The sequence below is a fragment of the Sphaerospermopsis sp. FACHB-1194 genome (assembly GCF_014696235.1).
GTDB classification, from domain to species: Bacteria; Cyanobacteriota; Cyanobacteriia; order Cyanobacteriales; family Nostocaceae; genus Sphaerospermopsis; species Sphaerospermopsis kisseleviana.
In genome coordinates this window covers 57,672-111,895 of sequence record NZ_JACJPU010000013.1, presented here as the reverse complement: position 1 = coordinate 111,895, position 54,224 = coordinate 57,672, and the positions used below count along the sequence as shown (strand labels likewise).

Below are 54,224 nucleotides of genomic sequence, written 5' to 3'. Positions count from 1 at the left end.
AAAGTTATAAAAAGTATGAGAAAAAGTTAGCAAGAATGCAATATTTGAACCGCCATAAACAAATATGGTCAAATAACTATAGAAAAGCACAAATCAAAATAGCAAGATTACACCAAAAAATAGCCAACATCAGAAAAGATACATTACACAAAATTACTACCTATATTAGCAAAAACCACGCGGTGATAGGGATAGAAGATTTGAATGTATCTGGGATGTTAGCGAATGGGAAATTATCAAAAGCTATAGCTGATATGGGCTTTTATCAATTCAGAAGGCAGCTAGAATATAAAACACAACTGTATGGTAGTAAGTTAGTAATTGTGGATAGATATTATCCCAGTAGCAAGACTTGCTCAACTTGCGGAGAAAAGAAATCATCACTGTCATTATCTCAAAGAGTGTTTAAATGTGATAACTGTGGCTTTGAGATTGACAGAGATTTAAACGCTGCGATTAATTTAAAAAAAGAAGCGGTCAGATTGATCGTGTTAGCCTGTGGACTAGATAGTGCCGACACTGCTAGGGTGAAACAGGAAGAAAAAGCCAACTTTTGTTAGCATTAGTTAGCTTTTTTGTATCGGTGATTTATCAGAGTATCTTCATCCTGAAAACTTTAAGCCTGTAACTTTTGAATTTAAACCTAAAGACAAAAGTGTTAGTGTAAGAATGTCTGAAGAGATGTTAGAGGCTGTTAAATCTGTTTCAAAAAAAGAAGGTATTCCTTATCAACGCTACATTAGACGCGCAATAGAAAGGTCGTTAGGTGCAGAATACTAAAATTTACTTAGGGGTTGCTGAGAAAGTCTTTCCGTGAGGGCATAGGAGTCAGGAGTCAGGAGTCAGGAGTCAGGAGGAGATTTGAAAATTTCTTTGCCATCTCTTGAAATCCCCAAAAATGCACACTTTTTCCGGTATACCCTTCAAAACCCTTGCACTAATTTCTGTGTTTATCAGCCTCTAACCTTTGATATATCAAGGTTTTAGGTTTATTCAGCAAACCCTACTTAGGAGAGGTTTTCAACAACTCTCCTTATTTAATATCGAAAAACAGTATTTTGGAAATGACTAATCAACTAGATTTTTACCTATACAGCGATCGCATCATTGCTGTTTTGAAACATCTCAGCGCATAAAAAATATATTATATATTCCCTTGGATTTCTACACTAGAAATTAGACTTCAACTCAACAAACATGAACCCAGTAGACTATCTTCGCATTAGTTTAATTGATCGCTGTAATTTCCGTTGTCTGTATTGTATGCCGGAAGGTGCAGAATTAGACTATATCCTGAAACAACAATTATTAACTGATGAGGAACTACTCACTCTCATTCAAGAAGTATTTATCCCTGTTGGTTTTACTCGCTTTCGCTTGACTGGTGGTGAACCTCTACTCCGTCCTGGTGTGGTTGAGTTGGTAAAAAAAATTGCCCATCTTCCCCAAACTCAAGATTTGGCAATGACTACTAATGGGTTTTTATTAGCTCCTATAGCTAAAAGTCTTTATGATGCAGGTTTAAGAAGAATTAATATTAGTTTAGATTCTCTTGATGCAGCTACTTTTGAGCAAATTATCGGTAATCATGGCCGCGGACGTTGGCAGCAAGTCTGGGATGGGATTCAAGCTGCTTATCATGTGGGTTTTGATCCGTTAAAGTTAAATGTGGTGATAATACCTGGCGTTAATGACCATGAAGTTTTGGATTTAGCTGCTTTAACGATTGATAAAAATTGGCACGTCCGATTTATTGAATTTATGCCTATTGGTAATGGTGACTTGTTTGGCGATCGCGGTTGGGTATCTTCTGCCGAGTTACGCGATCGCATTCGTCAACGTTGGGGCTTGACAGAATCTCAAGTTCGTGGTAATGGTCCAGCCGATGTATTTCAAATTCCCGGAGCAAAGGGAACACTGGGTTTTATTAGTCAAATGTCAGAGTGTTTTTGCGATCGCTGTAACCGAGTGCGTCTTTCTGCTGATGGTTGGTTACGTCCCTGCTTACTCAATGAAACTGGGCAAATTGATTTAAAATCTTCTTTACGTGCTGGTTGTAGCACTACTCAATTACAATCACAAGTCAGAGAACTATTAGCAATCAAATCAGAAATTAACTTTAAACAACGCGACTCAGGTACTGTCGGCACTTACACCCGTACCATGTCGCAAATAGGAGGTTAACCTAATTTTAGATTTTAGATTTTGGATTGTGGATTCAAAGAACAACAACTATTCCAATCCAAAATCGTCAATCCAAAATCCAAAATTGAATTATGCTTGACGTGAGTAATATTCCACAACCAGCAGTTCATTAACTTGGAGTGCTACCCATTCTCTTTCAATCACACTATTGACTTTACCAGTCAATTTGTTTTTATCAAATTCCAGGTGATTGGGAAGGTTAGCTAAACCGGGATACTGTAAGTTAGCTTCTACCAATTTTTTGGATGCTTCTTTATCTCTCACACCAATTGCTTCACCGGGACGGCACTGATAGCTGGCGATATTCACTACACGACCATTAACGGTAACGTGACCGTGATTCACCAGTTGACGTGCTGCGGGAATAGTGGGAGCCATACCCATGCGAAAAACTGTATTATCTAAACGCATTTCCAGCAATTGCAGCAATACTTGTCCGGTAGAACCAGTAACTCTTCTGGCTTTACGAACATAGCGGAGCATTTGCTTTTCTGTTAAACCGTAGTTTAAGCGAAGTTTTTGCTTTTCTTCTAGACGGATAGCATACTCAGACCGTTTTTTGCGGTTTTGACCATGTTGACCTGGTGCATAGGCACGTCTAGCACTTTTGCGAGTTAATCCTGGTAATTCGCCCAAGCGGCGGACAATTCTGAGGCGCGGACCTCTATATCGGGACATGAGTTTCCTTATTTAATCCTGTTTAAACTTTACCCAAATATTCTATTATCACATAACTCTTAGCAATTAGCTAGAGTATTTTTGGTTAAATAATAAATACAGCAGATGGCAGATCAATGAGGTACAGAATCAAAATTGCAACCTAGACACCACTAGAGTTTTACTCCTGACTCCTGACTCCTGCTGTATCAGACTTTTGGAAGTATTTGGGTACTGACAATGAAATTCCTTGATAATAGAGGAGTTTCAGCAAATTCTAAGTTAGCATAACTTTGGGTGTTTGGAGAATAGCAATGTTAAAACGCAAAAAAGAAATTAGCAGTTTTTATAACTACAAAAGTAGTCATTTCTGGAAAATGTTCACAATTCCAGTGATGGCGATCGCCGGACTATGGACAAATATCTTGCCAAGTCAAGCTGTGATAAGTTCCTATAGAAATGATTACCGTGCTTGTGCGGCTCAATTATTAAGTGTAGGAGTGACAGCACAAGCAGCATCTCAAGGTTGTGCTACAACCATGCGACCAAGAGAGTTATCTACTTGTGTAGCTAAAATTACCAAACAAACAGAAATTACCCCAACTGATGCCCTTTATTCCTGTAGTCAAGCCCGTCGTGCAGAAGATTTTGCTACCTGCGTAGTCGGCATTAGCAAGAGTACCCAACAGGCAATTAACCAAGCTGCTCTAAGCTACTGTGGACGCAGTTTATTACCTGTTACCTTTGCTGAGTGTGTGGTTGGTTTACGCAAAGAAATTAATTTAACCCCGATTGAGTCTTTAGACCGGTGTATTGATGCCAGTTACCGTTCTATTAGTATTGGGGCTGGATCTACAACACGGCCGGGATTAATACCACCTTTTCAGACACTGCCTATCCCATCAACTCCTGAAGGCAGCATTTAAGTAGGGTTTGCTGAAAAAGTCCTTTCGTTGAGGCAGGGAACATTTGACTTTTGACTTTTGACTTTTGACTTCCGCGAAGCGATAATAGTTGGCTCAAGGTAATATCAGCAAAAATTAGAAGATAACTTCTAACTTTTGTTGATTTAGTCATCTTGATTACCAAAAGCCATTTGTAAAATCATGGGTGTACCGCCATCGCAGTGATATTTATCAGCCCAAGCGCGGATAATTTCATCCAATTCTTCCATCGCTTCCTGCATTTTTTCCAGAGGAATATCCAGTTCTTCTACAGCACGCATAGAATTGGCTTTCCTTTCTGCCCAGTTTTTCATCATCCGAAAATAACGAGCAGTATCTTCGACCATTGTGTAAGTACGTTCTTGGTCGTCTGCTGGGGCATAAAAGGGACGGGTTAGGGCATAAAAGGGCATTCCCCAAGGTGAATCAATGCGTGTCACAGTGCCTGAGTAGAGTAGACGACGTTTGATATGTTCTGCCAAGGCTTCACTCAGAGGCATTTGATGATGCTGGGGTAACTCTTCTTGCGATCGCTTGTGTAGAAATTCAATTAGCTCTAAAAATTCAAAGGAAGTAACTAACTGAGCGTCAGGCAGATTTTTAGGCAGCTTGCGCTCGATTTGTTTTTTCTCCTCACTGGTGAGACTTGTACCAGGAACACGAGACCTTCCTGGTTGCCAAGGATATTTTTCCATCCACACATAAGGCAATTGAATCAAATAGCGAGGTTCTTGGGAACCCAGCATTTTTAGCAATTTACCCTCAGTCAGAGCTTGTCTTACTTCCTCAACAATAATTTTGACTCGCTTCGGCTCCAGGTGGTGCAAATGCCCCGTCATTCGCAGGTTTTGTCCCTGTTCTAGATAGGTCATATAAATTGCACACTTAGCTGCTGTTGCGGCTGCATCTAAAAATGCTCCATGCCTATGGCCACTTGTACGCATGGCACTAAAAGCTAGATAAAGCATGATCTGATCCATCGCACTTGGACCAAGACGTTTGATCAGATCTATGTCGTTAGTCATATTCACAGACAGATGAATGGCACGTTTACGAAAAAATAGTAGTCAAATTTAAACTACCTATTATACACCAAATTGTAATTTTTGTTTTCACTCTCAATAGAGATTTGTTATGGTTTCACCATAAAATAACTATGGTGCTAAATTACCTTGGGTGTAATCATTAATTTTGAACAGTAAAAGAAAGGCTCACCAATAATAACATCAGGTTAACAAAATTGATGGCGTAGCGTGCTGGAGGCATAGCTTTCGGACATAACATAATGTTTAGGGTTTCAGCGATAGGTTATCACCCAAATGCTTCGCCCCTACAAGGTAAAAACAGATTACCTAGCATTACTGAATCTACGCTCTAGGCCGTTGACTTAATCAAACCAACCCTTAGTCTAGCATCAACTTGATCTAAATTGAAGAATATGCACATTACTGGAGGTTTAACTCATACCAATTCTTAATTTTACATTAAGACATTCAGACTTAATTGGGTATTTCCCGGTTAAATCTGTGGAAATATAAAATTATGGTATAAATTTTCAAGTATTTGTACATAGTTTAATTGTTTTTAATCATTTAATTTTTGGCACTGGAAGATTTAACCTTTTGCATTTTTTCCCAGCTGATAGCAACTGCGCCACCAGTTACCAATAAAACTCCCAGAATTTGCAGAATATCCAATTTTTCTTGAATCATTAATCCAGCGAAAATTACGGTGAAAACTGGGACAACAGCACCAATGATAGCGGAGCGTTGTCCTCCTAATTTGCGAATGCCAAAATTGTTGAATAAATAGCCGCAAAGAGTGAGGACACCTAACATAAAAGCACTTAAAATCACTTCCAATAAATTGGATGATCTAATGGCTAAACTCCAATCACTTGGTAAAGGTACTAATAAGCAAACAAAGCTGAATAACAACATGGTTGCGAAATTAATTAAAGCAAAAGAAACTGGATGCAGTTTCGGAGCGGATAACCTAGTAAGAATTACGTATACAGAAAAAGCTATTCCGGACATAATTCCAGAAATAATTCCTAAAGAGGTATTATTAATACCAGTTGAATAACTACCCAAGATTAATAATTGACCACAAAAAATGCTAGAAATCGCACTAAAACTTAATAAGCCAGGACGCTCACGAAAGAGAAACCAAGCCAAGAGTACAGTGATCATGGGATAGATAAAAAACAGAGCGATCGCTACTCCAGTTGTTACTTGACCAATAGCAATGTAAATTAAAACTTGGGACAAAAATAAAAAGCCACCACTCACAACCGACAACAGTAATACCTGTTTTGTGTTTGTTTTCTTAGCAGCAGCATTTCTGCTAACTGAATCAAATAGACTTTGTAAGTCTTGCCAAACTGGAGGGTGCAAAATAGGAGCTAAAAGTAACATTAAAGGTACAACCACCAATAATCTCAGCATCAAGATTAAGAAAATATTTCCCAATGTTGGTGACATTAACTGTTGTGTCTGGAAGTTTCCTAACAGATCAGAACCTTGATAGAACAGCGCCTTGACAACAACGTTGTAAAGGGATGACATCACCGTTGACAACAGAACCAACAGGAAACCTATCTGAACTGAAGATGAGTTTGGGGAACTTGGAGGTTTTTGTTGTCGGGGTGTTACTTCCTGCTGTATTTGTTGGGGAGAGTATGGGTTTAATTTTGCTGGGGAAGACTCAGGAACAAGGACAGAAACTGGTTTTGGTGGATTTTCTGGAGTTGGATTTTCTGATGTTTCTGAGGTTAAAGACTCAGGAACAAGCACAGAAATTGGTTCTGGTGGATGTTCTGAAGTTGGGGTTTCTGGTGTTTCTGAGGTTAAAGACTCAGGAACAAACACAGAAATTGGTTCTGGTGGATGTTCTGAAGTTGGGGTTTCTGGTGTTTCTGAGGTTAAAGACTCAGGAACAAGCACAGAAACTGGTTCTGGTGGATGTTCTGAAGTTGGGGTTTCTGGTGTTTCTGAGGTTAAAGACTCAGGAACAAGCACAGAAACTGGTTCTGGTGGATGTTCTGGAGGTGGTGGTAATGCAACCACAGCATCTGAGGATGAATTTTCGCTTTTTGGTAGCTCTTGAGTTAATAAAGAAACTCGTTCAGCAACTATTCTCTCTGAAGAATTTTCCGAGAAACCATTTTTGTAGGTTTCGCCCAGTTGCAATACTGTTGGCGCTCCTCCTGTCAAAATTTTCAGAGAATTTGCATCTTTGATGTTCTCTAGTTCCTCTCGTAAACGCTTGACAAATTCTGCTAAGATTTCTTCCCCTTGCTGCTGTTGATCGTACATTCGTAACAACTGCTGGGAAAGATGGCTTTGATAATTTGTTAATTCTTTTTGGATGGAGCTAAAAGCAATTGTGACGGTATCATCCAGATTGTTCAACATCTGACTGACATTTTCACTTATCTGACTAGCTACTGTAGAATTGACTTCAGCCGATCTGAAGGTGGACTGATGGGAAGATTCTCCGGTTATTGATTGATCAGCTAAACTTTTGAGTGAAGATTGCAGTTGGGAAGATATATGTTTTGCCAAAACTTCCGCCAACTGACGAATCAAAACTTGCTGTTCAGTAATTTGTCGAGCTTGCTGTAATTTTTCTTTTTCTTCTATTAATCGTTGAATGTCATTAGCTAAACGGTTTTTTTCAGTTTCGAGCCGCTTTACATCGTCTTGTAAAGTTCTAATAACATTCTGTTGGAGTTGTTCTAAGTCTTCAACTACATCCCAAAGGGCATTTTCTGCGGCTCTGGATAAGTCGCTTCTGTTTCGTGAGTTTTCTGGTCGCTTTTCAAATCGCCCCATTAGTTTCTAACCTCTAACACCTTGACGATAAATCAGTTATCAGTTATCAGTTATCAGTTGTCAGTCTGTTCACGGTTCACGGTTTACTGTTCACTGATAAATGTTTCACAGCCTTGCAGATTGGTAGGTTGTTAAAAACCAAAATTTGTGCGAAGTGTAAATTGCGTGACAGTTTCCGTTGCTTTGAGAAATTAAAATATTGTTCTGGATTGTTCTGGGAATTGTTCTGAGAAAAGTAGAAGATTTTTTTATCTCCTATTCAATATTTTAATAAATTGCCCACAATTATGCAAAAATATACTATTTATAGATAATTGCATAAGATGGCAGTTTTCAATTGTCCATGATTTGCATTTGCTGTGGCAGTACATCACCGAAAGTTTTTTGCAAAAAAAACAGTAATCTTACTTAATTTTTGCAGTCGAGAATGTATTGCATTCAAATAATAAGCATTAAGCAAGAATCTTCACAAATTTCAGTTGCATTTTCAGATAATCCGGATAATACTGAAGATTATGGCGCTGATTACAGCACTGATGGGGACTGTAATTACCCAGGCTGCGGCGATCCCCTGGAGGGTTTGAAATTTAATTGATTTGAGGTTTTGTACAAGTCCAATACCCACTACACCACCAACAAGCGCATGAGAAGTGGATACAGGTAAACCTAACCGAGAAGCTAGTAAGATGGTGGTGGCGGTGGCGATTTCGGCACAAAATCCGCTACTGGGTTGTAGAGAGATGATATTTTCGCCGATGGTAGCGATGACTTTTTTACCCCAGATGGCTAATCCTGCAACAATTCCCGCACCTCCAAAGATCATAATCCAGATAGGGATAATTATCCCATTGTTGGGGACGGTATTTGTCTGATTGATGTAGAAAATTACTGCTAAAGGTGCGATCGCATTTCCGACATCGTTTGCACCATGTGCGAAAGCGACGAAGCAAGCACTTAATAGCTGGAAGCGTGCAAATAGTTGTTCAATGGGGTTGGTGATTGGTGATTGGTGATTGGTGATTGGGGAGTTAAGTTTTTTCCAACTATATAATGTAAGTCCTATTACGCCTATTGCACCAGTAAATATGGGGATGTCGTGGGAGGGGATGTTTAAACCGATTTTCTCACTTAAAAAGTTTGTCAGTGGTTGGGTTAAGGTGGGGAGAACTATTACACCAAATATACTTAGTAAAATTGCACTTAACCAGGGAATCCATTCTTGTAGTTGTAAGCGGGGATGAGGTTGGGATAAGATCCATTTTTTAATAAGACTGTAAAAAAAAGCTGCGATTGTGGCGCTGATGACTGGTGTTAATATCCAACCAATGGTAATTAAACCAATAGATGACCAATCTATAGCGTTTTTTCCTAATGCTACCCAGGTAAAACCAGCGATCGCACCGACGACTGCATGAGATGAGGAAATGGGTAAACCGAGTGAGGTGGCTATTTGTAGCCATACCCCTGCTGATATGAGGACTGTTATCATCCCTAATACTAGGGTTTGGGGTGTGGTGATGAATAAGTCGGGGTTAGCTATTTTTGTTCCTAGTGTTTCTGTTACACCATGTCCGAATAATACTGCACCTGTAAATTCTAAGATGCCGGCGATGATGATGGCTTGTGTCAGGGTGACAGCTTTTGATCCTACGGATGTTCCCATTGCGTTTGCTACGTCGTTTGCACCCAGGTTAAAGGCGACGTATAAGGATAAAAAAGCGATTATAATCATTAAACTCTTGATTATGGTACTTTATGTATTTTATGCTCATTATTCCCATGTACCATAAAATCTATAATGTTGGTAATATACTGAGATTATTCAATAAGGCGATCGCTCTTTTTTGTTATTTTGATAAATCAATATTTTTACTATCTTCATTCAACCCTAAATGTAGGGGTTTAGCATTGCTAACCTCCTACATTTTAATTAGATTTTAGATACTTTTATTGACAAACCCGCCAATTCTCTATTTGTAAATTAGGTACTCTTTGAAATTCTCTAACATTGGAAGTGACAACAATATGATGATGACTTAATGCGGTTGCTGCAATGAGTACATCATCAGCACCAATAGGAGAACCTGCTATTTTAAGAATACTTCTAATGTCAGCCGCTTTCTCTGCTTCTTGGGCAGTGAAAGGTAACACTGTAATTGAAGTAAAAAATGTTTCAATTAAAGGCTGAATTTTAATGGCTTTCTGAGGATTAATTGCTAATCCATATTTTACTTACATCACGGTTAAAGATGAGATGAAAATATCACTAGGATAAATTAATTTTATTTGTTTTAATGTATTTTGTTCTCCTTTAACAAAATCACTCACTACACAAGTATCTAGGAGATAACCCATAATTAATCTGTAATTAAAGTTCTATTTCTGGAGGTGGTAATAATTCATCTCGATAGGATTCAAAGATGATATTATCTGCTATACCTTGATGGTTAATAATTATTTCTGGCCAAGTGGTGGGTTTGGTTGGTAAGAATGTCACAAAAACACTGCTTTCTGTAATTCCCTGGGGTGTTTGTGAAAGTTCTATTTTGCCGTTTTTATAAATTCCTAGAATGGTTTGTAACATAGATTTTTCTGAGGTAGTAGTAAAACGATTAGGACTAGCTTTAGTATAATCAAAATTATACTCTGATAATAAATCATTGTTCATAAATCTTTTCTCTGTTTAAATATTCTTGTTTGATATCCAGTTTAAAGGTAGGAAAATGATACTTACGTTTTTTGATGGGAATAAAAGTAAATTCTTCTAAATAGGGTTTGCTGAATAAACCTAAAACCTTGATATATCAAAGGTTAGAGGCTGATAAACACAGAAATTAGTGCAAGGGTTTTGAAGGGTATACCGGAAAAAGTGTGCATTTTTTGGGATTTCAAGAGATGGCAAAGAAATTTTCCAATCTCCTCCTGACTCCTGACTCCTGACTCCTGACTCCTATGCCCTCACGGAAAGACTTTCTCAGCAACCCCTAAATAAAGTCGTGTTGCTTCTTTTAAACCTGTTATTGCTTGTTCTATTGTTTCTCCTTGATCTACTGTACCCACTTCTGGACATTCAGCGATATACATATCATCTTCTTTGTAAATTATGACTGTGAAACTGCGAATTTTCATAGTTTTTATTATGGTTACATTTAGGTTTATTTTAACATTAAATGTAGGTGTTTAGCAATGCTAAACCCCTACAAACTATTGATATAATTAATCTTGCCAATTTTGTTTTGCTCTAGCGAAAATTTCCTCAATACTTTGATCTTGATATATCGTTTTTGAGATTTCTACATAATCAGTAGGGGTTTTATGTAGCAATGTTAAGAAACGCATAGCTGCCGCTGAACCAAGAGATTCATATAGTGCTTTGATGCCTTTGATTTTTATTTCTGTATCATCCATAATATTATTGATTTCCATAGTTTTCGTTATTCCTAATATAATCAATTGGGTTCATGATGGCTATTGCTAACTCTAATTTCTGAGCTTGTTTCTTGAGACTATCATCACAAGTTAAGAAAAAATCGGCTTGAATAGAAACCGCACAAGCTAAGTGTAGAGCATCTTTACTCGATAGATTAACTAACTGCTGGAACAAAAGAGCTTGTTCTGCTATTTCAGTTTTTGGAGGTACTTTTATTTTACACAAACTCACCATACCCAAAACTGAATATTTACGATCCAGAAAAGGGCATAAATTTGTTTCGTCTTCGTGTATAAAAGACCACGCAAGAGTTATTTTTTCTGTTTGAGCTTGAATGAATATTTCTTGACAAGCTGCACTCTCCATTTGGATTCTAATTTGTCTTGGATCATCAAAACCACGTTGAAAGCAGTTATAGTCTAGGTAGGGTTTGCTGAATAAACCTAAAACCTTGATATATCAAAGGTTAGAGGCTGATAAACACAGAAATTAGTGCAAGGGTTTTGAAGGGTATACCGGAAAAAGTGTGCATTTTTTGGGATTTCAAGAGATGGCAAAGAAATTTTCAAATCTTCTCCTGACTCCTGACTCCTGACTCCTGACTCCTATGCCCTCACGGAAAGACTTTCTCAGCAACCCCTAGGTAAATGAGAGTCATGTTTCATATTTGTAATTTCATTACTACTTTTTTATATTAAAAATAGCACTTTCTAGTATTATCACATCAAATGTAAGGGTTTAGCAATGCTAAACCCCTACAATATTATCATTATTTCAAGCTGTAGCAAACTCTGTGAAAACTCTTTTACTGGGATGATGAAAACCCAAAACAATATCATTTTGCGGTATTCCTGCTGATAGTAAATCATCAACTATACATAAATCTGTAGCATCTTCTTCTACCCAGACTTTGCCATTTTTTATGGTAAAATAAATGATGATATGCTGTATTTGTTTTTTATCTTCCCAACCAAAACGAAACCAAATATATTGATCTCTAGTTTCATCAAATGCTAAACGTTCACTAACTTCAAATTCACTATTTTTTGAAATTCGAGTATTGCTTATTTCGTAATATTCAGTCAATATTTTTTTGATAATATTCCGGTATTGTTCTAGTTTATCCATTTTTGAATTTCCTCCTTTTCTGTATTAACAACTATTAACAGCAGATGATTTTCCTGAATTACAGCTTGTACAGATTTGCGTTGAAAAAATTTCTCATAGACAACATCATCAATAGCTAAATAGAGTTTATATTCTGGTGCTGTAAGTTGAATGAGATTCCGATATACAATATATTGTCCCAAGGCGTTATGAAAATCATACATCAGCGATTTGCTAACAAAACTTTTAATTTCCACAACTATTTTCTGTCCTTGACGTTCTGCTGCAATTGGTTTTTCTGCTGCTAGGTCTGCGTATAGTTCAGCATCTTCATATTTGATAATATAAGGATCATCTGTGATAGTCCAACCGTCTTTTATCAATGCGTTTTTGACTTCGTTATGGTAGATATCTTTGGCTGGCATATTGGCATTATTTAATTATACTCTAATTGTAGTTTCAGGTAAGGGAAGTTAGCAATTCTTGATTCTCGGTTAGCAGCAGCAGCTAGTCGTTGTGGTGTTAGTTTGGTTGTTTTTGATTAGTTTAACTCATTGGTAGGGAATAGAAGAGAAATTCAGGGATGAGAATATTAAGTTATAGTTTATTTAATAATTCCTGTGCTTTTTGAGCATTTTGTGTATCGCCTTGCTGTTGCAATAGTTGTTTAGCAGTTTCTAAATCATCAATCGCACCTTTTTTATCTCCTAAATCAGATTTAGCAATTCCCCGGTTGTAGTAGGCTTTGGCATCTTGAGGATTAATGGTGATAGCTTGAGTATAATCAGCGATCGCACCTGCTGTATCTCCTAGATTATATTTAGCATTTCCCCGGTTGTAGTAGGCGATGGCATCTTTAGGATTAATAGTGATAGCTTGAGTATAGTCATCAATCGCACCTTTTTTATCTCCTAATTCAGCTTTAGCAACTCCACGGTTGTAGTAAGAATCAGCATCTTGAGGATTAATTGTGATAGCTTGAGTAAAATCATCAATCGCACCTTTTTTATCTCCTAATTCAGCTTTAGCAAGTCCACGGTTGTAGTAGGCATTGCCAGATTGAGGATTAATTGTGATAGCTTGAGTAAAATCATCTATCGCACCTTTTTTATCTCCTAATTCAGCTTTAGCATTTCCCCGGTTGTAGTAGGCATTGGCATCTTTAGGATTAATCGTGATAGCTTGAGTAAAATCATCAATTGCACCTTTTTTATCTCCTAATTCAGCTTTAGCATTTCCCCGGTTGTAGTAGGCATGAGTAAAATCATCAATTGCACCTTTTTTATCTCCTAATTCAGCTTTAGCAACTCCACGGTTGTAGTAGGCATTGCCAGATTGAGGATTAATTGTGATAGCTTGAGTAAAATCATCAATCGCACCTTTTTTATCTCCTAATTCAGCTTTAGCAACTCCACGGTTGTAGTAAGAATCAGCATCTTGAGGATTAATTGTGATAGCTTGAGTAAAATCATCAATCGCACCTTTTTTATCTCCTAATTCAGCTTTAGCAACTCCACGATTGTAGTATGCTTTGGCATCTTGAGGATTAATTGTGATAGCTTGAGTAAAATCATCAATCGCACCTTTTTTATCTCCTAATTCAGCTTTAGCAAGTCCCCTGCTGACGTATGCTTTGGCATCTTGAGGATTAATAGTGATAGCTTGAGTAAAATCAGCGATCGCACCTGCTGCATCTCCTAATTGAGCTTTAGCAATTCCCCGATTGACGTATGCTTTGGCATCTTGAGGATTAATTGTGATAGCTTGGTTATAATCATCAATCGCACCTTTTTTATCTCCTAAATTAGATTTAGCATTTCCCCGGTTGTAGTAGGCTAGAGGATCTTGAGGATTAATTGTGATAGCTTGGTTATAATCATCAATCGCACCTTTTTTATCTCCTAAATTAGATTTAGCAATTCCCCGGTTATTGTAGGCTTGGGCTAATTGAGGATTAATTGTGATAGCTTGGTTATAATCATCAATCGCACCTGCTGTATCTCCTAGATTATATTTAGCATTTCCCCGGTTGTTGTAGGCTGTGGTATATTGAGGATTAATGGTGATAGCTTGAGTAAAATCAGCGATCGCTTCTTGATATTTTTTCAAGTCACCAAATAGTTCTCCTCGCATTTGATAAAGCACAAAATCTTTTTGTTTATCTTTTTCTGCTTCTAAAATTGCTTCGTTAAGTGCCTGTATGCCATTTTCATATTTTTTTAATTGCTGAAACATAAAACCCTTTAATAAATAAGATCGGTAAAAACTAGGTTGTTCTCTAATTGCTATATTTATAGCATTTAAAGCTAGATCATACTTTTTTTGTATGAACAAAATCCAAGCAACATTATAATAGGCTTCCCAAGAGTTTGGATCTTTGCTAACTGCATTTTCCATCGCTTTAATAGCATTTTCTGTATTACCAGTTCGCCATAATTGAATACCATAGGTTAGCCATTGTTTTCCACTATCATTCACAGCATCAGGTGGGGAAAAAGTTCGTAATGATGCTAAAATAGTAGGATGTATATCCGCTGTTGTAGGTGCATTTTTAGCAATATTTAATTGAGGTTCAGGTAATTTCCATAAACCATCTTGTTGATAAAATAAAAAACTCTCTATAGACAACCCCAAACTATATCCTAAAACATTTGTTTCTGCGAAATTATGAATCCCAACTAATCGCCCTTCTGTATCCCAAATACCTCCCCCACTCATGCCTGGATACCCTTCATTACTATATGCTAATTCATAACCTCTCGGTTTTGCCCAAGCCTCTCTACTATCTTTAGTTAGCATTTCCCCCACACTAAACAAAGAAGGATGATTTAACTCTTCTCCTTTCCAACCATAAAGAAAAACATTTTGTTCCTTTAACTCATAATCCCCCAAAGTAGCAACTTGATAAACCTGAGAACTACGAAACTGTAAAACAGCCATATCAAGTCCATCTCTTTTACGAATAGTCTGATTATCCACCTGATATACTTGTTTATCAGGTGCAACAACTTCATACTCCTGTTTATTTTCCACCACATGAGCAGCAGTTAACACATAATAAATATCCTTATCCTTAGCAATAATTACCCCGCTACCAATACCACCATCAGCTTTTTTAATCTGCACCGAAGACAGTTTAGCAATATCTAAAACCTTAGCCGGAATACCCCCAATTTTCCTAATCACCCTCTCAGGAAATAAAGCTAAATCAGGTGCAGCTTCATCTACTAAATTAACTGCAATACCCCAACTATAATTACCCCATTCCTTTAAAGTCTTCTCATCAGGTTGTTCACCTTGTAAATAGCGAAAATCAGTTTGTAAAACCGGATTAGCAAGTTTACTATTTATCCCCACCAAATAACCCTTTTCATTAATAATTGCTCCCCCACTCATCCCCTGTTGAATATCATTATTATAAGCTATTTGCTGTCCTTTAATTAACGGCTGATTTAAAAATAATTTCGCTGTACCTGTGGTAGTTTGCAAATTACCTTTTACATATCCTCCAGCAAATACCTTTTCCCCTGGTTTAATATTCTCTTCCCCTAAACCAGCTACTAAATAAGTCGTTTCACTGCTAAAAGTCAACCTTGCTAAATCATATAAATCATCTTTTTTATTATCTTGTCTATCTAATTTTGAAAATTCCACATCATGAACTTGATTATCTGGAGTGACAACTTTCACAGATTTAGCATTTTCTATCACATGAGCATTAGTGAGAACAGTATAAAACCCGTTCTGCTTTTTGATAATTGTTCCTGATGCGGTTTCTCTGTCATCTACTATGACTTTTACAGTAATTTCTTTTAAGATATTATTTAATTCTGATTCTGATAAAGTCCCTGGTTTGCGTGCGAATAGGGAAGAACTACAACCAGTGATAATAATCGGAGAAGCGGGAAATAGGAGGAAGAAGAATAGGAAAAGATGGGATAATTTATAGAGGTTTTGAGGTAATTTCATAGATGGTACTCCTGGTATTTGATAATCTGTAATTTTGGCTACATTGAATAATTTTTGTTGGGTTGCGCTGTCGCTTAACCCAACCTACAGTTTTTATTGATTAGGTTGATTTTGTTGCAACCAATTCTCTAAATCTGACACAACAGAAAAATCTAACAAATCTTCAGCTAATGTTTCTATTTGTTCTCTAGTTAACCCTTCAATTTTTGGTAATAACTCTTGAGGAACTATACCAAAACGACGGTTTAATAGTCGCATAACAAGGTTTCTTTCTCCTATTTCTAATCCTTGCTCTTTCCATTCTCTAACTGCTCTAGGTTCTTCGGTTGGTATTAACATAGCTTCTATTTCCTCTCGACTGAATTTGAATTTGTAAGCAATGATCTTTGTGACTAAATCTATTATCGCTTCTTGCTCAAAAATGTCCACCTCAGTATTTTTTGTCTTTCTGAGTAAAAATTGAGCCGCTTCTATTGCTTTATCTTCAGGAGTCGTAGTTAACAACATTAACCCTATTCCTAAAGGTTGGTTTTCTAAATCTCCTAACTCATCCAAATAGATTCTTTTAACTTTGTAACTATCTACCAATACATCATGAATCTGGTAATTAGATGGTTCTAAACTCCGGGATGGGAAAATTATCACACCATACCAGTTATCATACCTCACTTGACTACGATAGAGAAATATCATTATTTCAGTAAAGAAACGATGATACAAATCTGGATCATCTTGAAATTGCACTTCGGCGAAAAATGCTATTTTGGGATTAGCATGATCTGGAGGTAAAAATACTCCATCAATTCTAAATGCTGTTTCTTTAACTTCGATAGAGTCAAATTGATATTCTGCTGCTGTGGGTGGTTTTTCGTCTACCAGTTCAAATATTAAACTGGGAAATTGTTTGAATAATTGATAAAAAATTGTATCCCGTCTCATGGTAGATGCTATTTATCCTTATTAGAAATTTGGTGGTAATTAAATTTGAATAAACTAAAACCCTTGTAGGGACAATTCATGAATTGTCCCTACGATAATTTTCACTAGATGTCTATTTATTAAACACCTTGAAAATATCCACAGTACAAGTTAAATTAGCACCTGTTTGTTTTGGTAATGCACAGGAAGAATTTTGATATGCACTGGAAGCATCACCATTTAACACCGCAGTAAATTTTTTCAATTCATTATCAGCATCATCTGATTCTAATAATGTTAAAATCAAAGTATGACATTCTTTTCCTGTGGTGGTACACAAAGACTTAAATCTTTGATTAGGATTATTTTCCGCTTCCGAATAACCCCAAGTTAAAGTTGGCAAAGTTCCATTATCATAAGCATCTTGTAATTTTGGTGTGACTTCTTCACATCTCCGTTGTGGAGGAAAACCAGCTTTTACAAAGTCGGTGCGTTTCCAAACTATTAAATCTTTTGTTTTATCTTGATATTTAACTTTGGTTGTGTGTTCTCCATCATTGTCTGTTTCACAGAAGAAAACCACTTTTTCTGATTTTTCACACGCTGTTAATACAAGGTTTAAACCAAACAGGCTGATAAATAACAACCACTGATAATTTTTCATAATGGCAATTTTGGGTATACTCAATCATATCATGTTCGGTTAAATACTTATCATATTTGTTGAAGCTGGTAATAGGTAATGGGTAATAGGTAATTGGGACAAGGTAATTATTAACCAACGATTTATATAGTAAGTGATTACCCGAACTTGATATCATTACTGGTATTATAGTATATTTTCATGAAATTATTGTATATTTTTTTTTGTAAATAATTATTGAATTAATCACCTCGTTCCTAGTCTCCAGGCTGGGAACGAGATAAGGATATAATAGGGGTAGGTATGAGGGCGCTACTCCTACAGTTTAATTAGTTTAATTAATATCTGTTACCCAAGCTTTAATTACATAATCTCCTAATCCCTCATTTTCTGATTTAATTTTTAATTCATACTCACCTTTTTCTACCATAATCGAAGCTGTAAAATTATTATCTTGAGTTGTCACATCTTCTACTTTCATAAAACTCTTATTTTCTAATTTACTAATTGTGAAAATAGGACGAAAATCTTTACTGACTATTTCCACTGTTAAATATTGTCTTCTCTCACTTTTAAATCTGTAAACATCAAAATGTTTACCACTGACTAATTCTTTTTGATCAGAGGATATCAATTGACCTATTTTTTCTGTACCATTAGCTATTAATTGTTCATTCGGTTTTGGCAATATGTAGATGACAGCTATGACTACACTCCTAATGAGGATCATTCCTGAAATTCCCAGAATTATTAATTTAATTAATTTCCAGGGAATAGGAGGTTTGGGGGGGTTGGGTGGTGGTGTTTTAGTTCGTGTTAATGCTGTTAACGCTTCCTGTGCATTTTTAAAGCGCTTTTTATAGTCTTGACAAATCATTTTATTTAAAAAATCAGCAAATTCAGCACTCACATTTGCTTTGGTTTGCCAATCTGTGGCTAATGTGGGTATAAAATAAGGATCTTCTCCAGTGATTGCAAAAATTCCAATCATGCCGATAGAATAAATATCACTAGCAAAAGATACCAATCCTAATACAATTTCTGGGGCAATATATCCCTGTGTTCCTCCTAAAATAGATCCAATTTTTGTCCCTGGAACTGTGATTTCTTTCACTAAACCAAAATCAATGATTACTAATTTATGATCTTCACTTCTGCGAATAATGTTTTCTGGTTTGATATCTCGATGAATGACTGCATAACTTTTGTTATTAGTGATCTCTTGGATATATTCAAAAACTTCTAAAATTTCTATCAATAAAGATTTAACTTTATCTTCTGTTAATTTGTTTCCTTGTTTAATTTCTGCTGTTAAAGGATGTCCTTCTATATATTCCTGTGCATAAAATTCTTCTCCTAATTCTGTAAACTGTTCATGCATGGTAGGAATTTGATTATATGTTTCTCCCAGGTTGGCTAAAGCTTGGGTTTCTCTTCTAAAAAGTCGTAAATATTTATCCCAAACATGATTAATTTTCTCTTGTTGTTCTGCTATTGGTAAATGTTCAATTTTCAATTTTTCAGCTGTGGGTTTTTTCAGTTGTTTGATAACTAAAATTCTTTGATTGGGATGATTGCGATCTCTAACTTTATAGGTAATACCAAATCCGGTTTTAGTAGATAAAATTTCTAGGATTTGATAACGTTCTCGGAGAATAGCACCAATGGGTAAAATGTTATTCATATTGATGTGTAATTTTGTAAATTTTTATGCCAATCTAGCATTTTTAAAACAAGAGCAATTTTGCTGTAAAATAAACCTGTCAAATAAATGTTACATCACAAATACTCAGATCCCCGACTTCTTCAACAAGTCCAGGATCTATATCTCGTAAACACTAAAATCATCACTAAAATCATAATGAATGAAATTTATACAACTGATGTCTTAGTAGTCGGTGGGGGAACAGGTGGAACTGCGGCCGCTATTCAAGCAGCGCGGAGAGGTGCTAAAACTATTCTTGTCAGTGAGTTTTCCTGGTTAGGTGGAATGTTAACATCTGCTGGCGTATCTGCTCCTGATGGTAATGAATTAAAATCTTTTCAAACTGGTTTATGGAGATCATTTCTTAAAGAATTACGCAAAAGACAACCCGGAGGTTTAGATAATAGTTGGGTGAGTTTTTTTAGTTATCAACCCCATATAGGTGCAGAAATTTTTGCAGACTGGGTGAGAGAATTACCGAATCTGCAATGGATTTCCGGGAAAGTACCGTTAGAAGTTTTACGCAACGCAGATTGTATTGCAGGTATCCGCTTTGCAGATTTCACAGTTTACGCCCAAGTCATCCTTGATGGTACAGAATTAGGAGATGTATTAGCTTTAGGAGATGTTCCTCACCGTTGGGGATGGGAACTTAAATCAGAGTATGGAGAACCTAGCGCCCCAGAAACTTTTAATGATCTGACTGCAAAATACTCTGTACAATCACCGACATGGATAGTAGTCATGCAAGATTTTGGGGAATGTATCGCCCCAGAAATTACCAGAGCGCCTAATTATGATCCATCTTTGTTTACAGGTGCTTGGGATAATTATGGACCAGAAAAATTTTTAAACTATGGACGATTGCCCGCCAATTGGTTTATGATGAATTGGCCGATTTGTGGCAATGACTACGGCCAAAAAGCCAACCGTTTGCTAGAGTCAAAGATAGCAAGACGTGAGTTTTATCAAGAATGTTTCTGGCATAGTCAAAACTTTGCCCATTATATTCAAACTCACCTTGGTAGACGCTACGGTTTAGCCGAAGGAGTTTTTCCTAGTCTCTCTCCAGCTTTTGCACTTCATCCCTATTTTCGGGAAAGTCGCCGCTTAGAGGGACTTGTTACTGTCTCTGAGCAAGATATTCTGCCCATTGGAGACGGTCGAGTTGCAGCTAAGTTTGATGATGCGGTTGCTATTGGAAACTACGCCAATGATCACCATTATCCGGGTGTTAAGTTCTCACTACAACCTAAGTCTATTCGCTGGGGTGGACGTTGGACAGGAACACCTTTTACTATTCCCTACCGTTGTTTAGTTCCCAAATCTACGGATGGTTTGCTGGTGTGTGAGAAGAATATTTCTGTCTCTCACATTGCTAATGGAGCAACTAGACTACAACCTGTAGTTATGGGTATTGGTCAAGCCGCAGGGATGGCCGCTGCTCTCTGTTGTGAGTTAAATTGTCAGCCCAGAAATTTACCAGTCAGGATGCTGCAAACAGCTTTATTGACAGATGAGCGATCGCCAACAGCAATTGTTCCCTTGTTCAATTTACCAATCTATCATCCAGAATGGTTAAACTGGCAAATTCATTATTTGAATCACCCAGAAACTTATCCTCTTGATGGTAATTGTCCTTGTTTATCAGTTGATCAGTTTGATAATTCTCATCTTGATTGTTTCATAGGAATTTTTAATTGCTTAGGGCAACAAGATTACAGATTTACTATCACAAACCCAACAGAATTATTACCTAAGACTTGGCAGATTGTAACTTTGGAATCATCTGTAGATGAGCAATTGCAAGTCTTGAGCCAAAATCAAAAGCTCAAAGTTTGGGGTCGAGCAAATTCATCTGGAAACTGGCTACTTGTCGAATATATCGACGAAGTATCAAATTGATTTTTTTACAGTTACATACAATACTTTTTTTCAAATTGTCCGGATCTTTAGATCAAAGCTAAGTATCAGTGAAGTAGAGAGTTCTAAAATAGACATCTACTATGCGTGCTGCAATTTCACTTTTAGTATCGAGTCTGGTATTCGGCTCCTTAGCTTTTAATTACGAAGCAAAGTTCACTAGCCTTTGCTGTTTGCTGATTGCTAATTTTGGTTCAGAAAAGCTATTTGCGGACAATTCTAAACCCGGTCCCAACCAACCAGAACAGCCAGCACCCCATCGCGGTAGTGGACGCAAAGAGTCAATGGAATTTTTTAGCAATATCCATTCCTTTGTTTAACCCTCATAGCTTCAGACTGCTTGTAGGAGAATTCGTTATCAGCAAAGCAATCAAGTTAGGGAATGACTGGGTGTTTATCGTTCTTGACACAAGTGATAGAACAAAGACATAGACAGTTAAAGCACTACATCACTCATCCAAAGTTCCAGATTTTATTTTCTTTGACAGAGATATAAACAGTTACAGCACTACATAACTCAGTCATCGTTCCAGATTTTATCTTCTCTGGCAGAGACTTAAACAGTTACAGCACTACACAAATGCACAAATAATCAACAGTTGAGTATTTCCTAAAAACATCCGGTAATTGTGGTAAACCTGGCGTAGATTCGGACTTAGTGCATCATATAGGTACTCATCCGCCCTTTTTCAACCGCTTCTGTGTTCCTTATAGTATCTACAAGTTGAAGAGGCAAGGGAGAAAACCACGGTGAAAATAGGATTGTTCTTGCTGTGATGAACCCGTCAAATTTGGTGTGATACCAAGCCAGTTGGAATATTGAGTATTGTTGGAAATTCATGGAACAGCCGATTAGTTTAGAGGCAGGTTCACACATCTATTAAGAGTAGTGAATACGATTTGTGACTCTGCCTCTACTATTAATTCAAAATCTCAAATCCCAAATTGGTGTGATGGACTGTTAGCAGTTATTTTCCTAATATTCTCCTGAACAAAATGAGTATTTCGGCTTTGCTTTAAGCTGGTTTATAAGCAATAAAATATTTGCTCAAAAAGTGAATTTGTGTCTCTATATTCTCAAAACCTGCTTTCTCTAACCGTTCTACTAAATCATCAGTAGTGTAATGTTTGTAGTATGGTTCATGGAACATTTTTGAGAAACCATTCATCATCTCAGCAAATTCTGGTGAATCACTCATTTGAATTGAATCACAGATAATAAAAACTCCTCCTGGTTTGGTGACTCGAAAGCATTGCTCAATCACTGTTTGACGCACTGCTGCTGGTAACTCATGGCAGAGGAAAACAGACGTTACAGCATGGAAATAATTATCTAGATAAGGTAATTCTTCGGCATTTGCTTGCAAAAGCTGAGGCAATTCGCCGGGATTTTCAGATAAGATTTGATTAGCCTTCCGCAGATAAGCTGGTGATAAATCTGTACCGAATAAAGATGCTTCAGGCATAGCTGATCTCATCAACTTCAGAGTTCGCCCCGTGCCGCAAGCTACATCTAAAATGCGGATTTGTTTTTGAGAAATTCCCTGAAATTTTTGCAGTCCACGTTTCAGGGGTGCTAAAATACGTCGTCTCATCGGATCAGCTGCACCACCAAAAAGAAGCTCTACCTGTAAATCATATAAGTTGGCAGAGGATTCGCTTAAATAACCATCGGTTTGGTGATGGAAGTTTTGCAAATAATAACTAGGGTATCCTTCTTGATCTGTTGTTGAAGAGAAATCTTGATATCTACCTTGTGTGATGCGTTCCCATACCTGGGGTAAATCTAGCCAAAGCAGTGGATAGTTAACAAAAAAGTCTGCCCACTGATTATCAAATAACACACTTTCAGGATATATCCCTTTTTGGCTATCTTGCCAATCTGCTTCTAGTAGCAGGTTTAACCTGTTTTGTAATTTGGCGATCGCCTCTGGAGATGCTGGTTTCACCCGTCCTACTGTGGGGTAAACTACATTTTTTAATTGTGTACTTAGGAGTTTATGACCCAAGCTAAAGTAGTTTTTGCTGTGTTGCAGACTCTCATAAGTTAGCTTTGTCAAGTTTTTATACATAAATAATTCATTAAGTTTTGTGGACTTTAATTATTTTATGTAAAGAAATGTGAAAAATAAAGTCTTTTTTCTCATGGAGGTAGGTTGATGGCAACAAGTAGACAGAATTTAAACAGAACCTAAATTGTCTGTTATTGTCTGTTCTCAATTGCCAGTTTTCCCACTGAACCCAGCATAAATACTCATTTTCTGCCGATCAAAATGTTCAGAGGGATTTATCAAGTTAAAGGCTTAAACATCTTGCTAGGGAATGATTACAGCCTTTAATTTTATTAATTTTCCGCAACAGCGATCGCCTCATTTATAAATTTTTGTAACAAAAACTTGATTCAGTATTGTAAGTTACAGAATCTTTGGTACTATAAATATGTGAGGCAAAAAAAAGAGCTAGTCCTAAGCTGACTATTTTATAGACAAAACTATACTTATGTTGACAAGCATTGACATAAGTGAGTTAAAAAAATCGCCCACTTGATATATAATCCTGCGATATCAAGTATTGAATTAAGACTATTGCCAATGCGAAAACCAAGCAATGATAGCGGTAGTCTTTCTTGTAAATCTCAACTTGAGAAATATCGCGTCTGGCTAAGGCGTGCAAGTCTACTGAGGGATAACTGCTCCCATGCTCCCGTTGAAGTAGAAAGTAAAGTCTAGCTTTGTCTAGGTTTTATATACCAGTTAATCATCTAAAACATCTATTACTAAAAACTAGAGAGGACAAAAATATGTCTATTCAAGAAAAATCCCGCGCGTTAATGGTACGTCAACATCAGCAAGTTAAGAACCGTCAACAATCCATGCTGATGCGTGCTACCCAAGAACTCGGTCTTCCTGAAGAGCTATGTTATTATTGGAATCCCATTCAAGGGAAGGTAGATCCTACTACACAAACACTTTATAGCCGGAGTAGTGCAGCGATGAGCTAGTCCTAAGCTGACTATTTTATAGACAAAACTATACTTATGTTGACAAGCATTGACATAAGTGAGTTAAAAAAATCGCCCACTTGATATATAATCCTGCGATATCAAGTATTGAATTAAGACTATTGCCAATGCGAAAACCAAGCAATGATAGCGGTAGTCTTTCTTGTAAATCTTAACTTGAGAAATATCGCGTCTGGCTAAGGCGTGCAAGTCTACTGAGGGATAACTGCTCCCATGCTCCCGTTGAAGTAGAAAGTAAAGTCTAGCTTTGTCTAGGTTTTATATAGCAGCTAACAGTCTTGATTTGAGTAGATAGGTGTTAAAAATTGTCGTGACGCTGCAATCACTATTTTGGCGAAGGCACTAAAACAGACAGGCTATGAAATTGAAGAATAAAAAAGCCACCCTCTGAGGTGGCTAAAAATTGATAAGGGGTACAAGTAGGTTGTACTCCTTTTGCGTTTGATATCACAACGAAAACCGCTATACGGCTTGCAATTAGCAATCGTAATATAAGAAGAATTCGTAGGGATGAGGACGCAACTGCATTTGCTTAACTTCGTTAGCAAGCTTGTAGTCAATCCAGTTTTGGATGAAATCTTCTGAGAATACACCAGTTTCAGTTAAGAAAGCGTGGTCATTTTCCAATGCTTCCAAAGCTAATTCCAAAGAACCAGGAGTAGAAGGAATCTTAGCTAGTTCTTCAGGAGACAGTTCATAGATATTTCTGTCTAAAGGTTCACCAGGATGGATTTTGTTCTTAATACCATCAATACCAGCGCAAAGCATAGCTGCAAAAGCTAAGTATGGGTTAGAAGTAGCATCAGGACAGCGGAACTCTAACCGTTTAGCTTTGGGGTTGTCACCAGTTAAAGGAATACGTACAGAAGCAGAACGGTTTCCTTGAGAATAAGCCAAGTTAACAGGTGCTTCGTAACCAGGTACGAGACGTTTGTAAGAGTTTGTAGTGGGGTTGGTGATAGCCAATAAAGCTGGAGCGTGTTTGAGGATACCACCGATGTAGTAAAGACCCATTTCGCTCATACCTGCATACTTGTCACCAGCAAATAGGGGTTTACCATTATTCCAAATGGACTGGTGACAGTGCATACCAGAACCATTATCACCAAAAATAGGTTTGGGCATGAAAGTAACGGTTTTGCCGTATTTTCTCGCCACGTTTTTGATGACGTATTTGTAAGTCATTAACCAGTCAGCAGCTTCGATCAGCTTACCGAAGCGGAAACCAAGTTCACACTGACCACCAGTAGCTACTTCATGGTGTTGTTTTTCAATGGGTACGCCACATTTAGCCATTGTCAACAACATTTCTGTTCTGATGTCCTGGAAGGTGTCTGTAGGTGGTACAGGGAAATAACCTTCTTTGAAACGGGTTTTGTAACCCAGGTTAGGACCATCTACTTCACCATTTTTACCCTTTCTACCTGTGTTCCAACGACCTTCTACAGAATCTACATGATAGTAGCCTTCGTTAGCGGTTTGGTCATAGCGGACATCATCAAAGATGAAAAATTCCGCTTCTGGACCGAAAAAGGCAGTGTCACCAAGACCTGTAGAAGCAAGATAGTCTACTGCTTTTTGGGCAATCACACGGGGACAACGGTTATACCATTCGCCTGTGCGTGGTTCTTTAATGCTACAAATAATACTTAGAGTTGGTTCTGCCATGAAAGGGTCGATCCAAGCTGTGTTGGGATCTAACACCATTGTCATGTCAGATTCTTCGATACCCTTCCAACCCCGGATACTAGAACCATCGAAAGGTACACCGTCAGTAAATGAACTTTCGTCAATTTGGTTATAGTAAACCGTGAGATGCTGCCAAGTTCCTGGTGTATCAATAAACTTCAGATCGATCATCTGAATGTTTTGGTCCCGAATCATTTTCAAGACTTCTTGTGGCGTTGTCATTGTTACTCCTTCTGTAGCCAATTGTCTAAAATAAAATCAGTTTCTGCCAAAGCATCTTAACTGATATAAAAAAGCTAACTATTGCTAACGAAAGCCAGCTTTTGCTTCCTGTTTCATCCTAACTAAAAGTGTTGGAACTATTTAGTCCACAGGTGAACACGGTTAATTTAACCGCTTTTTCCTGAAATTAGTTGTAGCCAGACCATGACAGTCATAATTTTTACTTACCACAACTAGATGTAGAGACGTTATGTATAACATCTTTACTGGGATAAAATATATCCATAGTCACCAATTTACTACCATAATTGGCTAGTAGACCGGGTGAATTAACCCAAGTTTTGACACACCACCTTAGATATCGTAAAGAGTAGAGATAAGATAATTATGTATTTTTTGTTACAGATTGTCTGGTTTATAGGTTATGTTAACCTTTCTTGCTAAATCTGCACAAAACAAGAAACTTCATCTTATCGGGGTCAACTTTGGCTTAAAATCCTTATGTAATGGATGAATACTTTTGTGCCACAACTATTTTATGGCTATGGCACAAAACTTTACAGGTGCAAGAGTGCAACCAAATTAATATCAAACCATAGCATAGTCACGATTGGGAGAAATACAGAATGCGCGATGCAGTTACAACTTTAATTAAGAATTATGACGTAGCCGGAAAATATTTTGACCGGAATGCGATTGATAGTCTTACGTCTTATTTTGCAACTGGTACAGCTAGAGTACAAGCAGCAGCAGCGATTAATGCTAATGCAGCAGCTATTGTGAAACAAGCTGGTTCTAAGTTGTTTGAGGAATTACCCGAATTAATTCGTCCTGGTGGTAATGCTTATACAACTCGCCGTTATGCTGCTTGTTTGCGTGATATGGATTATTACCTACGTTATGCTACTTACGCGCTGGTGGCTGCTAACATGAATGTGTTGGATGAGCGTGTTTTGCAAGGTTTACGGGAAACTTATAATTCTTTGGGTGTTCCTATTGCTCCCACAGTGCGCGGTGTGCAAATTATGAAGGATATTGTTAAGGAGCAGGTAGCGGCTGCTGGTGTGCCTAATACTGCTTTTGTGGATGAACCTTTTGATCACATCACTCGTGAGTTGAGTGAACAGGATGTGTAATGGCATGAGGCAGGAAGTAGAAGGCACAAGGCAGGAGGCGTTAATGTCTTTTTCGTCATTTTGTTTTCATTGTCTGTTGATGTCTGCCATTTTGCGTTGATTAATTTTAGATATCAAAAGATTTTTGCGATCGCACTTTGGCTATTTAGTCAAGGTGCGTTTACTTTTTTTGATAATTATCAGAATCGGGATGTTTATTCAGGTGATGATAAAATAAAAAAAAGGGCGGTAAAATACCGACCAGGAGTATTAATATTAAATTAATGAAAACAGATACTATATTCTACCGCTTATTTCAAGAAATACCAAGTATTTTTTTTGAACTTATAGGACAATCTCCCGAATTAGCTGAAAGTTATGAGTTTTCATCTATTGAAGTCAAGCAAACAGCTTTTAGAATAGATGGAGTCTTCCTACCTCAAGAAACTACAGCAAATCCCATCTACTTCCTAGAAGTGCAATTTCAGCCAGATGAAGACCTGTACAATAGGTTATTTGCAGAAATATGTTTATATTTACGCCAAAATAAACCTAATTGTGGCTGGAAAGGAGTAGTAATATATCCTAGTCGTGCTATAGATGAAGGTAATATTCAGGACTATGAAGAATTTTTCCTGAGTCAAAGAGTGAGAGTAATTTATTTAGATGAAATTGAAGAAACAACATCATTACCCATTGGGATTGCTACAATTAAACTAATCATTACCAATGAAGAAAAAGCTATCACCCAAGCTAGGGAGTTAATTAACCGTACCAAACAAGAGGTTAAGTCTCAACCCAAACAACAACAAATATTAGACATTATCGAGACAATTTTAATTTATAAATTTCCAAGAATGAATAGGGAGGAAATAGAATCAATGTTTGGACTCAGTGATTTAAAACAAACTAGGTTTTATCAAGAAGCACGTGAGGAAGGTTTAGAGGAAGGTTTAGAACAAGGTTTAGAACAAGGTTTAGAACAAGGTTTAGAACAAGGAAAACTCGAAGCTAAATTAGAAGCTGTTCCTGGTTTGGTAGGATTAGGTTTAAGTCAGGAACAAATTGCTCAGGTTTTGAATTTAAGTATTGATGAAGTGAGGAAAATTGTAGAGAAAATGTCAAGGTGATACGTGATAGTTGATTGATGGAATTTGTCAGAATCAGGATATCCAGGATTTGAGGATTTTCAGGATTTTGATTTTTCTGGTAATAGCGATCGCACTTTGGCTTTTTTAGCAAGGTGCGTTTTTTATTGTCTGAATCAGGATGTCCAGGATTTGCGGATGTACAGGATGTTGATAAGCTATTACAATTACAAGCTTGTTGCTAATATTCTCTAAAATAAAACTATAAAATAAAACTATAATTATTTACTGATGTATAAGTTAAGTTATGTTTGCGCTGATATCACCAGAAAAAACCCAAATTCCTGCCGGTGCTGTGGTGCGGATACCTGGAACATGGGAAGAGTATCAAACTTTATGTCAACAACGGGGCGATCGCACAATTCCACGACTAAAATATCGAAATGGGGAAGTAATCATCATGTCACCTTTGCCAAAACATGGACAAGATGCTCATGTTATCGCCAGTATAATTACTACTCTACTCGATTATGTTCAGTGGGAATTTGATGCTTTTACCCCCATAACGATGGAACTTCCCGAAGAAAGTGGAATATAACCAGATTATTGTTTTTATATTCATAACTGGCAAGCTATATCTAGCAAAAATCGGATTATTTGGACAGTTGATCCACCACCTGATTTAGTTCTAGAAATTGACGTTACCAGTTATACTCATATCAACGATTATCTACCTTATCAAGTTCCAGAAATTTGGCTGTATAAACAAAAGCAACTGTTAATTTATCAACTTCAGCAAAACAGCTATTTACTTCAAAGCTACAGCCACTATTTCCCTAATTTTGATATACATGAGATTGTTGAACAGAGTTTACAAACTGCCTATAACCGCAATACAAGTGCAGCTATACGAGAATTGAGGAAATTTCTGAACTCTGCTGAGATGTAAAAAAAATCGTTTTTTGACGACAAATGTACTTAGTAGAATAAACCCACATTCTGCACCACTAACTGTCACAGATCAAAAAAGTAGTCCCATATCATAAAAAACTGAAAATACTCATCATTAATTACCAATGTTATCATTACTTAATGACATCAATCCCTGGTTAGTTGGAATGGGATTAAACGCTATTTTATTAGGGATAGTAGCGATTATTCCTAAAAAATTACTCACCCCTGCGGGAATATTCCATGCTTGGTTATTGGGTGTAATAGTTTGGGGAACACTGAGTTGGCCAGGATATCTGGTGGTAGGGTTTTATTTTATCGTCGGTTCGGGAGTTACCCGCATCGGTATGAAAGAAAAAGAAGCCCAAGGAATTGCAGAAAAACGTTCTGGTGCAAGGGGTCCTGAAAATGTGTGGGGTTCGGCGTTAATTGCGACTTTATGCGCCCTGGGAGTGTGGCTTATACCTGATTGGAAGTTTTTGCTGTGTTTGGGCTATGTAGCGAGTTTTAGCACCAAATTATCAGATACAACTGCCAGCGAAGTGGGTAAAGCCTACGGTAAACGTACCTTTTTAATTACCACATTGCAACCTGTAGCGAGAGGTACAGAAGGGGCGGTAAGTTTAGAAGGGACTTTAGCGGGTATTATCGGATCCGTAGCGATCGCCCTTGTAGGTTGGAGTGTAAATTTAATAGATATCTTAGGAATTGTTTGGTGTGTAATAGCAGCCTTTATCGCTACCAATTTAGAAAGTGTCATTGGTGCAACATTGCAATCTAAATATACTTGGCTTACCAACGAAGTTGTCAATATCTTCAATACCCTAATTGGGGCAGTTGCAGCAATTATCCTCGCTGTTATTTGGCAAATGATATTTGTTTGAAAATTTACTAAAAATTCAAAATTTTAAACAGCAAATTTGCTGTTTTTTTCATGACTATTACTGCTCCAACACCATAGGAAATGTGTAAAAAATTGCATTTACTATTTATATGGTGTAGGTAATTTTTATAATTATTTATTTTTTCACTAACTAATTCATAAAATCTTTATCATCTTGAACCTTATTTTCCTACGGTTTTATCTATTATTTAATGGAAAAGTTGTATAGATTTTTAGGATTTTCCTCATATTTATTTCATGGAATCTTCATCATTTTTTACAATCAACGACGATCAAATCGACCTCTATCAAGTAGTCAAGTATTTACAGATTTCTGGTAAACTAAATCAGTTTATCAGCGATGTTCTGCGTCAATATGTTCTAGAGAAAGAACTAAAAACCAGAGATGATATAAATATCAGTACAGCATTAATTGAACAAGCAATTATTGATTTTCGGTTAAAAAATCAACTTACAGATCCTGAACAATTCCAAACATGGTTACAAAATAATGGTAGTGATTACGCTACATTTTATGAATCAGTTAGCTTTGGGTTCAAATTAGAAAAACTGAAAGCGGTAATTACCGAACCAAAATTACCAGAATACTTTATTGAAAGAAAGATTTATTTAGATCGAGTCGTACTTTCTCGGATCATGGTTAATAACCGAGAACTAGCAGAAGAATTACACACTCAAATTGAAGAAGGAAGTAGTTTTGAGCAACTAGCAAAAGAGTATTCCTTAGCAGATGAAAAAACCTTTAACGGTATGATGGGTCCCATTAGTCGGGGTAGTTTACCAGATATTTTGCGTGCGTCTGTAGATGCAGCTAACCTTGGACAATTGATAGGACCGATAGAAATAGAAGGAAATTTCAGTTTATTTAGATTAGAGAACATTCTACCAGCAACTTTAGAAAATACTCAACTAAAACAATCACTACAAAATGAGTTATTTGAAAAATGGCTAGGGGAAAAAATTCAAAACCTGACAGTAAAATTACAAGTGAGCTAAATATTCTGAACTATCAAACTTTACGAATAAATGCGCTAGATACTTTACCTTGGAAAAAACCGCCATTGTGCTGGTTGACTCCTGAACAACAAACAGAAGTAACCAATGAATTAGAAATTCGTCAATATCAACTTGGCGAAAAAATTTGGTTACAGGAAACAGGAGGATATCAGTTTTTTATTATCACTGGTAAAGTCCGTTTACGGGATGAAAAAAGTAAACCTGTAGCCACCTTAAATGATGGAGATTGGTTTGGTGATTTGCAACAGTTATTTACTAATTGTAAAGCTGTAGCTGCTAGTAAAGAAGTTGTAGTTGTGTGTTGGAACTCATCACTGTGGGAAAAATTGTCTCATCCTCAAATTGATGAATTTTGGCATGGGAAAGGTGACAGGGAACAAGTGACAGGTGACAGTGAAAACAGGGAAAAAGAAGAAATATCTACTTCACTGACGACATCTTATTTATCTTTACCTTCATCATCAAAATCTGCAATTTCTAATTATCCTTCTCACTATCCTTTTGTAGTGAGTGGAAATACTGCGGCAGCTTGTTTAACAATGGTGGCACAATATTTAAATAATAGTGTGCAACTAGAATGGGTACAACGTCAACTGCGGGGACAACGCCCCAAAAATGTGATAGAAACAGCGGAAAAGTTAGGGTTAGTTTTGCGGAAATTGCAGGTAAATTGGGGTGAATTACGACATTTATCTTTTCCGGCTTTACTATTATGGAAATCGGAAATAGTTAGCAGTTGGGTTGTAACTTATGGGATGAAAGGTAATTGTTTAATTATTGCCAATCCTCTCAATAATCAATGTGAATATCTCACCCAATCAGTAGTAGAATCTTGTTGGGATGGTAAATTGTGGCAAGTAGAATTAATTTCCAAACAAGAGAAATTTAATCTTTCTTGGTTCACTCCCGCAGTTTGGAAATATCGCAAATTATTAGGTGAGGTATTACTAGCTTCCTTCACTTTACAATTATTGGGTTTAGCTTCACCATTAATTACCCAAGTCATCATTGATAAAGTGATGGTGCAGGAGAGTTTAGCTACTCTCGATGTGATGGCGATCGCTCTCTTATTAGTCGCCATATTTGAAGCTCTCCTGGGTACTCTTCGACTCTTCATTTTTACCCACACCGCACGGCGTTTAGATTTGAGTTTATCAGCCCAACTTTTTCGCCATTTAATGCGTTTACCTTTGGCTTATTTTGAATCTCGCAGAGTGGGTGATACAGTCGCCAGAGTACAAGAATTAGAACAAATTCGCCAATTTTTAACAAGTACAGCTTTAACAGTAATTCTCGATAGTATCTTTGCCGTCGTTTATTTGGGATTGATGTTTTATTACAACATTCCCCTCACTTTTGTAGCTTTAGCTGTTCTCCCATTATTTGCCACTTTAACAATTATCGCCACCCCAATTTTAAGAAATTGGCTAAACGAAACTTTTAACCGCAGTGCAGACAGTCAATCATTTTTAGTAGAGACGGTTACAGGTATTCATTCTGTTAAAGCCCATGCAGCCGAACCAGTAGCTAGAGAACGCTGGGAAGGTTTATTTGCTAAGTTTATTCGCACAGGTTTTAAAGCTTCCACTACATCAAATATTAGCAGTAATATTGGTGATTTTCTCACTAATTTTTCTACATTGTTAATACTTTGGTTTGGTGCAAGATTAGTCATTGATCAGCAACTCACAGTAGGTCAATTAATCGCTTTTCAAATGTTATCAGGAAGAGTGACAGGACCCTTACTGCGGTTAGTACAATTATGGCAAAATCTCCAACAAGTGCTACTTTCTGTAGATAGAATTGGCGATATTCTCAACGCTGCCCCAGAAGCAGAAGCAGGAACGGGTTTAGTATTACCACCCCTCAAAGGTGAAGTTAATTTTGAGCAGGTTTTTTTCCGTTATAGTCCTAACACAGAACCTGTATTAAAAGGCATTTCTTTTGATATCAAACCAGGACAATTTGTGGGTATTGTCGGGCGCAGTGGTTCAGGTAAAAGTACCCTTTCTAAACTGTTGCAAAGACTTTATCAAATTGAATCAGGAAGGATTTTAATTGATGGTTTTGATCTGAAAAGTTGTGATTTAGCATCTTTAAGACAACAAATTGCTGTAGTTCTCCAAGAAGACTTTTTATTTAATGGTTCTATCTTGGAAAACATCAGTTTAGGAAATCCAGATATTACCGCAGAACAAGTTGTAGAAGCTGCCAGATTAGCAGTAGCACACGATTTTATCAGTCAATTACCTTACGGTTATGAAACTAATGTAGGTGAAAGAGGAACAGCTTTATCAGGTGGACAAAGACAACGCATTGCATTAGCGAGAATGTTTCTTTCTACCGCCCCAATTTTGATTTTAGATGAAGCAACCAGCGCCTTAGATAGTGAAACAGAACAGCAAGTATTACAAAATTTGCAAAAGATTTCTGCTAACCGTACCGTGTTTTTAATTGCCCATCGTTTTGCACCTTTAAAACGTGCAGATTTAATATTAGTCATGGAAAAAGGTATTATTGCAGAACGGGGAACACACACAGGTTTATTGCAACAAAAGGGTTTATACTGGTCACTTTATCAACGACAACAGATGAATATTTAAGGGTAAGGTGACTGGTGACTGGGGACTGGGGACTGGGGACTGGTGACTGGGGACTGGTGACTGGTGACTGGGGACTGGTGACTGGGGACTGGTGACTGGTGACTGGGGACTGGTGACTGGTGACTGGGGACTGGTGACTGGGGACTGGGGACTGGGGACTGGGGACTGGGGACTGGGGACTGGGGACTGGGGACTGGGGACTGGGGACTGGGGACTGGGGACTGGTGACTGGTGACTGGTGACTGGGGACTGGTGACTGGTGACTGGGGACTGGTGACTGGTGACTGGTGACTGGTGACTGGGGACTGGTGACTGGGGACTGGTGACTGGTGACTGGGGACTGGGGACTGGAGACTGGGGACTGGGGACTGGTGACTCCTGACTCCTGACTCCTGACTCCTGACTACTACTAATTTCCGTTCAGTTTCTTTTCGACTAACTCGTTAGTTAGTTTAGGTTCAGCGCGTTTGTTGGTCTTTTTCAGCACTTGTCCTACAAAGAAACCTTTGAGGTTGGTTTTTCCTCCCCGGTATTGTTCTACTTGTTGCGGATTTGCAGCAATGATTTCATCTATAATTTGTCCTAGAACAGCCGGATCACTGATTAATTCTTGACCTGCAAAGGCTTTTTCTGGTTCTAGCCCATTCAGTAAATCTACTAATTTCTCCTTTGCTTGAGCGTTGCTAATCTTACCATTTTCTATTCTGGTAATTACATCTGCAAGACTTTCAGGTTTCAGTTTAATTTCGGAAATGGTGAGTTTTTGTTTATTTAAGTAGGCTGCTATATCTTGGGTGATCCAGTTTGCAGCAGCTTTGGGATTTGCACCAGCGTTTATAGCACTTTCAAAATATCCAGCTACAGAACTATCTTCTGTTAAAACTCGCGTATCATAAGCAGAAAGTCCTAACTCATTTTCATAACGATGGCGTTTTTGTGCAGGTAATTCTGGTAATTCGCTTTTCCAAGTTTCTAATTGTGCATCAGAAACTTCAATAGGTGCTAAATCAGGTTCAGGAAAATAACGATAATCGCTAGAACCTTCTTTAACCCGCATACTGCTAGTACGTTGTGAACCTTCTTCCCAAAGTCGGGTTTCTTGAATTATTCTTTCCCCTGCTTCAATAGCGGCTATTTGACGCTCAATTTCATAGTCTATCGCTTTTTGAATGGCACTAAAGGAGTTCATATTTTTAATTTCTACCTTCGTACCAAACTTTTCTTGTCCTACAGGACGGACGGAAATATTCACATCACAACGCAAAGATCCTTCTTGCATATTGCCATCACTGACACCAAGATAACGCATAATGCGACGTAGTTCTTGGGCATATTCCGCAGCTTCTTGGCCTGTTCTCAGGTCTGGTTCAGAAACAATTTCCACCAAGGGGACACCAGCGCGGTTATAGTCTACCAGAGAATAACTAGAACCTGCTAGGCGATCGCTTCCTGCGTGTACAAGTTTTCCTGCATCTTCTTCCATGTGCAGACGAGTAATACCGATGCGTTTACGGGTGGGGTTTCCCGCTTCGTCTACCATTTCTATTTCTAACCAACCATGTTCAGCTATGGGTAAGTCATATTGAGAAATTTGATAATTTTTCGGTAAATCAGGATAAAAATACTGTTTACGGTCAAATTTACTATATTCAGCGATTTGACAATTTAACGCTAAACCTGCTTTAACTGCATATTCTAGAACTTTGGCATTAAGTACAGGTAAAACTCCTGGTAAACCCATACACACCGGGTCAATATTGGTATTAGGATCTGCACCAAAAGCGGTGGAACTGCTAGAGAAGATTTTGGTGTTTGTAGAAAGTTGACAATGGGTTTCTAAACCAATAATTGCTTCGTATTCTGTTTTTACTGGTGTAGCTGTGGTCATATTATCATGTTGATGATTTTGCTTTAGGGTACTATTTTAGCGTTGTCGGGAGTTGTGCTAAAGGATGAGCTTGTCCTAAGTTGACAATTTAATAGACAAACCTGTACACTCATAGACAAACCTATGAGTGACTTTATGTTTAAACCTCATGAATTTGCTAAAAAAAGTATATGACAAGTTCTTTAAAATTAACAACTTATGAATTATGGCAAAATGAAGATGGTAGCTATGATTTCTTTCCATCACATAATGAAAGCGCCCGTGTTTTGCTAGATGATAATTCTCAATTGATAAAAAAATTTAAAGCCAATTCTTGGGAAGCAGCACGACAACAGCAATATGAATTTCTAGGATGGGGTAATTATCAACCTGTTTCTGATTTAGATGAAAGATATGTTTCTACAACTGATTTACAAGGTAGAAAAACAACATTTATAGCCCACGGATTTTCTGTAAAAGAACACAGAAAAAGTCCGCAAAAACGCAGGAGGCACAACAAAGCAAGCGGCAGAAGAAAGAATACAGAAGGTGTACGGAAGAGGGAAAAATTAGAATGAACCAAATCTTGATTAAGGTTTCGCGCAATCTCCGTCAGGAGATCCCGCAGGGTAGACACAAAGCAGCAAAGACGCTAAGGAAAAAATATGTTTTTGCAGATGTGGTGTAAATACATAAAAATTGTTAAAAATTGAATAATTAATTAATTAATTAATTAATTAATTAATTAATAGTGAGATATTTTGTCATAATTGAGAATTTAAAATACAAAATTCAAGTAGGGGCAACCACGGGGGGTTTGCCCCTACTGACTCCTGAATTCTGACATTTTGACAATTTAACGCTAAACCTGCTTTAACCGCATATTCCAAAACTTGTCCTACCTATAAGTGGACAGATTTTTTGATAAAATCAGAATATTGACAAGTTCTGTAATTGTTGATGAGAAAAATTTGCCAGATGTAATTCGGGTTTTTTAGTATCTTGCTGACTGCTGTTAGCTCAAGGCTGAATGCTTACTTTTTTTCTTTCATTGGGATGCTATCATAAAAAAACTGAGAGTTTATTTACAACCTTCAATGATACAAATATCATCAGCAGTGCGAATAATCTGAGTTAATTTTAAACCAGCTTTCGTAAATAATTCGTGAAACTCTGCTGCTGTTCTTTCTTTACCACCAGGACACATCACCAACATATTCAAATCTAACATTTTTGCAGCACCCGGAATATTACCAGGTTCAATAATCATTTCTAAAACCAATATTTTACTATGCTCATCCATAGCATTTCGACAATTTTGCAGAATTTTAATTGCTCTTTCATCATCCCAGTCGTGAACAATATGTTTTAAAAGGTAAGCATCTCCTCCTGATGGAACTGCTTCAAAAAAACTACCGCTAACAGTTTGACAACGACTAACTATATCATGTTTTTCTAATGTTGGTTGACAATGTGAAATTACATATTCTTCATCAAAGAGAATACCTTGAAGATGGGGATATTGTTGTAAAAAATTACCTAACATTTCTCCATATCCTCCACCTACATCTACCAAGGTTTTAAAGGGGGAAAAATCATAAACATCGAGAATAGCTTTTTCCTCAACTAAAGAAAAACAATTCATGCTTTCCTCAAAAATTTCCGCATCTTGAGGATGGGATTTAAAATATTCAAATACACCCATCCCAAAATGATGATCAAATGCTGGTTTTCCGGTTTTCACACTATAAAACATTTTCCCCCAAGGTTGATAATGGGGTGCATCTCCTAGCATAATAGCAGTTGCTTTGACTGATTGCGGATGATCACTACATAAATGTTCAGCTAAAGGAGTGAGGATAAAGTTTTGATTATCTGTTTCTTGAAAAATACCGATACTTGCTAAAGTCCTCATGAGACGATATAAAGCACTAGGATCACTATCTGTACTTTCAGCTAATTCTTGACAGGATTGCTCACCTTGTTGCAAAATATCAGCAATGCCTAATTTAGCAGCAGTGGAGATAGCTTGAGCTACCCAATAACCGCTAATCATTTGTGTTAATTGAGTATGTAGAGAAAGTTGAGTTTGATTCATTTGCAGTTTACCACTTTATTGATATTGGTTGGACGGTAATCAATCAGAATCCAAAATAAACAATGTAGGTAAGAATTAATTGATTTCTGTTCCTAAATTCTTACGTTTAAATTATTCTGTTTTTGCACTGCTATCTATTATGAAACAAGATGGGAATTTTGCGGGTATTGATGTAATGAATTTTCATAATCTTCTTCTTTTAAGGCGTAATCACGTTGAGTAAATGGAGAGCATCCCAATTTTGACAAAATAAACGCAACAACACTAAAAAATCTCTCACAATTTCTCACAATTTCTCACAATTTCTCACAATCTCTTACCTTTGTGTCCTTTGCGTCCTTTGCGGTTCAATCATATCAAGTCTTGGAGCATTTTATTTCCCTAGATAAAAATACTAGATAAAAATAAATTTACACATTTGGGATGCTCCCAGTCAATGGATATCTATAGCTAAATCTTTATTAATGTCAACAATGTAAACATTATTTTACATCATATTTTGATATAATGTAATATTAAGAATTATAAATATTATTGTGATTATGGGCTAATTCCCAAGTGCAAAAATGTTTATAATTCGGACTTTTTAAGTTTACACCCTGTATATCTACTGTATATCTAATCTGAAAATCCCTATGAAGACAGATATCAATTTCCAGCAACTCAACTCACAAACCGTAGTTACCAAAAATACACCCAACTTTTTGGGGGAAATAGTCCAAGAAACCCTAGCTTTAACTCGTCGTCTATTTATTCAATTACAACGTCGTCCTTCTACTCTAGCAGCAGGGATTATTCAACCGGTGATGTGGTTGGTGTTGTTTGGTGCATTATTCCAAAATGCGCCCCAGGGTTTATTTGGTAGTACGACAAATTACGGACAATTTTTAGCGGCTGGTGTAATTGTCTTTACCGCTTTTGCTGGGGCGTTAAATGCCGGTTTACCTGTGATGTTTGACAGGGAATTTGGCTTCTTAAACCGTCTACTGGTAGCACCTTTAGCTTCTCGTTTCTCAATTGTCTTTGCTTCTGCTATCTTTATCATTAGCCAAAGTTTACTGCAAGCGGCTGTAATTGTCGGTGCAGCGGCGTTTTTAGGTGCAGGTTTACCGGATGCATCCGGGCTAGGGGCGATCGCTCTCATAGTATTTCTACTAGCTTTAGGTGTCACCGCCATTTCCCTCGGTTTAGCCTTTGCTTTACCAGGACACATTGAATTAATTGCAGTAATTTTTGTGACTAACCTACCTTTATTATTTGCCAGCACAGCTTTAGCACCATTATCCTTTATGCCAGGATGGTTACAGGCGATCGCTACCCTCAACCCCCTCAGCTATGCAATTGAACCCATACGCTACTTATATCTAAACAGTAATTGGGGATTAAGTGATGTTGTCATGCACGCTTTCTGGGGTGATGTTACCTTTGGGGGAGCATTGTTAGTATTACTAGGATTTGCTGTAGTGGCTTTACTCAGCATTCAACCCCAACTACGCAAGACACTGGCTTAATATAGAAGCATGATTAAATGAGGCAAAATGTGAGGGGAAATCTCATGAACAAACCATTTTTACCAGTTCCAAAAATCTTAGTTGCCACTTTCGCAGGAATTAGCTTTGCATCTGTTTTAGTAGCACCACCGAGTTTAGCTGATCCAAATCAACCTTTTGCTACTTTGGAGACTGATAAAAATAGCAATTCAATGTTAGGTAATGGTTCAGATTTCAATATGTTTAACCTGATTCATCAGGCAAATTTCGGCACTCTCAACTGGAATTCTGAACAACAAAATCAACAGCTAAATGACGCAGCAGCAGCGTTTAAAGCCAGACAACAAAAACTTCTGCAAAGTCAGCAACAACCAAACCCAAATTCACCAACTACAACTTCACCAACTACATCCGGTGAAAATGCAGTACCGTCGATGAATTTACCTGGTTCAGAGAAATAAATGAAAAGTCAAAACCTCAACTTCTCATCCTGGTTGGGTTTGAAGTTGAGGTTCTGGAAAATTATTAGTTATTACAAACCAAGTGCATTTAAAACATCACTAGCATGGGTAGTTGTGTTAACAGCACCATCAACATGAATAATTTTCCCGTTAGGATCGATGACATAGGTAACACGCTTGGCATAACCACCACCATCAACATCGTAAGCTTTAATCAAGGCTTGATCAGTATCAGCCAATAAGGGGAAATTGAGATTATATTTAGCGGTGAATGCTTGATGGGAGGCTTCATCATCAGCACTTACTCCCAAAACTACAACATCTTTACCTTGATATTCAGGTTGGGCATCCCGGAAACTACAAGCTTGTTTGGTACAACCTGGAGTGTCATCTTTGGGGTAAAAATACAGAACCACGGTTTTACCCGCAAAATCAGATAATGATATTGTATTGCCGTTTGTATCTTTGGTGGTAAATGCAGGTGCATCTGTACCAACTGCTAGTGCCATAATTCACCTTTCCTGTTTCAGAATATTGATGCTGTGGAAATTTTACAATAATTTACAATTGTTAGGGAATGGTGAATGGTGATTGGTGACTGGTGATTGGGTTATTCACTTTCCCCACTTCCCCATCACCCTATGCCCTATGCCCTATGCCCTATGCCCTATGACTACAATAAATTCTCCAAACTCCAAACCCTTTGTATATAGTCAGAAAACACTCCTAAGAGCCGAGCGATCGCTGATCTGTTCACCTTTCCATCTGAGTTTATGGAAAGCTATGCAAAGCCAAAGTATTGCCTTGGGTGCGATCGCTACAGAAAATGGCTTTAAGCAAGGTTATACCAAACGCCCTTTATCAGAATTAGCCTGTGATAACGCTTTAGGTTGGTTAATCGAAGTGGGGATACTACGCAGAGAAGTCGATGGACAGGGAATAACCGACGGTTTTCGCCTCACACCCCTGGGTTATCAGTTGGTAGAAAAATTCTTGGATACAGACTTGCCTGGTCCATCATGGGGCGATCGCTTAAATGATGCCATTACTCGTTGGTTTCGACTACCTTTTTAGCGGAAAAAATTGACATCTTTAGATAAGCAAGTCAAAGTGAAAACTAGGTTAAGGGAACAATAAGCTCTAACCTAGTTTTTTAATCTGCTTTTTTCCAATTTAATGAGTAGATTAGCAGATTATCAATTGATAATTGACAATTGATAATTGACAATTGTTTCATTCAAGGCTTCCGCCGTGAGCGTCAGCCGATAGCGTAGCGTGGCGTTAGCCATACGGTTTAAAACCTCCCCTTTCAAGGGGCAAAAAAGCCAAAAATTCCGCTTTTTCAATCCTCTCCTTTCCAGAGAGAGGTAATTGTCAATTGTTCACTGTCAATTGTCCATTATTGAAAAACCTTTAACTCAAAAATTACAGCGACACTCAAAAAACAAACAAGTTACCCTATGAAATCAATTATGGTAGTGGGAACAACATCCCACGCAGGGAAATCACTGATAACTACAGCTATTTGCCGTATTCTCTCACGTCGTGGCTGGCGAGTAGCACCCTTTAAAGGTCAAAATATGGCTTTAAATGCTTATGTCACCGCCAATGGTGGAGAAATAGGCTACGCTCAAGCTGTGCAAGCTTGGTCTGCGGGGGTGCCGCCTCTAGTGGAAATGAACCCCATTTTACTCAAACCCCAAGGGGATATGACTTCTCAAGTCATTCTTAAAGGTAAAGCGGTAGGTAAAGTTAGTGCTAAGGATTATTACGAGCAATATTTTGAACTCGGTTGGCGCACAATTCAGGAATCGCTAAAACAGCTAGAGACAGAATTTGATTTACTCGTTTGTGAAGGTGCGGGAAGTCCAGCAGAAATTAACCTCAAGCACCGAGATTTAACTAACATGAGGGTGGCAAAATATTTAAATGCACCGACTCTGTTAGTAGTTGATATTGACCGGGGAGGAGCTTTTGCTCATGTAGTAGGAACATTAGAGTTATTAGAACCTGATGAACGCGCCTTGGTGAAAGGGGTAGTAATTAACAAATTCCGAGGACAGCTTTCCATCCTTGAACCTGGAATTAAATGGTTAGAAGAACGGACTGGTATTCCCGTGGTTGGTGTCATACCTTATCTAGAACAGGTATTTCCAGCAGAAGACTCACTGGACTTGTTAGAGAGAAAATCTTATAAAAGTCAAGCTGAATTAAATATTGCTGTTATCCGCTTACCCAGAATTGCCAATTTTACCGACTTTGATCCATTGGAATCAGAAGCAACAGTTTCAGTAAAATACATTAGTCTTAAGCAAGATTTAGGACACCCTGATGCAGTAATTATTCCAGGGACAAAGACAACAATTGCCGACTTAATGCTATTGCAAAAAAGTGGTATGGCAGAAGCAATTCAAAATTATGCTGCTTCTGGGGGAACGGTTTTAGGCATCTGTGGCGGTTTCCAAATGTTAGGCCAAATGGTAGCTGACCCAGAAGGAGTAGAAGGGCAAGCCGGCAGATATCCAGGGTTAAATTTATTACCCCTGAAAACTGTGATCACAGGACAGAAAATAGCCCGTCAACGTCAGGTGACTTCTAATTATCCTCAGATGGGTTTACCTGTGAATGGGTTTGAAATTCATCAAGGGCGATCGCGCATAGAACAACCAACAGATAAAGACATCTGTCAACCTTTATTTGACGATGTTAATTTAGGCTTAGTTGATAATTGTCAATCTGTTTGGGGGACTTATTTACATGGAATTTTTGATAATGGTCCTTGGAGACGTGCATGGTTAAATCGTCTGCGTCAACAAAGAGGTTTAAAATCTTTACCCACAGGTGTTGCTAATTATCGAGATCAACGAGAACAGATTTTAGATTCTTTAGCTACCGAAGTAGAAACCCATTTAGATTTAACGCCTTTTTTGTAAGCAGTCAGCTATCAGTATTCAGCTATCAGCAAAAATCTGAATATCTACCTTTTTTCTGACATTAATTATCCACAACCAATGACTATGAAGATCCATTTTCTACCAGATAATGTTACCGTCGAAGCTGAAGTTGGAGAACCTTTATTAGATGTAGCAGAGAGGGCAGGGGTATCAATTCCTACTGGTTGTTTAATGGGAACTTGTCACGCTTGCACTGTCGAGTTAGACGATGGTGAAATCATCCGTGCTTGTATTACTCCTGTTCCTCCAAATAAAGAGGAATTAACCATACATCTTTTTAGTGATCCAACTTGGTAAGTTATTATTTTTTTGATTGTTTTTTGATTGTTTTTTGATTGTTTTTTTTAGTTGTCAGGAAATGGTAGGGACATGGTTATTCTGTGTCTCTACTTGAATTTTAACTTTTAAAATAGTACCTTCAATATAGATATATATTTATAGATAGCTATGAGTATATTTGTTACCAAATGGGGAAATAATCTAGCTATTCGCATTTCTAAAGTCAGGGAAAAGTGCAGTTCAAAGAAGTAACAGATGTAATTTTAAGTGTATCTAGCCATAGTCTGGCGATTACACCGAAAAAGCGAAAAAATACACCCTTGATGAATTATTAGATGGGATGACTCCAGAGAAGTTTCATCCTGAAATAGAAACGGGAATTTCTGAAGTTGTATAGCTGGAAAGTTTAAAAATACAAAATTGTGTTAAAAATTAATTTCTGTAAATTAAAATTTATGCATTATTGAGTATATTTATCCAAACAACCTCTTACATTTTGTTAATCCGGCTTTTATAAAAACATCAATGATTGGGGTAGACCAGAAAATAAATTATTCCATCTTATGGGGTAGGCATCCTGCCTTTCATGTAAAATAACCCAACCAATGTTGTTGGTGGGTGTTCTGACCTGTTTTTTGGCTTAAATAGCTAAAAAATTAAATATTTACGAAAATACCTGACACTTGAGGTACAATCATGATAACGTTAAAGTTATCAAGCCTGAAATTGCTAAGTGAATAAATGGAGTATAGAGTTTTACCAATATCCAAACGGTAATTCTCCTGTTTTAGATTGGTTTAAAGAACAAGATGCAAAAGTGAAAGCAAAATTGGGTCGTGTTTTTGATCTTTTGGAGGAATTTGGAACATCTGTGGGTGGAGATTATATAAAACCACTTGAAGATAAGCTATATGAAATCAGAATAGAACAGAATAAAAATGCTTATCGCATTATCTACTTTGCTTATACTGGTAAAAAATTTATTCTGCTTCATGGATTCCAAAAAAAGACTCAAAAAACCCCAAGAAAAGAACTGAATCTAGCTAAACAGCGAATGCAGGATTTTTTGCTAGAAAACAGTGAAGAACAATCATCTTCTGAATAGTTTGAAAATAACGAAAAAGGTAAACAGCAATGACTACCAAAACAATTTCTTGGCAATCCATCCGTGAAGAAGTGCTTGCAGATCCAGAGGTAAAAGCTGAATATGATGCACTTGAATCAGAATTCCAGTTAGCAAAACAAATTATTGCTATAAGAACTTCGATGGGTTTAAACCAAAGAGATTTTGCAGAGAAAGTAGGCATTAAACAACCACATCTAGCTAGAATTGAATCTGGTAAACAAATACCTAAATTGGAAACTTTAACTAAACTTGCTACTGCTGCTGGCTATTCTGTGGAAATTCATTTTGTCCCCAATCAAGAAATCAATTCCAATACCAAAATTGAACCTGTAAAAATTCTTTCTGCTTCTGCTTAAAACGAAATTAGCAGTAAAAAAATTACTGCCAATTTTCCCCATCTCTACCCATCACCCTTCGCATTCAAAGCGTATTCTCTAAACCTCTCCAAATCCGCTTGAATTGTTGACTCTACAGCTTTTCCCAAAAACAAATTATCCATCAACTTACCCAAAAAACCAGGAATAGCATAGGAAATAGTCATTTTCACAATACTACCACCTGCATGGCGATCGTAAAAACGAATTGCCCCTTGATTGGGTAAACCATCCACAGATTCCCATTGAATAATTTGATGAGAAATTGTTTTAAGAATCCGAGATTTCCAGGTAAATTCTAAACCGCCTGTACTCAATTTCCATAAAGAAATCTCTGGATCATCAGGGGAAATTTTCACCGAATCAATCCATTTCATCCAGTTCGGCATTTGTTCTAAATCAGACCACAACCCCCATACTAATTCTATGGGAGCTTCTACTTCTACCTGTACGCTATGTTCTAACCAGTCAGCCATTGGATTTGTTTGATAATTGATAATTGATAATTGATAATTGGTGATTGGTAATTCAGAAGAACCTTTACCCAGTCCCCAGTCCCCAGCGATGCACTGAGCTTGTCGAAGTGTCCCCAGTCCCCAATACCTAATTCTTCACACTTTCTAGAATGACTTTTGCTGCACGTCTTCCAGAAATTGTTGCACCTTCCATAGAATCAATATAATCCTGTTGGGTGTAACTTCCTGCTAAGAAAAAGTTAGGAATTGGTGTTTTTTGATCAGGTCTGTAAACGTCCATTCCTGGTGCTTCTCTGTATAAAGATTGAGCTAGTTTCACTACACTGTACCAAGTCATGTTTAATTCTCTGGATGAGGGGAATAATTCATGGACTTGTTTTAAAACGTGCTGGGCGATCGCCTCGTTGCTTTCTTTAATAAACGGATCTCCCGGTGTCAATACTAGCTGCAACAATGAACCCTCCCCAGGACGATAATAATCTGCGGGACTAGTTAAAGCCAAATCCGCAAAACAAGAAAAATCAGCATCTGCTGTATATAACAAATTATCCAACCCCGCAGCATGATTTAACTGTTTCCGTTTTTCTGCATCTTGTAGTTCTGTCACCCAACCATCAAACCTTAACTGTACTGTAGCGACTGGAACAGCTTCAAGTTTATAAATGTTATCAAATTCTGACCATTTTCGCCATGCTTGGGGTAAAACTCGCTGAATCCCCGGTACATCACAAGCACAAACATAAGCATCAGCTGTGATTACTTCTTCTTTGTCACCTTGGGCAACTACTATACCTGTTACCTTGGTTTTTGCTTCCCCAAGAACATTAGACTCAGTGAATTGAATTTCCCGCACCTGTCTACGGGTATAGATTTTTGTACCTCTGGCTTCTAAATATTCAATAATTGGTTTATGTAAATATTCGTGGGGTGAACCTTCCAGCATTCGCAAAATAGAAGCTTCGGTTCTCACTGCAAAAAACTGGAAAATTGTCAACATACAACGGGCAGAAATATGATCGCAATCAATAAAGCCCAAAGCATAAGCGATAGGATTCCACATCCGTTTGATGCTGCCTTTACTGCCTCCGTGACTATAGAACCAGTCAGAAAAGCTGATTTTGTCTAAGTCGCGGATATTTCTCATTGCCCCTTCAAAGTCTACCAAACCCCGGACAATGGGGCTAGTTCCCAGAGCGATCGCATTTTGTAATTTATCCAGTGCTGAAAGTTGGGAAGTAGTGAAAAATGCTTTTAAGCCATTAAAAGGCGCACCGGTGATAAAACGAAAATCTAAAGCCCCAGTGCGTCCTCCTTTATTGATGAAAGTGTGGGTATGTTCTTTCAGGCGTAAATTGTTCCCTGCTCCCACCTTTTCCATCAACTCAAACAGATTGTAGTAGCAGCCAAAAAATACGTGCAATCCCATTTCTATGTGGTTGCCATCACCATCCACCCAACTGCCAACTTTCCCACCGACAAAGGGACGAGATTCAAAGATTTGTACCTCACAACCCGCATCGGCTAAATCTACGGCAGTAGCCAACCCAGCTAATCCTGCTCCTACAATTGCAACACGCATTCCCAAGTTCCTCTATTACTTACGCCAAGCTGCGCTATAAGTTTCTTTACAAATTGTAACTGGGTTGGTGTCAGAATAGGTAATGGGTAATGGAGACTGGGGATTGGTGACTGGGGACTGGGAAGAAAGCAGGGGGAGCAGGGGAGGCAGGGGAGGCAGGGGAGGAAAAGATTTTTACCAATGCCCAATGCCCAATGCCCAATGCCTCATTAAGCATTACTCTTACTATCTTCAGAAAGAGGTAAACTTCTAATCAACTCACGAATCACATCAGTAGCGGGTCTACCTGTCTGCTGACAATATTTTTCTAATTTTTCCGCTTCCTGAGTTGCTAGGTTGACGGTTATGCGTTTAACAGCCCATTTTTTATTAGTCATTATCATGCAACTTGCTATGTGTTAACGGTTGTCAAAATGAATCCAAAAGTAAAAGGAAAAAATGATACTATCAGAGATTTGCTCAAATAAACAGGAAGATCATAAAATATATCTAAAAATTCGCCGTCAAGATAGATAAACTAAACGAACCAAGTTGATCTTTTTAACAACAAATTATGCAGCAATTACTATAGGACTTCATTGTAGAAAACCACAGATCAAACCAAAATAATTGAACTCAGTGTGGATTTGATGACTATCTGTGGTAACTACACAGAAAATTATTCAAATTCTAGTTGGGGCATAAGTTGGAGAGTACCAATACCTAAATCTTGAGTAGAGAGCGATCGCGCTTCAAACAAAGCCATCATATCTTTTAACCCTGGATTACCACGAGCAGCACCTGTCAATCCCTTAGCAATGATCAAACCGCAATATCCATTAGTTTGCTGACACCGCTGATTCCATTTTTTCTTAGCTTCAACGTGAGTGGGATCATCCTCTGGAAATTCCCCAAACAGGAACAGATCCCCATTCTTTGTTTGTAACAAACCTAAATCATATCGTTCACCGTCTAAGGGATTAGCACCTGGATTAAAGCATATAGCTTTCAATCCTCCAGCAGCTTGAATATTTTCAATCACCGTTTTAGCTTTGGGGCGGGAAGTTTGAATTAAAATCACGGGTAAGCCATCACCGACTGGTTGAATTTCCTGTCCTGCATGATAATTCACTTCCTGACGTAGAGAATTCAACATCTCCCAAGAAATCACTCCTAAACTCAAAAATGAATCTTCTGGGATCAAATCATCCCGCAATGTGCGGATCTCGGTATCCTCATCCCACTCATCTTCATCTGAAAAATCAAACCCTGCCATTTCCTCTAACTCTGCTGCTAATTCTGGCATAGTCGAGACAGTGACAGACACGGATTTAGTTGTTTCATCGGGATGGGGTAGAGAAATGCGATAACGTCGGTTGATGGGGGGGAAGTCTTCTTCGTATAACTGATGACGATAATCACGGATAAAGCGGATCAAACTTTCTAGTGCCACAAATACTACAAGTGCTTCTTCCTCGTATAAAATCGAGCGTAATCCTTCTAAGGGGTGAATATTACCAAAAGTAGGTTCAATCTCCGATAGGGGTAAATCCGCTAAATCTTCATCTTCATCTTCATCCACTTGATCAAAGGTGAGAAATAAGCAATCTTGCTTTAAGAAAGCTGCTTCTAAACCTTGCTCTGATTCTTCATCCTCTAAAATATCTGCACGGAACCGCTTGAGAGATTCTTCTGAACGATATAACAAAACACCATACTCCATCCCCAGCATTCCCATGACTGAGACATAGAGTGTCCCCACATCCCATTTATTTATTTCTATAGACAAGATTTGCTGTTCTTCCAGAAAATCCCAAGGTGCTGCTTCCCAAACTGCAAAAGCCTTTTCATTCAGAATTTTTGCATATTGTGGAGGTAAATTAGGAATTTGACTATCAACTATATCCGCAAAAGAGCGAAATAGTTCATCAATTAAAGGTAATTCTGGTGCGTAGTCAATAGCAATATCCAAATCTTGCAAAACTCCCCGCAGGTAAAATTGAATTTCCCGGTCTTTGACCACAATTCTTTGAGGTCTAGCTGGTTTAGCAGGACTGTGGGGATGCTCCATTGCTCGCATTAAGGTGCGAACTATTGCTTCTGGTCCAAGGTCGGGAGATACCATATCCATACCTCTAACAATACCTTGAGAGCCATCCACCCAAAGGATACATTCCCCTTGGGACTCTTGGGAATCTCTGGATGACACTGGTGATGACAACGGACGGCGATCGCCCTCCCATATAGAAGGAATTTGGATTAATTTCTTCAACCGACGACTGGTAGAGCGATTAAAACTTGTCATAGATTAAGTGAATCAAAAAAAAGCTATTTGGAAGTCAAATGTGGGGAATGGCTAAAATTCGGCTCAAGTTTTCTGTTAATAACCCTACTGTACCTGAAGAGTGGTTGCTGCTCAGACTGCTTGTGGCTGAAACTCAGAAAATACCCCATCTCTAAATACACCAAACCTCTCAATTTTAGAATAAAATTCCTTGGCTGCTGTTGACAAAGTATTGAGAATTTAACGTTTTCACCTCACCAATGCCGCTAAAATAGAACAAAAATCAAAAAATCAGCATCCAGGCTATCAACGGCATATACCAGTTAATATTTAGACTAATTAAGGAGTGTAAACAGCAGATGACACAAGCAACCCAAACTCAAGAACGCGGCATTATGCTAAGTGAAGCAGCATTGCGGCAAGTAAAATCTCTCCAAGCTAAACAAGGTCAAGATTTATGTTTACGGGTTGGAGTTCGTCAAGGTGGTTGTTCTGGGATGTCTTACATGATGGATTTTGAAGATATCAGCAAGATCACTCCCCAGGATGAAGTTTTTGATTATGACGGCTTTAAAATTGTTTGCGATCGCAAGAGTTTATTATATCTCTATGGTTTGATGCTTGATTACAGTGATGCCATGATTGGTGGTGGTTTTCAGTTCACCAACCCCAACGCTTCTCAAACCTGCGGTTGTGGTAAATCCTTTGGGGTATAATAGGGGACTGGTGACTGGTGATTGGTGATTGGGGATTGGGAAAGATTAATAAACCAATGCCCCATCCCCCATGCCCCATGCCCAATGCCCAATGACAAATAACTAATGACTAACGACAAATAACAAATGACTATTACAGTTGAAGAATTATTTGATACAGGTTTACAACGCTACAAAGACGGTGAATCAGCCGCAAATCTTATTCCTGTATTTAAAGAAGTATGCGATCGCTCTCCTAGAGCTAGTTCAGCTTGGATTTGCTTATCTTGGTTATATCTTCTAGAAGGTAAAGCACAGTTAGCCTATAAAGCTGCCAGCAAAGCCGTAAAAATTAATCCCCAAGATCCACAAGGTCGAATTAATCTCGCTGTAGCCATGTTAGAAACCGGTCAGAAAGGTTTACGAGAACATATCGACATAGCAAAACAATTGATTTTTGTCAATCAAGAATGGGAAGAAGAAGTAAAAAACAGCATTGAAGACGGTTTAACTAGAAAACTCGATTGGCAAAGTTTGGCTAAAGTCAAAACATGGCTGTTTGAAGAATAATTGGTGACTGGTAATTGGTAATTGGTAATTGGTAATTGGTAATTGGTAATTGGTAATTGGTAATTGGTAAATCTCTTACTATCCCCAGTCCCCAGTCACCAGTCCCCAGTCACCAGTCCCCAGTCCCCAGTCCCCAGTCACCAGTCCCCAGTCACCAGTCCCCAGTCACCAGTCCCCAGTCACCAGTCACCAGTCACCAGTCCCCAGTCCCCAGTCCCCAGTCCCCAGTCCCCAGTCACCAGTCCCCAGTCACCAGTCCCCAGTCACCAGTCCCCAGTCACCAGTCACCAGTCCCCAGTCCCCAGTCCCCAGTCCCCAGTCACCAGTCCCCAGTCACCAGTCACCAGTCCCCAGTCACCTGTTCCCTGTTCCCTGTTCCCTTTAATTATGAAAGATAAAATATTAAATTGGGTAAATACAATATTAGTCGCTGATTTTTTCCTAGTAATTTTAGGATTTGGTTGGTTTGCTGTCGCTGTTGTTGGCGATGCTTCAGGCATCAACTTAGGTTTAGATTTATGGCATAAACTTTGGCAACCGTTATTTAACCCAGCCATTGGTCTTTTAATGGGAGGGGCGTTAATTAGTGGTATTAGTAGTTGGGTTGCTAAGAAATTTGGGAAAAATTAGTTAGGATAAAAACTGCTCTATTTCTTATAATAACATCTGACTGTTTTTCCAAGGATTAATTTTACCTTCACGAGAAACTTTTGCAATAAATGGAGCAGGATGCTTGAGAACAAACTTTTCCATTTTGTCAATTGCTTTAATAAAAATTTCTGCCATTTCTTCGCCTTTTAAACCTTGGGAAGTCAAAATAAACATTTTTATTTGAGCGCGAGCAACAGCAATTCTTTCTAACTTGTTTCTACTGATTCTATCATCTTTAGTTAAAACAACCCAACCTTTTTTACCTATCTCTGGTAGCCAGTCTACATCTTGAGTTCCTTGACCAAAATGTTCGTCGTGAATTTTTACTAAAATAACCCAAGTTGCGAAGTTTTTCGGGTACAGTTCCTGTACCTAAACATCTATCAATAAAAAAGGTAATTGACTTAGGTGTGGTCATGCAACAACAGGTAATTCACAGCGAATAGCTTCTTCAATTTTCAGGCGATCGCACTTATAATCAAAAGCAAGATCCTCAATTGATTCACCAGCCTTTAATCGTTCAGCTAAAACCGTAGTAGGTATTCCTGTGTCAGCAATTACAAGACGACCAAAAGCAATTCTGGGATCAATTACAACAATGCGTGGGTTATCTTGTTCTTGAGAACAAGTAAATGGAAAAAGTTTAATAGCAAGTCCATTCTTGTCAAACTCAATGCGCTGAAAATGAGTATTAAAAGTATTTTTCAAGTCTGTTCGCCAGTATTCTGAGGCATTATTAATCAGAGAACTATATTTTTCTATGAATAAGTCAACTCCATGAGATTGGAATTTTTTATGAGCTAACGGGTGTGATAATTGAAACTGATCCTCAATTTCATCAAGAGCAATTCTTACCTTATCGCGTTGCATTTGGTGGTGTTTACGAATAGCTCTAAGAACATGAATTTCAACGAGGTTGATAAATGAAAGGAGTTTTGGTTTAATATCTTGAGTTAAAATTAGTGGTTTGGAGAATTGAGAACCATTTGATATTGTTGCTATCCAAGATCGAATAGTACCTGCTGGTATACGTAGGTATTTAGCAGCATCGCTAATAGAATAGGCAGGAATATCTCTAGGATCAACTTCTCCATAAAGGTTGTTCATAAATTTACCTACCAGAGATGTTCTTGTTTATTGTTTATATCATGTTTGAGATATTGATTATATCTGTTGGGGCTGGAAATGGGGAATAGGGGATAGAAGGAAGTTTCCCAATTACCCATTACCCATTACTCATCACCCATCACCAATTATTTCAAAATTTGCATCAATGCTGATTGCAAATTTGGATACTGATAATTAAAACCTGACGCTTGAGTGCGTTGAGGTAAAACCTTTTGCCCCTCTAAAACTACAATTGCCCCATCTCCCAATAATGCGTCCAAAGCAAAACCAGGAACAGGCAACCAAGAAGGGCGATTCATCACCTGTCCCATTGTATTACTTAACTCGCTCATCCGCACAGGATTGGGAGCAGTGGCATTGTATACACCTTGCATTTTGGGCTGGGTTAAAGCTTGGATAATTAAGTTCACAATATCGTCTATGTGAATCCACGAAAACCACTGACGACCGCTACCAATGGGACCACCTGCAAAAAGTTTGAAGGGAGTAATCATTTTACCCAAAGCGCCGCCATGACCTAAAACAATGCCAAAGCGCAAAATTACCAAGCGCACACCGGCATTTGTTGCCTTCTGCGCTTCCGCTTCCCATTCTTGACAAACTTGAGCTAAAAAATCTTGACCTGAAGGGCTATTTTCTTCAAAAGTAGCTGTTTCGCTAGTTCCATAATAACCAATAGCTGAAGCGTTTACCAATACCGATGGTTTAGGGTTAGCCGTAGCTATAGCTTCCACAACTTTTTGTGTACCGAGTTTGCGGCTGTTGAGAATAGCTTGCTTACGTTCTGGTGTCCAACGTTCCTCAGCGATGGGTTCTCCCGCCAAATTTACCACACCATCACAACCAGCAACAGCATCTTGCCAAGCGCCCGATACACCTGGTGTATAAGCCCTAATTTCTACATTTGGGAAAGCCTGAGAGGGAAAAACCTTGTGGGCAGAATTGGTATTTCGACTTAACACCAATACTCTATTACCTTCTTCTTGCAGCCGTTTAACTAGACGACTACCGACAAAACCAGTTGCTCCCGTGATCGCTACTTTCATTGTTAACCTAAACTCAAGCACATTGTACAGTCTTCACTGTTAACTTAATTTAACAATTTTTCAGCCTGTACTGTCTTGTTGTTAAGTTAATTTCTTTGCTGTCACCTGTATTTTGCAAATTATACCAGGTGAAAAAATGATGGCGACAGACGAAAAGCTTATCTAGTAAGCCTTAAACAATCTAAAATCCAAAATCCAAAATCCAAAATCCAAAATCCAAAATCGTATTAACTAGCGTGTTCCCAGTCACTAAGTAATTCACGTTGCTGCTTTTTGGTGTTGTTTTTACGGACTGGCACTTTAGGAACGCCAATATCAACACGAATAAAAGACTGTTTTGCCTTTTTAGCAGATTTGTTTTCTAGTGCGTTTGTCATTGTTCGATACCTTGGATAAAAACTTCAGTCCTAATTTATAACATCACTTTTTTTTAGACACATTCCGGAAGAAAGATTTTATTTTTTGGCAAAATTGTTTAATGATAATAAACATGAGAAACGGTGGGTTTAATTACAGAAAAACCTGGTCTTATAGGGTTTTTATCTCCCACTATAACTTGAAAATTTATTTAGCTATAAAGCTTACTAATTCTAGCTTACAGTCTACAATTACCAGGGCGTAAATGCCAAAATATCTCATTATTTGATTTTGTGTTTGATGGTGAAGATAACCTTTGCCTATTCAGCTACGACTCTACAGGCTGATGAGAATTTATTGTAACTTTAAATGCTAATTTTTTTTGTGTTTCTGCACTAGGATAGATCAGAAATAAATTTCCATCACTAGGCGATAAAATTCTTAACTGATCAGATACAAAATTTGATGTTGGCTGTTTTGCTAACCATTCATCATACACAGACGATAAATGGAAATCAGTAGAATTTTCGTAAGTAGGGGTTGCTGAGAAAGTCTTTCCGTGAGGGCATAGGAGTCAGGAGTCAGGAGTCAGGAGTCAGGAGGAGATTTGAAAATTTCTTTGCTATCTCTCGAAATTCCAAAAAATGCACACTTTTTCAGGTATACCCTTCAAAACCCTTGCACTTTTTTCCTCTTTATCAGCGTGTAACCTTTGATATATCTGGGTTTTAGGTTTATTCAGCAAACCCTACTTAGTTCTTTCTGTGACTCTGGAAACATTTCTTTGTCCTGTATATGCAATATACACCAGAAGAGTTTGGACGCAGTGCGGATTCGATTTTGATTTTGGAAGAAAGCAAGT

General features: G+C 37.9%; 55 protein-coding genes and 1 pseudogene. 27 read left to right on the top strand and 29 right to left on the bottom strand.

All coding sequences use genetic code 11. The features are described 5' to 3' along the window. From H6F45_RS10425 to moaA, 3 genes are all read left to right on the top strand, one after another. Positions 1-560 (top strand): RNA-guided endonuclease TnpB family protein (locus H6F45_RS10425; protein WP_190347134.1); only part of this gene is annotated, 560 nt, incomplete at its 5' end. Positions 561-579: 19 nt separating this feature from the next. After that, positions 580-780 (top strand): CopG family antitoxin, encoded by a 201-nt coding sequence (locus H6F45_RS10420; protein WP_137669632.1) that lies wholly within the window; start codon positions 580-582, stop codon positions 778-780. A 417-nt stretch (positions 781-1,197) separates the two neighbouring features. Beyond that, positions 1,198-2,184: a GTP 3',8-cyclase MoaA gene (gene moaA, locus H6F45_RS10415; RefSeq protein WP_137668777.1), complete on the top strand. Its 987-nt coding sequence runs from the start codon at positions 1,198-1,200 to the stop codon at positions 2,182-2,184. A gap of 90 nt (positions 2,185-2,274) precedes the next feature. Here moaA and rpsD read toward each other — a convergent pair whose 3' ends face one another. Beyond that, complete coding sequence (gene rpsD, locus H6F45_RS10410; protein WP_096567275.1) at positions 2,275-2,883, bottom strand: 30S ribosomal protein S4; 609 nt, start codon at positions 2,881-2,883, stop codon at positions 2,275-2,277. Positions 2,884-3,176: 293 nt separating this feature from the next. Here rpsD and H6F45_RS10405 point away from each other — a divergent pair, with 293 nt between their 5' ends. Further along, a complete protein-coding gene (locus H6F45_RS10405; protein ID WP_137668776.1) occupies positions 3,177-3,788 on the top strand; it encodes a hypothetical protein in 612 nt (203 codons plus the stop codon). Between the two features lie 143 nt (positions 3,789-3,931). On the opposite strand, the gene hetR is transcribed toward H6F45_RS10405, so the two are convergent. The 15 genes from hetR to H6F45_RS10335 all read right to left on the bottom strand — a co-directional run bounded on the left by hetR (position 3,932) and on the right by H6F45_RS10335 (position 19,393). Continuing rightward, positions 3,932-4,831: a heterocyst differentiation master regulator HetR gene (gene hetR / locus H6F45_RS10400; protein ID WP_096567272.1), complete on the bottom strand. Its 900-nt coding sequence runs from the start codon at positions 4,829-4,831 to the stop codon at positions 3,932-3,934. A gap of 567 nt (positions 4,832-5,398) precedes the next feature. Beyond that, positions 5,399-7,642: an EamA family transporter gene (locus H6F45_RS10395; protein ID WP_190347133.1), complete on the bottom strand. Its 2,244-nt coding sequence runs from the start codon at positions 7,640-7,642 to the stop codon at positions 5,399-5,401. 487 nt (positions 7,643-8,129) lie between these two features. Further along, positions 8,130-9,374 (bottom strand): inorganic phosphate transporter, encoded by a 1,245-nt coding sequence (locus tag H6F45_RS10390; protein ID WP_190347132.1) that lies wholly within the window; start codon positions 9,372-9,374, stop codon positions 8,130-8,132. 215 nt (positions 9,375-9,589) lie between these two features. After that, positions 9,590-9,838 (bottom strand): PIN domain-containing protein, encoded by a 249-nt coding sequence (locus tag H6F45_RS26510; protein WP_268932454.1) that lies wholly within the window; start codon positions 9,836-9,838, stop codon positions 9,590-9,592. A 36-nt stretch (positions 9,839-9,874) separates the two neighbouring features. Further along, positions 9,875-9,997, bottom strand: coding sequence for a hypothetical protein (locus H6F45_RS27005; RefSeq protein WP_265586224.1), 123 nt, complete (start codon positions 9,995-9,997; stop codon positions 9,875-9,877). A gap of 13 nt (positions 9,998-10,010) precedes the next feature. Then, positions 10,011-10,226: a hypothetical protein gene (locus tag H6F45_RS10380; RefSeq protein WP_190347137.1), complete on the bottom strand. Its 216-nt coding sequence runs from the start codon at positions 10,224-10,226 to the stop codon at positions 10,011-10,013. Positions 10,227-10,600: 374 nt separating this feature from the next. Continuing rightward, positions 10,601-10,771 (bottom strand): type II toxin-antitoxin system HicB family antitoxin, encoded by a 171-nt coding sequence (locus tag H6F45_RS10375; protein WP_137669543.1) that lies wholly within the window; start codon positions 10,769-10,771, stop codon positions 10,601-10,603. Positions 10,772-10,858: 87 nt separating this feature from the next. Further along, positions 10,859-11,068: a hypothetical protein gene (locus H6F45_RS10370; protein WP_016953185.1), complete on the bottom strand. Its 210-nt coding sequence runs from the start codon at positions 11,066-11,068 to the stop codon at positions 10,859-10,861. Continuing rightward, positions 11,055-11,438 (bottom strand): PIN domain-containing protein, encoded by a 384-nt coding sequence (locus H6F45_RS10365; RefSeq protein WP_199301792.1) that lies wholly within the window; start codon positions 11,436-11,438, stop codon positions 11,055-11,057. Before H6F45_RS10365 ends, H6F45_RS10370 begins: the two co-directional genes overlap by 14 nt. A gap of 408 nt (positions 11,439-11,846) precedes the next feature. Further along, positions 11,847-12,200 (bottom strand): XisI protein, encoded by a 354-nt coding sequence (locus H6F45_RS10360; protein ID WP_190347131.1) that lies wholly within the window; start codon positions 12,198-12,200, stop codon positions 11,847-11,849. Beyond that, positions 12,188-12,604, bottom strand: coding sequence for a XisH family protein (locus tag H6F45_RS10355; RefSeq protein WP_190347130.1), 417 nt, complete (start codon positions 12,602-12,604; stop codon positions 12,188-12,190). The genes H6F45_RS10360 and H6F45_RS10355 overlap by 13 nt, the downstream gene beginning before the upstream one ends. 172 nt (positions 12,605-12,776) lie before the next feature. Beyond that, positions 12,777-16,148, bottom strand: a complete 3,372-nt coding sequence (locus H6F45_RS10350) for a serine protease (RefSeq protein ID WP_190347129.1) — start codon at positions 16,146-16,148, stop codon at positions 12,777-12,779. Between the two features lie 93 nt (positions 16,149-16,241). After that, on the bottom strand, positions 16,242-17,087 hold the full coding sequence (locus H6F45_RS10345) for a DUF2887 domain-containing protein (RefSeq protein ID WP_190347128.1): 846 nt from the start codon (positions 17,085-17,087) through the stop codon (positions 16,242-16,244). A 112-nt stretch (positions 17,088-17,199) separates the two neighbouring features. Next, positions 17,200-17,730, bottom strand: coding sequence for a COP23 domain-containing protein (locus tag H6F45_RS10340; RefSeq protein ID WP_190347127.1), 531 nt, complete (start codon positions 17,728-17,730; stop codon positions 17,200-17,202). A gap of 313 nt (positions 17,731-18,043) precedes the next feature. Continuing rightward, positions 18,044-19,393 (bottom strand): serine/threonine-protein kinase, encoded by a 1,350-nt coding sequence (locus H6F45_RS10335; protein WP_190347126.1) that lies wholly within the window; start codon positions 19,391-19,393, stop codon positions 18,044-18,046. Between the two features lie 177 nt (positions 19,394-19,570). Between H6F45_RS10335 and H6F45_RS10330 the strand changes: the two genes are divergently transcribed. Next, the gene (locus tag H6F45_RS10330; protein ID WP_199301791.1) at positions 19,571-21,319 is read left to right on the top strand and encodes an FAD-dependent oxidoreductase; all 1,749 of its coding nucleotides are present in this window, start codon (positions 19,571-19,573) and stop codon (positions 21,317-21,319) included. A 101-nt stretch (positions 21,320-21,420) separates the two neighbouring features. After that, positions 21,421-21,657 carry a hypothetical protein gene (locus H6F45_RS10325; protein ID WP_190347125.1) on the top strand — a complete coding sequence of 79 codons (237 nt, stop codon included), beginning with the start codon at positions 21,421-21,423 and terminating at the stop codon, positions 21,655-21,657. A 696-nt stretch (positions 21,658-22,353) separates the two neighbouring features. Here the strand turns inward: H6F45_RS10325 and H6F45_RS10320 are convergent. Beyond that, positions 22,354-23,409, bottom strand: coding sequence for a class I SAM-dependent methyltransferase (locus tag H6F45_RS10320; protein ID WP_190347124.1), 1,056 nt, complete (start codon positions 23,407-23,409; stop codon positions 22,354-22,356). Between the two features lie 728 nt (positions 23,410-24,137). On the opposite strand from H6F45_RS10320, the gene H6F45_RS10315 reads away from it, so the two are divergent. Further along, positions 24,138-24,338, top strand: coding sequence for a hypothetical protein (locus H6F45_RS10315; protein WP_096567254.1), 201 nt, complete (start codon positions 24,138-24,140; stop codon positions 24,336-24,338). A gap of 498 nt (positions 24,339-24,836) precedes the next feature. Here the strand turns inward: H6F45_RS10315 and glnA are convergent, their stop codons facing one another. Continuing rightward, entirely contained in the window at positions 24,837-26,270 is a 1,434-nt protein-coding gene (gene glnA, locus H6F45_RS10310) for a type I glutamate--ammonia ligase (protein ID WP_190347123.1), read from the bottom strand. Between the two features lie 626 nt (positions 26,271-26,896). On the opposite strand from glnA, the gene apcB reads away from it, so the two are divergent. The 7 genes and pseudogenes from apcB to H6F45_RS10275 all read left to right on the top strand — a co-directional run bounded on the left by apcB (position 26,897) and on the right by H6F45_RS10275 (position 34,183). After that, entirely contained in the window at positions 26,897-27,406 is a 510-nt protein-coding gene (gene apcB, locus H6F45_RS10305; RefSeq protein ID WP_096567250.1) for an allophycocyanin subunit beta, read from the top strand. A gap of 263 nt (positions 27,407-27,669) precedes the next feature. Further along, positions 27,670-28,515 carry an Rpn family recombination-promoting nuclease/putative transposase gene (locus H6F45_RS10300; RefSeq protein ID WP_190347122.1) on the top strand — a complete coding sequence of 282 codons (846 nt, stop codon included), beginning with the start codon at positions 27,670-27,672 and terminating at the stop codon, positions 28,513-28,515. Between the two features lie 265 nt (positions 28,516-28,780). Next, positions 28,781-29,422 (top strand): annotated as a pseudogene (locus H6F45_RS10295) (Uma2 family endonuclease). A 127-nt stretch (positions 29,423-29,549) separates the two neighbouring features. After that, on the top strand, positions 29,550-30,308 hold the full coding sequence (locus H6F45_RS10290; RefSeq protein WP_190347121.1) for a TIGR00297 family protein: 759 nt from the start codon (positions 29,550-29,552) through the stop codon (positions 30,306-30,308). 257 nt (positions 30,309-30,565) lie between these two features. Then, a complete protein-coding gene (locus H6F45_RS10285) occupies positions 30,566-31,324 on the top strand; it encodes a peptidylprolyl isomerase (protein WP_096567242.1) in 759 nt (252 codons plus the stop codon). Continuing rightward, positions 31,273-33,948 carry a peptidase domain-containing ABC transporter gene (locus tag H6F45_RS10280; protein WP_190347120.1) on the top strand — a complete coding sequence of 892 codons (2,676 nt, stop codon included), beginning with the start codon at positions 31,273-31,275 and terminating at the stop codon, positions 33,946-33,948. Before H6F45_RS10285 ends, H6F45_RS10280 begins: the two co-directional genes overlap by 52 nt. 91 nt (positions 33,949-34,039) lie before the next feature. After that, positions 34,040-34,183: a hypothetical protein gene (locus H6F45_RS10275; protein WP_190347119.1), complete on the top strand. Its 144-nt coding sequence runs from the start codon at positions 34,040-34,042 to the stop codon at positions 34,181-34,183. Between the two features lie 174 nt (positions 34,184-34,357). Here H6F45_RS10275 and gatB read toward each other — a convergent pair whose 3' ends face one another. Continuing rightward, the gene (gene gatB / locus H6F45_RS10270) at positions 34,358-35,836 is read right to left on the bottom strand and encodes an Asp-tRNA(Asn)/Glu-tRNA(Gln) amidotransferase subunit GatB (RefSeq protein ID WP_190347118.1); all 1,479 of its coding nucleotides are present in this window, start codon (positions 35,834-35,836) and stop codon (positions 34,358-34,360) included. Between the two features lie 170 nt (positions 35,837-36,006). On the opposite strand from gatB, the gene H6F45_RS10265 reads away from it, so the two are divergent. Beyond that, positions 36,007-36,393 carry a hypothetical protein gene (locus H6F45_RS10265; protein ID WP_190347117.1) on the top strand — a complete coding sequence of 129 codons (387 nt, stop codon included), beginning with the start codon at positions 36,007-36,009 and terminating at the stop codon, positions 36,391-36,393. Between the two features lie 503 nt (positions 36,394-36,896). On the opposite strand, the gene H6F45_RS10260 is transcribed toward H6F45_RS10265, so the two are convergent. Next, positions 36,897-37,913, bottom strand: a complete 1,017-nt coding sequence (locus tag H6F45_RS10260; RefSeq protein WP_190347116.1) for a methyltransferase — start codon at positions 37,911-37,913, stop codon at positions 36,897-36,899. A gap of 635 nt (positions 37,914-38,548) precedes the next feature. On the opposite strand from H6F45_RS10260, the gene H6F45_RS10255 reads away from it, so the two are divergent. Then, entirely contained in the window at positions 38,549-39,424 is an 876-nt protein-coding gene (locus tag H6F45_RS10255) for an ABC transporter permease (protein ID WP_190347115.1), read from the top strand. 44 nt (positions 39,425-39,468) lie between these two features. Continuing rightward, positions 39,469-39,864 carry a hypothetical protein gene (locus H6F45_RS10250; protein WP_137668792.1) on the top strand — a complete coding sequence of 132 codons (396 nt, stop codon included), beginning with the start codon at positions 39,469-39,471 and terminating at the stop codon, positions 39,862-39,864. Between the two features lie 71 nt (positions 39,865-39,935). On the opposite strand, the gene H6F45_RS10245 is transcribed toward H6F45_RS10250, so the two are convergent. Continuing rightward, positions 39,936-40,373, bottom strand: a complete 438-nt coding sequence (locus H6F45_RS10245; protein WP_096566987.1) for a peroxiredoxin — start codon at positions 40,371-40,373, stop codon at positions 39,936-39,938. Positions 40,374-40,533: 160 nt separating this feature from the next. On the opposite strand from H6F45_RS10245, the gene H6F45_RS10240 reads away from it, so the two are divergent. The 5 genes from H6F45_RS10240 to H6F45_RS10220 all read left to right on the top strand — a co-directional run bounded on the left by H6F45_RS10240 (position 40,534) and on the right by H6F45_RS10220 (position 44,579). Then, positions 40,534-40,938: an Npun_F0494 family protein gene (locus H6F45_RS10240; protein ID WP_096566989.1), complete on the top strand. Its 405-nt coding sequence runs from the start codon at positions 40,534-40,536 to the stop codon at positions 40,936-40,938. Between the two features lie 386 nt (positions 40,939-41,324). Further along, positions 41,325-42,797, top strand: a complete 1,473-nt coding sequence (gene cobQ, locus H6F45_RS10235) for a cobyric acid synthase CobQ (RefSeq protein ID WP_190347114.1) — start codon at positions 41,325-41,327, stop codon at positions 42,795-42,797. Positions 42,798-42,875: 78 nt separating this feature from the next. Beyond that, on the top strand, positions 42,876-43,115 hold the full coding sequence (locus tag H6F45_RS10230) for a 2Fe-2S iron-sulfur cluster-binding protein (RefSeq protein ID WP_096566993.1): 240 nt from the start codon (positions 42,876-42,878) through the stop codon (positions 43,113-43,115). 715 nt (positions 43,116-43,830) lie between these two features. Continuing rightward, on the top strand, positions 43,831-44,202 hold the full coding sequence (locus H6F45_RS10225; RefSeq protein ID WP_096566995.1) for a type II toxin-antitoxin system RelE/ParE family toxin: 372 nt from the start codon (positions 43,831-43,833) through the stop codon (positions 44,200-44,202). Positions 44,203-44,231: 29 nt separating this feature from the next. Then, on the top strand, positions 44,232-44,579 hold the full coding sequence (locus H6F45_RS10220) for a helix-turn-helix transcriptional regulator (protein WP_096566997.1): 348 nt from the start codon (positions 44,232-44,234) through the stop codon (positions 44,577-44,579). Positions 44,580-44,623: 44 nt separating this feature from the next. Here H6F45_RS10220 and H6F45_RS10215 read toward each other — a convergent pair whose 3' ends face one another. The 4 genes from H6F45_RS10215 to H6F45_RS10200 all read right to left on the bottom strand — a co-directional run bounded on the left by H6F45_RS10215 (position 44,624) and on the right by H6F45_RS10200 (position 48,936). After that, the gene (locus tag H6F45_RS10215; RefSeq protein WP_187041514.1) at positions 44,624-45,073 is read right to left on the bottom strand and encodes an SRPBCC family protein; all 450 of its coding nucleotides are present in this window, start codon (positions 45,071-45,073) and stop codon (positions 44,624-44,626) included. A gap of 127 nt (positions 45,074-45,200) precedes the next feature. Then, positions 45,201-46,652, bottom strand: coding sequence for a 9,9'-di-cis-zeta-carotene desaturase (gene zds, locus H6F45_RS10210; protein WP_096567001.1), 1,452 nt, complete (start codon positions 46,650-46,652; stop codon positions 45,201-45,203). A gap of 209 nt (positions 46,653-46,861) precedes the next feature. After that, on the bottom strand, positions 46,862-47,035 hold the full coding sequence (locus tag H6F45_RS10205; protein ID WP_096567003.1) for a CopG family transcriptional regulator: 174 nt from the start codon (positions 47,033-47,035) through the stop codon (positions 46,862-46,864). A gap of 275 nt (positions 47,036-47,310) precedes the next feature. After that, positions 47,311-48,936 (bottom strand): hypothetical protein, encoded by a 1,626-nt coding sequence (locus H6F45_RS10200; RefSeq protein WP_190347113.1) that lies wholly within the window; start codon positions 48,934-48,936, stop codon positions 47,311-47,313. Between the two features lie 338 nt (positions 48,937-49,274). On the opposite strand from H6F45_RS10200, the gene H6F45_RS10195 reads away from it, so the two are divergent. The 4 genes from H6F45_RS10195 to H6F45_RS10180 all read left to right on the top strand — a co-directional run bounded on the left by H6F45_RS10195 (position 49,275) and on the right by H6F45_RS10180 (position 50,810). Further along, positions 49,275-49,631, top strand: a complete 357-nt coding sequence (locus H6F45_RS10195) for an iron-sulfur cluster assembly accessory protein (RefSeq protein ID WP_096567006.1) — start codon at positions 49,275-49,277, stop codon at positions 49,629-49,631. Positions 49,632-49,757: 126 nt separating this feature from the next. Continuing rightward, entirely contained in the window at positions 49,758-50,180 is a 423-nt protein-coding gene (locus H6F45_RS10190; RefSeq protein ID WP_096567009.1) for a hypothetical protein, read from the top strand. 56 nt (positions 50,181-50,236) lie between these two features. Beyond that, entirely contained in the window at positions 50,237-50,578 is a 342-nt protein-coding gene (locus H6F45_RS10185; RefSeq protein WP_190347112.1) for a hypothetical protein, read from the top strand. Then, a complete protein-coding gene (locus H6F45_RS10180; RefSeq protein WP_096567011.1) occupies positions 50,568-50,810 on the top strand; it encodes a hypothetical protein in 243 nt (80 codons plus the stop codon). Before H6F45_RS10185 ends, H6F45_RS10180 begins: the two co-directional genes overlap by 11 nt. Positions 50,811-50,834: 24 nt before the next feature. Here H6F45_RS10180 and H6F45_RS26505 read toward each other — a convergent pair whose 3' ends face one another. From H6F45_RS26505 to H6F45_RS10160, 4 genes are all read right to left on the bottom strand, one after another. Then, positions 50,835-51,005, bottom strand: coding sequence for a hypothetical protein (locus tag H6F45_RS26505; RefSeq protein ID WP_242027502.1), 171 nt, complete (start codon positions 51,003-51,005; stop codon positions 50,835-50,837). Positions 51,006-51,245: 240 nt separating this feature from the next. Further along, positions 51,246-51,938, bottom strand: a complete 693-nt coding sequence (locus tag H6F45_RS10170; protein ID WP_190347111.1) for a DUF433 domain-containing protein — start codon at positions 51,936-51,938, stop codon at positions 51,246-51,248. Between the two features lie 146 nt (positions 51,939-52,084). Beyond that, on the bottom strand, positions 52,085-53,005 hold the full coding sequence (locus H6F45_RS10165; RefSeq protein ID WP_096567015.1) for a TIGR01777 family oxidoreductase: 921 nt from the start codon (positions 53,003-53,005) through the stop codon (positions 52,085-52,087). Between the two features lie 227 nt (positions 53,006-53,232). Next, positions 53,233-53,382, bottom strand: a complete 150-nt coding sequence (locus H6F45_RS10160; RefSeq protein WP_187041506.1) for a hypothetical protein — start codon at positions 53,380-53,382, stop codon at positions 53,233-53,235. Between the two features lie 520 nt (positions 53,383-53,902). Here H6F45_RS10160 and H6F45_RS10155 point away from each other — a divergent pair. Next, positions 53,903-54,094, top strand: a complete 192-nt coding sequence (locus H6F45_RS10155) for a hypothetical protein (RefSeq protein ID WP_190347110.1) — start codon at positions 53,903-53,905, stop codon at positions 54,092-54,094. The last annotated feature ends 130 nt before the right edge of the window (positions 54,095-54,224 follow it).

Coding starts and splice junctions, on each gene's coding strand:
- moaA (WP_137668777.1), top strand. CDS start 1,198: ATGAACCCAGTAGACTATCTTCGCATTAGTTTAATTGATCGCTGTAAT.
- rpsD (WP_096567275.1), bottom strand. CDS start 2,883: ATGTCCCGATATAGAGGTCCGCGCCTCAGAATTGTCCGCCGCTTGGGC.
- H6F45_RS10405 (WP_137668776.1), top strand. CDS start 3,177: ATGTTAAAACGCAAAAAAGAAATTAGCAGTTTTTATAACTACAAAAGT.
- hetR (WP_096567272.1), bottom strand. CDS start 4,831: ATGACTAACGACATAGATCTGATCAAACGTCTTGGTCCAAGTGCGATG.
- H6F45_RS10395 (WP_190347133.1), bottom strand. CDS start 7,642: ATGGGGCGATTTGAAAAGCGACCAGAAAACTCACGAAACAGAAGCGAC.
- H6F45_RS10390 (WP_190347132.1), bottom strand. CDS start 9,374: ATGATTATAATCGCTTTTTTATCCTTATACGTCGCCTTTAACCTGGGT.
- H6F45_RS27005 (WP_265586224.1), bottom strand. CDS start 9,997: ATGGGTTATCTCCTAGATACTTGTGTAGTGAGTGATTTTGTTAAAGGA.
- H6F45_RS10380 (WP_190347137.1), bottom strand. CDS start 10,226: ATGTTACAAACCATTCTAGGAATTTATAAAAACGGCAAAATAGAACTT.
- H6F45_RS10375 (WP_137669543.1), bottom strand. CDS start 10,771: ATGAAAATTCGCAGTTTCACAGTCATAATTTACAAAGAAGATGATATG.
- H6F45_RS10370 (WP_016953185.1), bottom strand. CDS start 11,068: ATGGAAATCAATAATATTATGGATGATACAGAAATAAAAATCAAAGGC.
- H6F45_RS10365 (WP_199301792.1), bottom strand. CDS start 11,438: ATGGAGAGTGCAGCTTGTCAAGAAATATTCATTCAAGCTCAAACAGAA.
- H6F45_RS10360 (WP_190347131.1), bottom strand. CDS start 12,200: ATGGATAAACTAGAACAATACCGGAATATTATCAAAAAAATATTGACT.
- H6F45_RS10355 (WP_190347130.1), bottom strand. CDS start 12,604: ATGCCAGCCAAAGATATCTACCATAACGAAGTCAAAAACGCATTGATA.
- H6F45_RS10350 (WP_190347129.1), bottom strand. CDS start 16,148: ATGAAATTACCTCAAAACCTCTATAAATTATCCCATCTTTTCCTATTC.
- H6F45_RS10345 (WP_190347128.1), bottom strand. CDS start 17,087: ATGAGACGGGATACAATTTTTTATCAATTATTCAAACAATTTCCCAGT.
- H6F45_RS10340 (WP_190347127.1), bottom strand. CDS start 17,730: ATGAAAAATTATCAGTGGTTGTTATTTATCAGCCTGTTTGGTTTAAAC.
- H6F45_RS10335 (WP_190347126.1), bottom strand. CDS start 19,393: ATGAATAACATTTTACCCATTGGTGCTATTCTCCGAGAACGTTATCAA.
- H6F45_RS10330 (WP_199301791.1), top strand. CDS start 19,571: ATGAATGAAATTTATACAACTGATGTCTTAGTAGTCGGTGGGGGAACA.
- H6F45_RS10325 (WP_190347125.1), top strand. CDS start 21,421: ATGCGTGCTGCAATTTCACTTTTAGTATCGAGTCTGGTATTCGGCTCC.
- H6F45_RS10320 (WP_190347124.1), bottom strand. CDS start 23,409: ATGTATAAAAACTTGACAAAGCTAACTTATGAGAGTCTGCAACACAGC.
- H6F45_RS10315 (WP_096567254.1), top strand. CDS start 24,138: ATGTCTATTCAAGAAAAATCCCGCGCGTTAATGGTACGTCAACATCAG.
- glnA (WP_190347123.1), bottom strand. CDS start 26,270: ATGACAACGCCACAAGAAGTCTTGAAAATGATTCGGGACCAAAACATT.
- apcB (WP_096567250.1), top strand. CDS start 26,897: ATGCGCGATGCAGTTACAACTTTAATTAAGAATTATGACGTAGCCGGA.
- H6F45_RS10300 (WP_190347122.1), top strand. CDS start 27,670: ATGAAAACAGATACTATATTCTACCGCTTATTTCAAGAAATACCAAGT.
- H6F45_RS10290 (WP_190347121.1), top strand. CDS start 29,550: ATGTTATCATTACTTAATGACATCAATCCCTGGTTAGTTGGAATGGGA.
- H6F45_RS10285 (WP_096567242.1), top strand. CDS start 30,566: ATGGAATCTTCATCATTTTTTACAATCAACGACGATCAAATCGACCTC.
- H6F45_RS10280 (WP_190347120.1), top strand. CDS start 31,273: ATGGCTAGGGGAAAAAATTCAAAACCTGACAGTAAAATTACAAGTGAG.
- gatB (WP_190347118.1), bottom strand. CDS start 35,836: ATGACCACAGCTACACCAGTAAAAACAGAATACGAAGCAATTATTGGT.
- H6F45_RS10265 (WP_190347117.1), top strand. CDS start 36,007: ATGACAAGTTCTTTAAAATTAACAACTTATGAATTATGGCAAAATGAA.
- H6F45_RS10260 (WP_190347116.1), bottom strand. CDS start 37,913: ATGAATCAAACTCAACTTTCTCTACATACTCAATTAACACAAATGATT.
- H6F45_RS10255 (WP_190347115.1), top strand. CDS start 38,549: ATGAAGACAGATATCAATTTCCAGCAACTCAACTCACAAACCGTAGTT.
- H6F45_RS10250 (WP_137668792.1), top strand. CDS start 39,469: ATGAACAAACCATTTTTACCAGTTCCAAAAATCTTAGTTGCCACTTTC.
- H6F45_RS10245 (WP_096566987.1), bottom strand. CDS start 40,373: ATGGCACTAGCAGTTGGTACAGATGCACCTGCATTTACCACCAAAGAT.
- H6F45_RS10240 (WP_096566989.1), top strand. CDS start 40,534: ATGACTACAATAAATTCTCCAAACTCCAAACCCTTTGTATATAGTCAG.
- cobQ (WP_190347114.1), top strand. CDS start 41,325: ATGAAATCAATTATGGTAGTGGGAACAACATCCCACGCAGGGAAATCA.
- H6F45_RS10230 (WP_096566993.1), top strand. CDS start 42,876: ATGACTATGAAGATCCATTTTCTACCAGATAATGTTACCGTCGAAGCT.
- H6F45_RS10220 (WP_096566997.1), top strand. CDS start 44,232: ATGACTACCAAAACAATTTCTTGGCAATCCATCCGTGAAGAAGTGCTT.
- H6F45_RS10215 (WP_187041514.1), bottom strand. CDS start 45,073: ATGGCTGACTGGTTAGAACATAGCGTACAGGTAGAAGTAGAAGCTCCC.
- zds (WP_096567001.1), bottom strand. CDS start 46,652: ATGCGTGTTGCAATTGTAGGAGCAGGATTAGCTGGGTTGGCTACTGCC.
- H6F45_RS10205 (WP_096567003.1), bottom strand. CDS start 47,035: ATGATAATGACTAATAAAAAATGGGCTGTTAAACGCATAACCGTCAAC.
- H6F45_RS10200 (WP_190347113.1), bottom strand. CDS start 48,936: ATGACAAGTTTTAATCGCTCTACCAGTCGTCGGTTGAAGAAATTAATC.
- H6F45_RS10195 (WP_096567006.1), top strand. CDS start 49,275: ATGACACAAGCAACCCAAACTCAAGAACGCGGCATTATGCTAAGTGAA.
- H6F45_RS10190 (WP_096567009.1), top strand. CDS start 49,758: ATGACTATTACAGTTGAAGAATTATTTGATACAGGTTTACAACGCTAC.
- H6F45_RS10180 (WP_096567011.1), top strand. CDS start 50,568: ATGAAAGATAAAATATTAAATTGGGTAAATACAATATTAGTCGCTGAT.
- H6F45_RS26505 (WP_242027502.1), bottom strand. CDS start 51,005: ATGTTTATTTTGACTTCCCAAGGTTTAAAAGGCGAAGAAATGGCAGAA.
- H6F45_RS10170 (WP_190347111.1), bottom strand. CDS start 51,938: ATGAACAACCTTTATGGAGAAGTTGATCCTAGAGATATTCCTGCCTAT.
- H6F45_RS10165 (WP_096567015.1), bottom strand. CDS start 53,005: ATGAAAGTAGCGATCACGGGAGCAACTGGTTTTGTCGGTAGTCGTCTA.
- H6F45_RS10160 (WP_187041506.1), bottom strand. CDS start 53,382: ATGACAAACGCACTAGAAAACAAATCTGCTAAAAAGGCAAAACAGTCT.